Source organism: Metabacillus indicus (assembly GCF_046603695.1).
Classification (GTDB): domain Bacteria; phylum Bacillota; class Bacilli; order Bacillales; family Bacillaceae; genus Bacillus_P; species Bacillus_P indicus.
Map to the genome: position 1 here is coordinate 1,835,712 of NZ_CP176757.1, position 57,671 is coordinate 1,893,382.

At 44.9% G+C, this 57,671-nt stretch carries 62 protein-coding genes (2 of these 62 cut by a window edge); 60 read left to right on the forward strand and 2 right to left on the reverse strand.

Annotation, left to right across the window (positions count from 1 at the left end):
• The 11 genes from priA to spoVM all read left to right on the forward strand — a co-directional run.
• Positions 1–719: the final stretch of a primosomal protein N' gene (priA, locus tag ACK1LH_RS09175; RefSeq protein ID WP_411334973.1), read on the forward strand. The gene continues 1,699 nt to the left of window position 1, outside the view; 719 of the gene's 2,418 nt are visible here — the last part of the coding sequence; its start codon lies off the left edge, out of view; the stop codon is at positions 717–719.
• A 69-nt stretch (positions 720–788) separates the two neighbouring features.
• Complete coding sequence (def, locus tag ACK1LH_RS09180; protein ID WP_029281429.1) at positions 789–1,271, forward strand: peptide deformylase; 483 nt, start codon at positions 789–791, stop codon at positions 1,269–1,271.
• A 5-nt stretch (positions 1,272–1,276) separates the two neighbouring features.
• Positions 1,277–2,233 (forward strand): methionyl-tRNA formyltransferase, encoded by a 957-nt coding sequence (gene fmt / locus ACK1LH_RS09185; protein ID WP_029281427.1) that lies wholly within the window; start codon positions 1,277–1,279, stop codon positions 2,231–2,233.
• Positions 2,220–3,563, forward strand: coding sequence for a 16S rRNA (cytosine(967)-C(5))-methyltransferase RsmB (gene rsmB, locus ACK1LH_RS09190; RefSeq protein WP_411334974.1), 1,344 nt, complete (start codon positions 2,220–2,222; stop codon positions 3,561–3,563). Before fmt ends, rsmB begins: the two co-directional genes overlap by 14 nt.
• Before the next feature lie 2 nt (positions 3,564–3,565).
• Complete coding sequence (gene rlmN, locus ACK1LH_RS09195) at positions 3,566–4,657, forward strand: 23S rRNA (adenine(2503)-C(2))-methyltransferase RlmN (protein WP_029281423.1); 1,092 nt, start codon at positions 3,566–3,568, stop codon at positions 4,655–4,657.
• A 4-nt stretch (positions 4,658–4,661) separates the two neighbouring features.
• Entirely contained in the window at positions 4,662–5,423 is a 762-nt protein-coding gene (locus tag ACK1LH_RS09200; RefSeq protein ID WP_029281421.1) for a Stp1/IreP family PP2C-type Ser/Thr phosphatase, read from the forward strand.
• Positions 5,417–7,393, forward strand: a complete 1,977-nt coding sequence (pknB, locus tag ACK1LH_RS09205) for a Stk1 family PASTA domain-containing Ser/Thr kinase (RefSeq protein WP_029565586.1) — start codon at positions 5,417–5,419, stop codon at positions 7,391–7,393. Before ACK1LH_RS09200 ends, pknB begins: the two co-directional genes overlap by 7 nt.
• A 26-nt stretch (positions 7,394–7,419) precedes the next feature.
• Entirely contained in the window at positions 7,420–8,304 is an 885-nt protein-coding gene (rsgA, locus tag ACK1LH_RS09210) for a ribosome small subunit-dependent GTPase A (protein ID WP_029281417.1), read from the forward strand.
• 2 nt (positions 8,305–8,306) lie between these two features.
• Entirely contained in the window at positions 8,307–8,954 is a 648-nt protein-coding gene (rpe, locus tag ACK1LH_RS09215; RefSeq protein ID WP_029281415.1) for a ribulose-phosphate 3-epimerase, read from the forward strand.
• A 72-nt stretch (positions 8,955–9,026) separates the two neighbouring features.
• Complete coding sequence (locus ACK1LH_RS09220) at positions 9,027–9,665, forward strand: thiamine diphosphokinase (RefSeq protein ID WP_029281413.1); 639 nt, start codon at positions 9,027–9,029, stop codon at positions 9,663–9,665.
• Between the two features lie 103 nt (positions 9,666–9,768).
• Positions 9,769–9,849, forward strand: a complete 81-nt coding sequence (gene spoVM, locus ACK1LH_RS09225) for a stage V sporulation protein SpoVM (RefSeq protein WP_035206513.1) — start codon at positions 9,769–9,771, stop codon at positions 9,847–9,849.
• 100 nt (positions 9,850–9,949) lie between these two features.
• Here the strand turns inward: spoVM and rpmB are convergent, their stop codons facing one another.
• Complete coding sequence (gene rpmB / locus ACK1LH_RS09230) at positions 9,950–10,138, reverse strand: 50S ribosomal protein L28 (protein WP_029281412.1); 189 nt, start codon at positions 10,136–10,138, stop codon at positions 9,950–9,952.
• Between the two features lie 279 nt (positions 10,139–10,417).
• Here rpmB and ACK1LH_RS09235 point away from each other — a divergent pair, with 279 nt between their 5' ends.
• The 13 genes from ACK1LH_RS09235 to ftsY all read left to right on the forward strand — a co-directional run bounded on the left by ACK1LH_RS09235 (position 10,418) and on the right by ftsY (position 25,500).
• The gene (locus ACK1LH_RS09235; protein ID WP_029281411.1) at positions 10,418–10,780 is read left to right on the forward strand and encodes an Asp23/Gls24 family envelope stress response protein; all 363 of its coding nucleotides are present in this window, start codon (positions 10,418–10,420) and stop codon (positions 10,778–10,780) included.
• 17 nt (positions 10,781–10,797) lie between these two features.
• Positions 10,798–12,465 (forward strand): DAK2 domain-containing protein, encoded by a 1,668-nt coding sequence (locus tag ACK1LH_RS09240; RefSeq protein WP_029281410.1) that lies wholly within the window; start codon positions 10,798–10,800, stop codon positions 12,463–12,465.
• A gap of 165 nt (positions 12,466–12,630) precedes the next feature.
• The gene (gene sdaAB / locus ACK1LH_RS09245) at positions 12,631–13,293 is read left to right on the forward strand and encodes an L-serine ammonia-lyase, iron-sulfur-dependent subunit beta (protein ID WP_029281409.1); all 663 of its coding nucleotides are present in this window, start codon (positions 12,631–12,633) and stop codon (positions 13,291–13,293) included.
• A gap of 25 nt (positions 13,294–13,318) precedes the next feature.
• Positions 13,319–14,206 carry an L-serine ammonia-lyase, iron-sulfur-dependent, subunit alpha gene (gene sdaAA / locus ACK1LH_RS09250; protein ID WP_029281407.1) on the forward strand — a complete coding sequence of 296 codons (888 nt, stop codon included), beginning with the start codon at positions 13,319–13,321 and terminating at the stop codon, positions 14,204–14,206.
• On the forward strand, positions 14,193–16,247 hold the full coding sequence (gene recG / locus ACK1LH_RS09255; RefSeq protein WP_029281405.1) for an ATP-dependent DNA helicase RecG: 2,055 nt from the start codon (positions 14,193–14,195) through the stop codon (positions 16,245–16,247). The genes sdaAA and recG overlap by 14 nt, the downstream gene beginning before the upstream one ends.
• Positions 16,248–16,354: 107 nt before the next feature.
• Complete coding sequence (gene fapR, locus ACK1LH_RS09260; protein WP_029565588.1) at positions 16,355–16,954, forward strand: transcription factor FapR; 600 nt, start codon at positions 16,355–16,357, stop codon at positions 16,952–16,954.
• Positions 16,938–17,930 carry a phosphate acyltransferase PlsX gene (plsX, locus tag ACK1LH_RS09265; protein ID WP_411334975.1) on the forward strand — a complete coding sequence of 331 codons (993 nt, stop codon included), beginning with the start codon at positions 16,938–16,940 and terminating at the stop codon, positions 17,928–17,930. The genes fapR and plsX overlap by 17 nt, the downstream gene beginning before the upstream one ends.
• Before the next feature lie 20 nt (positions 17,931–17,950).
• The gene (fabD, locus tag ACK1LH_RS09270) at positions 17,951–18,898 is read left to right on the forward strand and encodes an ACP S-malonyltransferase (RefSeq protein ID WP_029281398.1); all 948 of its coding nucleotides are present in this window, start codon (positions 17,951–17,953) and stop codon (positions 18,896–18,898) included.
• Complete coding sequence (gene fabG / locus ACK1LH_RS09275; RefSeq protein ID WP_029281397.1) at positions 18,895–19,635, forward strand: 3-oxoacyl-[acyl-carrier-protein] reductase; 741 nt, start codon at positions 18,895–18,897, stop codon at positions 19,633–19,635. The genes fabD and fabG overlap by 4 nt, the downstream gene beginning before the upstream one ends.
• 92 nt (positions 19,636–19,727) lie before the next feature.
• The gene (gene acpP / locus ACK1LH_RS09280; RefSeq protein WP_029281395.1) at positions 19,728–19,961 is read left to right on the forward strand and encodes an acyl carrier protein; all 234 of its coding nucleotides are present in this window, start codon (positions 19,728–19,730) and stop codon (positions 19,959–19,961) included.
• 89 nt (positions 19,962–20,050) lie between these two features.
• On the forward strand, positions 20,051–20,782 hold the full coding sequence (rnc, locus tag ACK1LH_RS09285) for a ribonuclease III (RefSeq protein WP_029281393.1): 732 nt from the start codon (positions 20,051–20,053) through the stop codon (positions 20,780–20,782).
• Positions 20,783–20,928: 146 nt separating this feature from the next.
• A complete protein-coding gene (gene smc / locus ACK1LH_RS09290) occupies positions 20,929–24,495 on the forward strand; it encodes a chromosome segregation protein SMC (RefSeq protein WP_411334976.1) in 3,567 nt (1,188 codons plus the stop codon).
• A 15-nt stretch (positions 24,496–24,510) separates the two neighbouring features.
• Positions 24,511–25,500 (forward strand): signal recognition particle-docking protein FtsY, encoded by a 990-nt coding sequence (gene ftsY, locus ACK1LH_RS09295; RefSeq protein ID WP_203290156.1) that lies wholly within the window; start codon positions 24,511–24,513, stop codon positions 25,498–25,500.
• A gap of 333 nt (positions 25,501–25,833) precedes the next feature.
• Here the strand turns inward: ftsY and ACK1LH_RS09300 are convergent, their stop codons facing one another.
• Positions 25,834–26,010, reverse strand: coding sequence for a hypothetical protein (locus ACK1LH_RS09300; RefSeq protein ID WP_411334977.1), 177 nt, complete (start codon positions 26,008–26,010; stop codon positions 25,834–25,836).
• Between the two features lie 162 nt (positions 26,011–26,172).
• Here ACK1LH_RS09300 and ACK1LH_RS09305 point away from each other — a divergent pair, with 162 nt between their 5' ends.
• The 36 genes from ACK1LH_RS09305 to fliY all read left to right on the forward strand — a co-directional run.
• The gene (locus ACK1LH_RS09305) at positions 26,173–26,505 is read left to right on the forward strand and encodes a putative DNA-binding protein (RefSeq protein WP_029281388.1); all 333 of its coding nucleotides are present in this window, start codon (positions 26,173–26,175) and stop codon (positions 26,503–26,505) included.
• 12 nt (positions 26,506–26,517) lie between these two features.
• Positions 26,518–27,861, forward strand: coding sequence for a signal recognition particle protein (gene ffh / locus ACK1LH_RS09310; RefSeq protein WP_029281386.1), 1,344 nt, complete (start codon positions 26,518–26,520; stop codon positions 27,859–27,861).
• Positions 27,862–27,955: 94 nt separating this feature from the next.
• On the forward strand, positions 27,956–28,228 hold the full coding sequence (gene rpsP, locus ACK1LH_RS09315; RefSeq protein WP_029281384.1) for a 30S ribosomal protein S16: 273 nt from the start codon (positions 27,956–27,958) through the stop codon (positions 28,226–28,228).
• An 11-nt stretch (positions 28,229–28,239) separates the two neighbouring features.
• A complete protein-coding gene (locus tag ACK1LH_RS09320) occupies positions 28,240–28,470 on the forward strand; it encodes a KH domain-containing protein (RefSeq protein WP_029281383.1) in 231 nt (76 codons plus the stop codon).
• 83 nt (positions 28,471–28,553) lie between these two features.
• Complete coding sequence (locus tag ACK1LH_RS09325; protein ID WP_029281381.1) at positions 28,554–28,934, forward strand: YlqD family protein; 381 nt, start codon at positions 28,554–28,556, stop codon at positions 28,932–28,934.
• A 10-nt stretch (positions 28,935–28,944) separates the two neighbouring features.
• Complete coding sequence (gene rimM / locus ACK1LH_RS09330) at positions 28,945–29,469, forward strand: ribosome maturation factor RimM (RefSeq protein ID WP_029281379.1); 525 nt, start codon at positions 28,945–28,947, stop codon at positions 29,467–29,469.
• Positions 29,466–30,194, forward strand: a complete 729-nt coding sequence (trmD, locus tag ACK1LH_RS09335) for a tRNA (guanosine(37)-N1)-methyltransferase TrmD (RefSeq protein WP_029281377.1) — start codon at positions 29,466–29,468, stop codon at positions 30,192–30,194. Before rimM ends, trmD begins: the two co-directional genes overlap by 4 nt.
• 156 nt (positions 30,195–30,350) lie before the next feature.
• Complete coding sequence (gene rplS, locus ACK1LH_RS09340; RefSeq protein ID WP_029281375.1) at positions 30,351–30,695, forward strand: 50S ribosomal protein L19; 345 nt, start codon at positions 30,351–30,353, stop codon at positions 30,693–30,695.
• Positions 30,696–30,839: 144 nt separating this feature from the next.
• On the forward strand, positions 30,840–31,373 hold the full coding sequence (lepB, locus tag ACK1LH_RS09345) for a signal peptidase I (RefSeq protein ID WP_029281373.1): 534 nt from the start codon (positions 30,840–30,842) through the stop codon (positions 31,371–31,373).
• 22 nt (positions 31,374–31,395) lie between these two features.
• Complete coding sequence (gene ylqF, locus ACK1LH_RS09350) at positions 31,396–32,268, forward strand: ribosome biogenesis GTPase YlqF (RefSeq protein WP_411334978.1); 873 nt, start codon at positions 31,396–31,398, stop codon at positions 32,266–32,268.
• A 254-nt stretch (positions 32,269–32,522) separates the two neighbouring features.
• Positions 32,523–33,308 (forward strand): ribonuclease HII, encoded by a 786-nt coding sequence (locus ACK1LH_RS09355; RefSeq protein WP_411334979.1) that lies wholly within the window; start codon positions 32,523–32,525, stop codon positions 33,306–33,308.
• Between the two features lie 215 nt (positions 33,309–33,523).
• Positions 33,524–34,684, forward strand: coding sequence for an ADP-forming succinate--CoA ligase subunit beta (gene sucC, locus ACK1LH_RS09360; RefSeq protein ID WP_411334980.1), 1,161 nt, complete (start codon positions 33,524–33,526; stop codon positions 34,682–34,684).
• A gap of 18 nt (positions 34,685–34,702) precedes the next feature.
• A complete protein-coding gene (gene sucD / locus ACK1LH_RS09365; RefSeq protein WP_411334981.1) occupies positions 34,703–35,605 on the forward strand; it encodes a succinate--CoA ligase subunit alpha in 903 nt (300 codons plus the stop codon).
• A gap of 145 nt (positions 35,606–35,750) precedes the next feature.
• Complete coding sequence (gene dprA, locus ACK1LH_RS09370) at positions 35,751–36,638, forward strand: DNA-processing protein DprA (protein WP_411334982.1); 888 nt, start codon at positions 35,751–35,753, stop codon at positions 36,636–36,638.
• 218 nt (positions 36,639–36,856) lie between these two features.
• On the forward strand, positions 36,857–38,932 hold the full coding sequence (gene topA, locus ACK1LH_RS09375; protein ID WP_411334983.1) for a type I DNA topoisomerase: 2,076 nt from the start codon (positions 36,857–36,859) through the stop codon (positions 38,930–38,932).
• A 53-nt stretch (positions 38,933–38,985) separates the two neighbouring features.
• Positions 38,986–40,290 (forward strand): FADH(2)-oxidizing methylenetetrahydrofolate--tRNA-(uracil(54)-C(5))-methyltransferase TrmFO, encoded by a 1,305-nt coding sequence (gene trmFO, locus ACK1LH_RS09380; RefSeq protein WP_411334984.1) that lies wholly within the window; start codon positions 38,986–38,988, stop codon positions 40,288–40,290.
• A 66-nt stretch (positions 40,291–40,356) separates the two neighbouring features.
• Positions 40,357–41,265 (forward strand): tyrosine recombinase XerC, encoded by a 909-nt coding sequence (gene xerC / locus ACK1LH_RS09385; RefSeq protein WP_411334985.1) that lies wholly within the window; start codon positions 40,357–40,359, stop codon positions 41,263–41,265.
• A 51-nt stretch (positions 41,266–41,316) separates the two neighbouring features.
• Positions 41,317–41,859 (forward strand): ATP-dependent protease subunit HslV, encoded by a 543-nt coding sequence (gene hslV / locus ACK1LH_RS09390; RefSeq protein WP_029281348.1) that lies wholly within the window; start codon positions 41,317–41,319, stop codon positions 41,857–41,859.
• An 18-nt stretch (positions 41,860–41,877) separates the two neighbouring features.
• Entirely contained in the window at positions 41,878–43,278 is a 1,401-nt protein-coding gene (hslU, locus tag ACK1LH_RS09395; protein ID WP_029281346.1) for an HslU--HslV peptidase ATPase subunit, read from the forward strand.
• A gap of 27 nt (positions 43,279–43,305) precedes the next feature.
• Positions 43,306–44,085, forward strand: coding sequence for a GTP-sensing pleiotropic transcriptional regulator CodY (gene codY, locus ACK1LH_RS09400; protein ID WP_029281344.1), 780 nt, complete (start codon positions 43,306–43,308; stop codon positions 44,083–44,085).
• Between the two features lie 284 nt (positions 44,086–44,369).
• Positions 44,370–44,762, forward strand: a complete 393-nt coding sequence (gene flgB, locus ACK1LH_RS09405) for a flagellar basal body rod protein FlgB (RefSeq protein ID WP_029565598.1) — start codon at positions 44,370–44,372, stop codon at positions 44,760–44,762.
• Positions 44,762–45,211, forward strand: a complete 450-nt coding sequence (gene flgC / locus ACK1LH_RS09410) for a flagellar basal body rod protein FlgC (protein WP_029281341.1) — start codon at positions 44,762–44,764, stop codon at positions 45,209–45,211. The genes flgB and flgC overlap by 1 nt, the downstream gene beginning before the upstream one ends.
• An 8-nt stretch (positions 45,212–45,219) precedes the next feature.
• Positions 45,220–45,513 (forward strand): flagellar hook-basal body complex protein FliE, encoded by a 294-nt coding sequence (gene fliE, locus ACK1LH_RS09415; RefSeq protein WP_029281339.1) that lies wholly within the window; start codon positions 45,220–45,222, stop codon positions 45,511–45,513.
• 67 nt (positions 45,514–45,580) lie between these two features.
• Positions 45,581–47,173 carry a flagellar basal-body MS-ring/collar protein FliF gene (gene fliF / locus ACK1LH_RS09420; protein ID WP_029565599.1) on the forward strand — a complete coding sequence of 531 codons (1,593 nt, stop codon included), beginning with the start codon at positions 45,581–45,583 and terminating at the stop codon, positions 47,171–47,173.
• A 14-nt stretch (positions 47,174–47,187) separates the two neighbouring features.
• Positions 47,188–48,201, forward strand: a complete 1,014-nt coding sequence (gene fliG, locus ACK1LH_RS09425) for a flagellar motor switch protein FliG (protein WP_029281335.1) — start codon at positions 47,188–47,190, stop codon at positions 48,199–48,201.
• Entirely contained in the window at positions 48,194–48,922 is a 729-nt protein-coding gene (gene fliH / locus ACK1LH_RS09430; protein WP_029565601.1) for a flagellar assembly protein FliH, read from the forward strand. The genes fliG and fliH overlap by 8 nt, the downstream gene beginning before the upstream one ends.
• Positions 48,923–48,927: 5 nt before the next feature.
• Positions 48,928–50,250: a flagellar protein export ATPase FliI gene (gene fliI, locus ACK1LH_RS09435; protein ID WP_029565602.1), complete on the forward strand. Its 1,323-nt coding sequence runs from the start codon at positions 48,928–48,930 to the stop codon at positions 50,248–50,250.
• Entirely contained in the window at positions 50,247–50,690 is a 444-nt protein-coding gene (fliJ, locus tag ACK1LH_RS09440) for a flagellar export protein FliJ (protein WP_029565603.1), read from the forward strand. Before fliI ends, fliJ begins: the two co-directional genes overlap by 4 nt.
• Positions 50,691–50,703: 13 nt before the next feature.
• Positions 50,704–51,273, forward strand: a complete 570-nt coding sequence (locus tag ACK1LH_RS09445) for a MotE family protein (protein WP_029565604.1) — start codon at positions 50,704–50,706, stop codon at positions 51,271–51,273.
• Between the two features lie 27 nt (positions 51,274–51,300).
• The gene (locus tag ACK1LH_RS09450) at positions 51,301–53,553 is read left to right on the forward strand and encodes a flagellar hook-length control protein FliK (protein ID WP_411334986.1); all 2,253 of its coding nucleotides are present in this window, start codon (positions 51,301–51,303) and stop codon (positions 53,551–53,553) included.
• Positions 53,554–53,566: 13 nt separating this feature from the next.
• On the forward strand, positions 53,567–54,001 hold the full coding sequence (gene flgD, locus ACK1LH_RS09455; protein WP_029565606.1) for a flagellar hook assembly protein FlgD: 435 nt from the start codon (positions 53,567–53,569) through the stop codon (positions 53,999–54,001).
• Between the two features lie 47 nt (positions 54,002–54,048).
• Positions 54,049–54,972: a flagellar basal body rod protein FlgG gene (gene flgG / locus ACK1LH_RS09460; protein ID WP_029565607.1), complete on the forward strand. Its 924-nt coding sequence runs from the start codon at positions 54,049–54,051 to the stop codon at positions 54,970–54,972.
• 32 nt (positions 54,973–55,004) lie between these two features.
• Complete coding sequence (locus ACK1LH_RS09465; protein ID WP_411334987.1) at positions 55,005–55,226, forward strand: flagellar FlbD family protein; 222 nt, start codon at positions 55,005–55,007, stop codon at positions 55,224–55,226.
• Positions 55,219–55,650 carry a flagellar basal body-associated protein FliL gene (fliL, locus tag ACK1LH_RS09470; protein ID WP_029281318.1) on the forward strand — a complete coding sequence of 144 codons (432 nt, stop codon included), beginning with the start codon at positions 55,219–55,221 and terminating at the stop codon, positions 55,648–55,650. The genes ACK1LH_RS09465 and fliL overlap by 8 nt, the downstream gene beginning before the upstream one ends.
• 35 nt (positions 55,651–55,685) lie before the next feature.
• Positions 55,686–56,684: a flagellar motor switch protein FliM gene (gene fliM, locus ACK1LH_RS09475; RefSeq protein WP_029281316.1), complete on the forward strand. Its 999-nt coding sequence runs from the start codon at positions 55,686–55,688 to the stop codon at positions 56,682–56,684.
• A 4-nt stretch (positions 56,685–56,688) separates the two neighbouring features.
• Positions 56,689–57,671: the 5' portion of a flagellar motor switch phosphatase FliY gene (fliY, locus tag ACK1LH_RS09480; RefSeq protein WP_035206634.1), read on the forward strand. Its footprint extends 106 nt past the window's final position; only the first 983 of its 1,089 coding nucleotides appear in the window; it begins with the start codon at positions 56,689–56,691; its stop codon lies off the right edge, out of view.

A 57,671-nucleotide genomic window follows, 5' to 3' on the forward strand; every position in this document is an offset into this window, starting at 1 on the left:
GGGTTGAAGAGGAACTGGCAAAAGTTCTTCCGGAAGCCCGGATTATCCGCATGGATGTTGATACTACGGGGAAAAAAGGGGCGCATGAAAAACTTCTTACGGCGTTCGGCAACAAAGAGGCGGATATCCTTTTAGGCACACAGATGATTGCAAAAGGACTGGATTTTCCAGATGTGACGCTTGTTGGAGTTCTGACGGCAGATACGATGCTGCATTTGCCTGACTTCAGGGCGTCTGAAAAAACGTTTCAGCTCCTGACCCAGGTCTCCGGCAGGGCGGGGCGGCATTTGCTTCCGGGAGAAGTTGTGATTCAGTCTTATTCACCTGAGCATTACAGTATCCAGCTTGCAGGAAAGCATGATTATGATTCATTTTACATGCAGGAGATGACAGCAAGAAAGCAGCATGCATACCCTCCGTTTTACTTTCTTGCACTCGTCACGGTCAGTCACCCTGATCTGTTAAAGGCCGTCTCTGTGACGGAGAAAATTTCCCAGCACCTGAATCACAAATTGTCAAATCATGTTCAGATTCTCGGTCCGTCCGCTTCGCCAATTCCAAGGGTAAACGATAGATATCGCTATCAATGCATGATAAAATACAAGCGGGAAGAAAATCTTCATTCTGCGCTGAAGATGATCATTGAACGGTTTCAGCAGGATATGAACAAAAATCAGCTGTCCATTTCAATCGATATGAATCCTAACGCCATGATGTAGGTTTCAGAATTCGGATTAGCGTCAAAACTGGAGAAAAAATAAGCTTTTAAGTAGTTGGAGGACGTTTCATTGGCTATTAAACCGATTGTTCTGCATCCGGCAGATGTGCTGGAGCAGGAATGTGAAGATGTAACAGTATTTGACAGGAAACTGTCAAAGCTGCTGAAAGATATGTATGATACAATGATTGAACTTGACGGTGTGGGACTTGCCGCTCCCCAAATTGGAGTGCCTGTCCGTGCAGCTGTTGTTGATATAGATGATCATCACGGGACGATTGAACTCGTTAACCCGGTGATCATTGAAAAAAGAGGCTCTCAGACTGGTCCTGAGGGCTGCTTGAGTTTTCCCGGCCTTTTTGGAGAAGTAGAGCGGAGCGAGTATGTAAAAGTGCAAGCTCAAAACCGCAAAGGCAAACCATTTGTGATGGAGGCAAATGGTTTTTTAGCGAGAGCGATCCAGCACGAAATTGATCACCTTCATGGAATTCTTTTCACGTCCAAGGTGACAGCCTATTTAAATGAAGAAGAGCTAGAAGAATCGGAAGGATGATGGTCATGACACGAATTGTATTTATGGGAACTCCTGACTTTTCGGTTCCTGTTTTAAAAAGACTTATAAATGAGGGGTACAATGTGGTCGGGGTTGTGACCCAGCCAGACCGTCCAAAAGGCAGAAAAAAAACTCTTACGCCGCCGCCTGTAAAGGTGGAAGCAGAAAAGCAGAATATACCCGTTCTGCAGCCTGAAAAAATCAGGGATAAAAAAGAACTTGAAAAAGTGCTCGCTTTGCAGCCTGATCTCGTTGTAACCGCCGCATTCGGGCAAATTCTTCCGAATGAACTGCTGGAAGCGCCTAAGCACGGCTGCATTAATGTCCATGCTTCGCTGCTTCCTGAACTGAGAGGCGGGGCTCCGATTCATTATTCAATCCTTCAGGGGAAAAAGAAAACGGGCATAACCATTATGTATATGGCTGAAAAGCTTGATGCCGGCGATATTCTTACCCAGGCTGAAGTGGAAATTGATGAACGGGATCACGTAGGAACTCTGCACGATAAATTAAGTGCTTCAGGGGCGGATCTTCTGTCTGAAACGCTGCCTTCACTCCTGGAAGGCAAGCTTACACCGCAGAAGCAGGATCACGAAAAAGCGACATTCGCTTCAAATATTAAACGGGAACAGGAAATCATTGACTGGACGAAGTCCGGAGAGGACATTTATAACCATATCAGAGGATTAAACCCCTGGCCTGTTGCCTATACCTACCTTAATGGCCAGGTTGTGAAAATCTGGTGGGGAGAAAAAATGACTGGAAGCATTCATACCGCACAGCCGGGAACCGTCATCGGAATTGATTCAGATGGAATCGTCGTCTCCACAGGAAATACGACAGCCATCAAGATCACAGAACTTCAGCCGTCCGGAAAGAAGAAAATGAATGGCGAAGATTTCCTTCGCGGCGCACAAATCCAGGCTGGAGACAAGTTGGGAGAGAGCCATGAAGAAAAATAATGTCCGTGAAACGGCTCTTGAAACGCTGCTCATGATTGAAAAAAACCAGGCGTACAGCCATCTTCTGCTAAACTCCATGATAAAAAAGCACGGAGTAAAAGAGATTGATATCCCTCTGCTTACAGAAATCGTATACGGGACGCTGCAGCGCAGGGATACGCTGGATTTTTATCTTGCGCCTTTTATTAAAAATGCCAAAAAAACTGAGCAGTGGGTGCAAAATCTCTTAAGACTTTCCGTGTATCAGATGGTATACCTGGACAGAGTGCCGGAGCGCGCTGTTTTTCACGAGGCAGTTGAAATTGCAAAACACAGGGGCCATAAAGGCATTGCATCCTTTGTCAACGGCATCTTAAGATCGATTCAGCGGCAGGGGCTGCCCTCCACTGCTGAGATAAAAGATGAGGCAGAGCGCATCGCTGTTGAAACAAGCTTCCCGCTATGGCTTGTGAAGCGCTGGATCAGCCAGCTTGGGGCCGCTGATGCAAAAAAAATGTGCGAAGCCACTTTGACGCCGCCAAGTGTATCAGCACGTGTCAATTTTATGAAAAACACCCGCGGGGAGCTAATGGAGCAGCTTTTAGCAAAAGGCTTTCAAATTGAAGACGGCGATCTGACTGCTGATGCTATTAAAAGCCTGAAAGGCAGCCTTGTGCAGACGGAAGAATTTAAAGAAGGCAGGTTTACGATTCAGGATGAAAGTTCGATGCTGGTTGCCAGAACTCTTGCACCTGAAAAAGGAGATGCTGTTTTAGATGCATGTGCAGCGCCGGGCGGAAAATCAACCCATATTGCGGAGATTCTCGAGAACACAGGGACCGTCTACTCCCTTGATCTCCACAAGCAGAAAGTCAGCCTGATCACAGAACAGGCGGAAAGACTCGGCCTTACGAACATTAAGACTGAGGCAATGGACAGCAGAAAAGTGCATGAGCGCTTTAAAAACGAACAGTTTGACAAAATACTGGTCGATGCCCCATGCTCAGGACTTGGGGTTGTCAGACGAAAGCCTGACATTAAATACACGAAATCAGCCGAAGACGTGAAAAGACTGTCGCAAATTCAGCTGGAAATTCTGTCATCTGCCGCGCCTTTACTTAAAAAAGGTGGTACACTAGTCTATAGTACATGTACAATTGACAGCGAAGAAAACGGGCAGGTTGTTGACAAATTTCTTGCAGAACACAGTGAATTTGAACTTGATTCAGCAATGGCTGACCGGCTGCCGGAGGCTGCAAAGCCATATGCAGACGGCGGGCAAGTGCAGATTCTGCCCCACTATTTCGGAACTGACGGATTTTATATAGCAAGCTTAAGAAAGAAGGTGTAAAAATGGAAGAGGTAAAACGCACAAAGAAAACAGTCATCGAAGAAAACAAAAAACCTTCCATTTATTCTCTCGAACTGGGAGAAATAAAAAACTGGCTGACAGAAAACGGAGAAAAGCCTTTCAGGGCTGCTCAGATTTTTGACTGGCTTTATATTAAACGGGCAACAGCATTTGAAGAGATGTCAAATCTTTCAAAGGCGCTCAGAACAAAACTTGAGGAGAACTTTACGCTTACCACGCTTAAAACGATCATTCAGCAGACATCAAGCGACGGCACGATGAAGTTCTTATTCGAGCTGCACGACGGCTATTCCATTGAAACGGTTCTCATGCGCCATGAATACGGCAATTCAGTATGCGTTACAACACAGGTCGGCTGCCGGATCGGCTGTACGTTCTGCGCTTCAACACTGGGCGGATTAAAACGCAACCTCGAAGCAGGAGAAATCGTTGCTCAAGTCGTAAAAGTACAAAAGGCTCTTGATGAACTTGGAGAAAGGGTAAGCCATGTCGTCATCATGGGAATCGGAGAACCGTTTGATAACTATGACGAAATGATGGGATTCCTTAAAATCATCAATCATGACGACGGTTTGAATATCGGTGCACGCCATATTACCGTATCTACAAGCGGAATCATTCCTAAAATCTACAAATTTGCGGACGAACAGCTGCAAATTAACTTCGCTGTATCGCTGCATGCACCGAATACAGAACTCAGAAGCCGCTTAATGCCGATCAACAGAGCATATAAACTGCCTGAGCTAATGGAAGCTATTGAGTATTATGTGAACAAAACAGGACGACGCGTCAGCTTCGAATACGGGCTGTTCGGCGGAGTAAATGATGGGGTAGAACACGCTGAAGAGCTCGCAGCGCTTATTAAGCATCTGAAATGCCATGTAAACCTGATTCCCGTTAACTATGTGCCTGAGCGCGATTATGTAAGAACTCCTAAAGAACAGATTGATCTTTTTGAGAAAACATTGAAAAAGCGCGGCATTAATGTAACGACAAGACGCGAGCAGGGTCATGATATCGATGCGGCATGCGGTCAGCTGAGAGCGAAGGAGCGCAAAGAGGAGACGAGGTGACTTCATGGAAACCGTTATCGCAACAGACAGGGGAAAAGTGAGACAGCACAATGAAGACAGCGTTGGTGTTTTTCAAAATAAAGACGGTGATGTTTTAGCCGTCGTGGCTGACGGAATGGGCGGCCATTTAGCAGGTGATGTAGCAAGCCAGATGACAATTGCAGCATTAAAAGAGATGTGGGAGGATGCCTCGGGCATTTCCTCCCCGGATCTCGCCTCAGGCTGGCTTTCGGACCATGTGGCAAAGGTGAATCTGACATTGCTGCACCATGCTAAAACACATCCTGACTGCAGCGGAATGGGAACGACTGTTGTGGCGGCTATTTGCACAGAAGCTTTTGCAACTGTCGGCCATATTGGCGACAGCCGCGGCTATCTCTGCAACAGCAGCGGATTCAAACAAATTACAGAAGACCACTCACTTGTCAATGAACTGGTGAGATCCGGACAAATATCAAGAGAAGATGCCGAGCATCACCCGCGCAAAAATGTTCTTGTAAGGGCTTTAGGGACAGAAGAACATGTTGAACTAGACATGACTTCTATTTGTCTTGAAGAATCTGACCTTCTTCTATTATGTTCCGATGGGCTGTCGAACAAAGTAGGTGAAGAGGAGCTTAAAGATTTGCTTTCATCCGGGGGGGCGCTTCAGACCATTGCTCAGGAACTGATCAGAAAGGCGAATGATAACGGGGGAGAGGATAACATTTCACTCGTCATCGTCAAACAGCCGTCTGAAATCAAAGAGGGTGATGGGGCGTGCTGATCGGCAAGCGGTTAAGCGGCAGATATAAAATACTCCGCGTGATTGGCGGCGGAGGAATGGCTAACGTATATTTGGCGCGGGACATGATTTTAGACCGCGATGTTGCAATGAAAGTTCTCAGGTTCGATTTTTCAAACGACGACGAATTCATTAAACGGTTCAGACGTGAGGCTCAGTCCGCAACAAGCCTTGCCCACCCGAATATTGTCAGCATTTTTGATGTTGGAGAAGAAGACGGCATCTACTATATTGTCATGGAGTATGTGGAAGGAAACACACTTAAGCAATACATACAGCAGTATGCTCCCCTGCACCCTAGAGAAGCACTCAATATTATGGAGCAAATCGTATCAGCCATTGCACACGCCCATGAAAACCACATTGTCCACCGGGATATCAAGCCTCATAACATCCTGATCGATCCCCATGGCAATGTGAAAGTAACGGATTTCGGAATTGCAATGGCACTGAGCTCGACCACGATTACCCAGACCAATTCTGTCCTTGGATCTGTCCATTACCTTTCGCCTGAACAGGCAAGGGGAGGAATGGCAAATAAAAAATCAGATATTTATTCACTTGGCATTGTCCTGTTTGAATTATTGACCGGAAGACTGCCGTTTGACGGAGAATCGGCCATCTCCATTGCGCTGAAGCACCTGCAGTCTGAAACGCCTTCTGCCAAGCGCTGGAATGCAACGGTTCCTCAAAGTGTTGAAAACATTATTTTAAAAGCAATGGCAAAGGACACGTTCCACCGCTATGAGTCTGCTGAAGAGATGGAAGCCGATCTTTCAACCGCTTTAAATCCGGAACGGCTTCATGAAGAAAAGTTTGTCATACCGGAAGATACAGAGGCAACAAAAGCCATTCCGATTATCACGGATTCAGATATGTTTGAAAAAACCGGTGATACGCTAGTTCGTGCGCCTGAACCGGCTGCAGAAGAAACGTCTGCAAAAAATGCCCCGGTAAAGAAAGAAAAAAAGAAAAAAGAAGAGAAAAAGAAAAAAAGCAAAGCAGGAGTCATCCTGATCAGCCTCTTTTTGATCCTTCTTGCAGCAGGAGTTGCCGCTGTCACCGTTGTGCCGGCCCTGATGATGCCAAAGGATGTGGAAGTTCCTGATCTGACAGGGATGAAATATCAGGATGCGGTAGAGAAGCTTGTCTCGGAAAAATTTGAAGTGGATGATCCCATCCTGATTGCCGATGACGAAATTCCGGAAGGGGATGTCGTCAGAACGAAACCTGAAGCAGGCAGAATGGCAAAGGAAGGGGACAGCATTATCATCTACCAGAGCTCAGGCAAAGAGAAAGTCGAGCTTGATGATTATGTGGACAGAGACATTACAAGAGTCCGGGAGCTCCTTGAACGTAAAGGATTTGAAAAAATCACGGTCGAAGAAGAATTTAATGAAGCAGCAGCGGGAACGATTTTAGAGCAGGATCCTGAACCGGGCGACATGGTCATTCCAAGCGAAGATGAAATCGTGTTGACTGTAAGCGCCGGGCCGGAGGAATTTGAACTTCAGGACTTAAGAGGCTATTCAGAAGAAGCTCTGAATGCCTATATCGAAGACAAACAGCTTGTGCTTGTAACGAAGGAAGACTTTTCTGACACTGTGACTAAGGGGGAAGTGATCTCACATACTCCCGAGCCGTCAGCAAAAGTACTTCCGGGCGACACCGTTGAGGCCACTGTTTCCCTCGGGCCGAAAGAAAAGCCTGCCAAAAAAGTCAAACGGGTAATTGAAATTCCTTATCCGGAAGAGCTAGCAGGACAGCCGGCAGAAGTGAAAATCAGCATCGATGATGCCGAGCGGTCTGTAGCCGATGATTCTCAAATCTTTACTATTACAGAGAGCATAACTAAAGAAATCGAATTCACAATCGAGCCCGGTGGAAGAGCCTATTACATGGTAATGGTTGACAACCGCGTTGAGAAAACCGAAACCATCCCATATGAGTAATACGTGAATCACCAAGGAGGAAATGTATGCCTAAAGGCAAAATTATCAAAGCGTTAAGCGGGTTTTACTATTGTCTTGACGGTGATAAGACCATCCAGTGCCGCGGCCGCGGGGTTTTCAGAAAAAACAAAATCACCCCGCTTGTCGGCGATGAAGTCGTGTATGATTACGAAAATGAACGGGAAGGCACAATCCAGGAAGTGCTCGAGAGAAAAAACGAGCTTGTCCGTCCCCCGATTGCAAACGTTGATCAGGCTATTTTAGTGTTTTCAGCAGTCGAGCCTGATTTCAGCCCTGTTCTGCTTGACCGTTTTCTCGTTCTGATTGAATCTAATGACATTGAACCTGTCATCTGCATCAGCAAAATGGATTTGATCAAGGATGAAAAACAGCGTCAGGAAATCGAAGAATATGCAGCGGATTACAGAAAAATCGGGTATGAGGTGATGCTCACTTCTACTCTCGAGGAAGACGGAATTACTGAACTGCGTCCGCTGCTGAACGGCAGAATCTCTGTTTTTGCGGGACAGTCAGGTGTCGGAAAATCTTCGCTGCTGAATGTTCTGCGCCCTGAACTTTCACTGAAGACGAGCGGCATATCGTCTCATTTGGGCAGGGGAAAACATACGACACGCCACGTGGAGCTTATCCAGGTCGGAACCGGCCTTGTCGCTGATACCCCCGGTTTCAGTTCACTTGAATTTATGAACATAGAAACAGAAGACCTTTCCTACTGTTTCCCTGAGATGCGGGGTGTGAGCGGAGACTGCAAATTCAGGGCATGCACGCACATTTCAGAGCCGAAATGCGCCGTGAAGGAAGCTGTTGAGAATGGCAGTATTCCTGCTTACAGATATGAACATTATTTAAGCTTTATAGAAGAAATTAAAGACAGAAAGCCGAGGTACTGATCATGATTAAAATTGCACCTTCCATCCTTTCAGCAGACTTTTCAAAGCTTGGAGCGGAAATAGAGGATGTTGAAAGAGGCGGAGCTGATTATATTCATGTTGATGTGATGGATGGACATTTTGTCCCGAATATCACGATCGGTCCGCTGATTGTGGACGCGATCAGACCTGTGACAAAGCTTCCGCTGGATGTGCATTTGATGATTGAAAATCCGGATGCATACATCCCGGCATTTGCAAAAGCGGGTGCTGACATTATTTCTGTTCACGCTGAAGCATGCCCTCACCTGCACCGTACGATCCAGCTGATTAAATCAGAAGGCGTAAAAGCAGGTGTTGTGCTGAATCCTCATACCCCTGCTGATATAATCAGGCATGTGATTGATGAAGTGGATCTTGTCCTGCTGATGACGGTGAATCCGGGCTTCGGCGGGCAGTCTTTTATCCATGCTGTTCTTCCGAAAATAAGAGAAGTGGCTGACATGGTTAAAGAACGGGGCCTTCAAACAGAAATCGAAGTAGACGGAGGAGTAAACGCCGAAACAGCTAGATTGTGCATTGAAGCAGGAGCAAACGTCCTGGTTGCCGGCTCTGCTGTTTATAACAAGAGTGACCGCAAACAGGCTATTGATCAAATAAGAAACGCATAAGAACCGCCAAGAGCGGTTCTCTTTTTTTAGATTTAAACCATAACATTATTATGTAAACAGGAGTGGTTAGCAGTGAAGATTCACATCGTCGCAGGAGGTCCTGAAACGTATATTCCATCATTGAAGGATTATCAAACGGAAGATGCCGTCTGGATTGGCGTTGACAGGGGAGTGATTTATCTGCAGCAGGCGGGCATTATACCTGACAGGGCGTTTGGAGACTTTGATTCTGTGACAGAAAAAGAGCTTAACACGCTGAACAGTTCAGCTGTGCATCTTGATCTTTTTCCTGCGGAAAAGGACCAGACAGACACGGAGATTGCCCTGGAATGGGCGGTGAAAATGAACCCTGAAGCCATCATCCTCTTCGGTTCAACAGGCGGCAGGCTTGATCACTTCCTTGCAAACACACAGCTTCTGGCACGTTATCCGGAAACGAAAATTGAAATCATTGACCGGAAAAATCAGCTTTCTGTTTTCCTCCCCGGCACCCGCAGCGTGCATTCTGACAGCAGATTTCCGTATATCTCGTTTCTGCCCGTGAGCCCGGAAGTAAGGGATATTACACTTGAGGGATTTAAATATCCGCTTTCAGGCTGTCATATAAAGCTTGGATCGACACTTTGTATTAGTAATGAACTTATTCGTCCATCCGGTACTTTTTCATTCAGCAGCGGCATATTAATGATGGTAAGAAGTACTGATGAATAACTTCAAACATGAAGGTTAACCACATAACCTGGGCATAACCGGTTTCTTACATGATGGGCTTCGCCCCAGCAGCAAACTGAACGAATGGCTGAGGAGGGAAAGTATGAAATTTTATACAATCAAGTTACCGAAGTTTTTAGGTGGCATTATCAGGGCAATGCTTGGGTCGATGAAGAAGGATTAATGAAAAGCGGATATGAGGTTTTGAAACTATAAAAAAAGCACCGCCATAGCGGTGCTTTTTTTATATGTTCCCTTATGGGAATCAAAAGCAGAACTTTTGATTATACACGCTCAACTTTACCGGATTTCAAAGCGCGAGCAGATACATATACGCGTTTTGGTTTGCCGTCTACTAAGATGCGTACTTTTTGAAGGTTAGCACCCCAAGTACGTTTTGAAGCGTTCATTGCGTGAGAACGTGAGTTTCCAGAACGTGTTTTTCTACCAGTGATTACGCATTTACGTGCCATCGTATTCCCTCCTAACTGCAAAAAACCTTACCAATTCAAACATTAATAGTCTTGTTTGTCATGAGATACTTTAATAATTTATCACAACTCCTTTCTGAATGCAATAGTTCTTGCTTTTGCTTTCAAGAATTTTTCCTTGACATACATGAATATTTCATGCTGAATAATACTATAGGGTAAGAGGTCCTTAAAGCTGTGCCGCAGAATAACTTTTAAAAATCGCCTGTATATAGTAAAATAGCTTTAGCCTATGCGAACAATTCCAAAGGGGGAACCATCATGTCCATCGAGATGAAAACAAAGTACGGACACATTGACATATCCAATGAAGTCATTGCAACGGTTGCTGGCGGTGCAGCCATTGACTGTTATGGCATTGTCGGAATGGCATCCAAAAACCAGATCAAAGACGGCATCACTGAAATTCTTAGAAAAGAAAACTTCAGCCGGGGCGTTATTGTCCGCCAGGAAGAAGATCACATCAACATTGATATGTACATTATCGTCAGCTACGGAACGAAAATCTCTGAAGTGGCACATAATGTTCAAACGAAAGTGAAGTACACACTGGATAAAACAGTCGGACTAGCTGTTGATTCAGTCAATATTTTTGTTCAGAGTGTTCGTGTAACGAACCCGTAGTAAGGAGGAAAAAGTCCGTGTCAATTACAACTTTAGATGGAAAACGTTTTGCGGAAATGATCTTGCAGGGGGCAGGCCACCTGTCAAACAATGCAGATTATGTAGATGCGCTGAACGTTTTTCCGGTTCCGGACGGAGATACCGGGACGAATATGAACCTTTCCATGACATCTGGAGCGAAAGAGGTTCAAAATCATGTATCTGAGCATATCGGCAAAGTCGGTCAGGCACTGTCAAAAGGCCTGCTTATGGGAGCCCGCGGAAATTCCGGGGTTATTCTTTCCCAGCTGTTCAGAGGATTCTCAAAAGCAATTGAATCAAAAAGCACGATTTCTGCAGCTGAATTTGCAGCTGCTCTTCAAGCTGGCGTCAACACAGCTTATAAAGCGGTCATGAAGCCCGTTGAAGGAACAATTTTAACTGTAGCAAAAGATTCAGCCAAAAAAGCTGTTGATACAATAGAGGCAAAGCCGGAGATCAGCATCGATCAATTGATGGAAGCTGTATTTGCGGAATCTAAGGCATCACTGAAAAGAACCCCTGACCTGCTTCCTGTCCTAAAAGAGGTAGGAGTTGTCGACAGTGGCGGACAAGGTCTTGTGTTTGTTTATGAAGGATTTCTTGCCGTATTAAAAGGTGAGAAAGTGTCTTCTGCCAAAGTTGCAGCGTCCATGACGGACCTTGTGAGCGCAGAGCACCACAAAAGCGTTGCATCCCACATCAATACAGAAGATATTGAATTTGGATACTGCACGGAATTTATGGTGCGCTTTGAGGATGATAAAGAGCCATTCAAAGAAGATGCGTTCAGACAGGATCTGAGTGAACATGGTGATTCCCTTCTGGTAATTGCAGATGATGAAATTGTAAAAGTACATATTCACGCAGAGTATCCTGGAAAAGTTCTGACATATGCACAGACCTACGGCAGCCTGATCAATATGAAGATTGAGAATATGCGCCAGCAGCATACTAGTCTGCTTGACAGCGGGGATGCACCATCAAAGCCTGCTGAAAAGAAAGAAAAACAGCCTTACGGTATTGTGACTGTCACAATGGGCAAAGGAATTGCCGAGCTGTTCCGCAGCATCGGATCACACTCTGTCATTGAAGGCGGACAGACGATGAACCCGAGCACAGAGGACATTGTCCAGGCCATTAAAGATGTGAATGCTGAAACAGTGATCATTCTGCCGAATAACTCCAATATCGTGATGGCTGCACAGCAGGCTGCGTCTGTTGTGGATGATAACGTCATCGTGATTCCGTCTAAAACCGTTCCTCAGGGAATGGCAGCACTGCTTGCCTTTAACCCGTCAGCAGCAGCTGAGGAGAATGAAGAAGTCATGAAAGAAGCGCTTGGAACGGTTAAGACAGGTCAGATCACGTACGCAGTCCGCGATACGAATATTGACGGCCTTGATATTGAAAAGGGCGATTTCATGGGTATTGCAAACGGCAAGATTGTGACAAAAGACCGTAATCAGCTGGCATCTGCCAAAAAACTTCTTGATTCCATGATGACAGAAGACGACGAAATATTGACTGTCCTTCAGGGCGTTGATGCAGCCGATGATGAAATGCAGGAACTTGTTTCCTATATCGAAAGTAAATTTGAAGATGTGGAAGTAGAAGTCCATAAAGGGGAGCAGCCTCTTTATTCCTACATTTTTTCAATCGAATAAGCAGGAAAGAATAGAAGGGCGATCCCCTTCTATTTCTTATGTCCAAATTCAGGTTGCAATTTTGGTGATGATTCCGTTTTCTTAAGCTGTGTTTATCTGATAAACTATGAAGGAAACACACAGCAAGCATGAGACAACAGGCTATGCATGTTCAGGGGGGAGCATATGAAATACAGAAGTGTTTTTGATATAATCGGACCGATTATGATTGGTCCTTCAAGTTCCCATACAGCAGGGGCTGCAAGAATCGGGAGAGTAGCAAGAAGCTTATTTGGAAGAGAACCTAAATGGGCAGCCATTTCATTCTATGGGTCATTTGCAAAAACATATAAGGGCCATGGAACGGATGTAGCCATCATCGGCGGCCTGCTTGATTTTGACACATTTGATGAGCGGATTAAAACGTCGCTTGACATTGCATCTGATAAAGGGATGAAAGTGACATTTACCGAAGAAGAAGCGATTACAGATCATCCAAATACAGCCCGTGTGATTATTGGAGATGACCACGGCCAGCTTGAGCTTGTCGGCATTTCCATCGGCGGAGGGAAGATTGAAATTACAGAGCTGAACGGTTTTGAGCTGAAGCTCTCAGGCAACCATCCTGCCATTCTTGTGGTTCATAATGACCGTTTTGGTGCGATTGCAGCTGTAGCGAATGTGCTTGCAAAATACGCGATTAATATCGGACATATGAATGTTGCCCGCAAGGAAAAAGGGAAGCTTGCGCTAATGACCATTGAAGTTGACCAGAATATTGACAAGTCAGTGCTTGATGAGCTGAAAACACTGCCGAATATTCTTCAGGTGACAAAAATAGCAGATTAACCGTGATGCGATTGGGGGTAAAAAAATGTTTCGCAATGTAGCAGAACTAGTCGAACTTGCAGAAAGCAAAGGCGTTAAAATAGCGGAAATTATGATTCAGCAGGAAATGGAGATGACCGGAAGATCCCGGGAGCAGATCCTTCAAATGATGGACCAGAACTTGACGGTCATGGAACAGGCGGTTGAAAAGGGGCTCGCAGGAGTCAAATCCCATTCAGGACTTACGGGCGGCGATGCTGTTCTAATGAAGGCATACATCGAGAAAGGAAATTTTCTCTCAGGGGAATACATTCTTGATGCTGTCAGCAAGGCGGTCGCAACGAACGAGGTCAATGCAGCAATGGGAACGATATGCGCCACGCCTACAGCAGGATCTGCCGGTGTTGTTCCGGGGACTCTTTTTGCTGTAAAAAATAAATTAAACCCGAGCAGGCAGGAAATGATTGAATTCCTGTTTACATCAGGTGCTTTTGGATTCGTTGTGGCAAACAATGCATCCATTTCAGGTGCAGCAGGAGGATGCCAGGCAGAGGTTGGCTCAGCTTCAGGCATGGCCGCTGCTGCGATAACTGAGCTCGCCGGAGGGACTCCAAGCCAGGCTGCAGAAGCAATGGCTATTACCCTCAAAAATATGCTCGGGCTTGTGTGTGATCCTGTTGCGGGACTGGTTGAAGTCCCTTGCGTAAAACGAAATGCAATGGGTGCTGCCAATGCCATGATTGCCGCCGATATGGCGCTTGCAGGCATTACAAGCCGCATACCTTGCGATGAAGTCATCGACGCGATGTTCAGAATCGGACAATCCATGCCGACAGCTCTTAAAGAAACTGCACAGGGAGGTCTTGCCGCTACGCCGACAGGACGGGAGCTTGAAGCAAAAATCTTTGGGATATCACTTGATGAACGCAGTTAATCCGCTGCTGCAGCCTGTCAGTGCAGTCAAAGGAGTAGGTCCTGAATCTGCAGAGGTTCTGGGCAGCATGGGCATTCTGACGGTCATGGATCTAATTGAATATTTGCCATATCGTTATGAAGATTATCGCCTGAAAGACTTAGCGGACGTACAGCATGATGAGCGGGTGACAGTCGAAGGGAAGGTTCACAGCGAACCTTCTCTTGCCTTTTTCAGCAAAAAGAAATCACGGCTTACTGTAAGAATTCTAGTCGGAAATTACCTGATCAGCGCTGTCTTTTTTAACCAGCCTTATTATAAAAAGAAGCTTGAACTCGGTTCTGTCGTCACGGTTACAGGAAAATGGGACAAACACCGCCAGACGATTACGGCCAACCAAATCGTCTTTGGCCCTCATGCAAAAGAACATGAGATCGAGCCGGTTTACTCCGTGAAAGAAAATATAACGGTAAAAACCATGAGGAAACTGATTAATCACGCCCTCACCCAATACGGCCCGGAGATTCGCAATGTCATTCCTGAACAGCTGATGGAGGCATACAGGCTTCCCGCAAAAAAAGAAGCCATCCTGACCATGCATCACCCTCTTAAACATGAAGATCTGAAACATGCAAGGCGGTATTTTGTGTATGAAGAGTTTCTCTTGTTTCAGCTGAAAATGCAGGCTCTGAGAAAATTTCAGCGTGAACAGTCAAAGGGAGTTTCCCACGAAATTCACAGGGAAAGACTGGAAGAATTTATCGGGTCTCTTCCGTTTCCTTTGACGAATGCACAGGAGCGGGTAATCGGCGAAATTCTGACGGATATGAAATCTGCTTACAGAATGAACCGTCTTCTCCAGGGAGATGTAGGTTCAGGCAAAACCGTCGTTGCGGCGATTGCGATGTATGCTGCCTATTTATCCGGCTATCAGGCAGCCCTCATGGTTCCGACCGAGATTCTTGCCGAACAGCATGCCGAATCATTAACCGCGATTTTTGCAGGCTTCCCCGTTACGGCAGCCCTTCTTACAAGCTCTGTAAAAGGTAAAAAAAGACGGGAATTGCTTGCACGGGTGGAGTCAGGAGAAATACAGTTTCTTGTAGGTACGCACGCTCTGATCCAGGAGGATGTTCACTTTTCAAAGCTTGGTCTTGTGATAACAGATGAACAGCACCGGTTTGGGGTCGGCCAGCGGAAGGTGCTCCGCGAAAAAGGCGAAAATCCGGACGTGCTCTTTATGACGGCCACACCGATTCCAAGGACGCTGGCGATTACGGCCTTTGGCGAAATGGATGTATCTGTCATTGATGAACTTCCTGCAGGACGTAAAAAAATTGAAACTTACTGGGTCAAGCATGAGATGCTTGACCGTATCCTTAAGTTTATTGATAAAGAGCTCATGGAAGGCAGGCAAGCTTATGTAATCTGTCCGCTTATTGAAGAATCGGATAAGCTTGATGTGCAGAATGCCATAGATGTCCATAGCACACTTGTACACTATTACGGAGACAGGTGGAAGCTAGGGCTTATGCACGGAAGACTTTCAAGTGCAGAAAAAGATGAAGTGATGAGAGAATTCAGTGAGAATGCGGTTCAAATTCTCGTCTCCACAACAGTAGTTGAAGTTGGCGTAAACGTGCCAAATGCAACCGTGATGGTCATTTATGATGCAGAACGTTTTGGCCTGTCCCAGCTTCACCAGCTGAGAGGCCGGGTTGGCCGCGGAAGCGCCCAGTCCTATTGCATCCTGCTAGCAGATCCGAAATCTGAAACCGGCAAAGAAAGAATGCGGGTCATGACAGAAACAGCGGACGGCTTTGAACTGTCTGAAAAGGACCTTGAACTGAGAGGCCCCGGCGACTTTTTCGGAAGAAAACAAAGCGGAATGCCGGAATTTAAAGTGGCGGACATGGTCCATGATTACAGGGCTTTAGAAACGGCGAGAAACGATGCGGCTAAGCTTGTGCAGTCAGAAGCCTTCTGGAAATCTGATGACTACAGGGAGCTTCGTGACTATGTATACGCATCAGGCATCATAAGCGGCGGAAAATTAGATTAAGAGATTTTGAGACAGAAGCAGATTGCAATCAGTCCTTGCAATCTGCTTTATTTGCTTATATACTACTATTAGTACCTAGTCTTAAGAGCGCGGACGGTGTTAGTGCAATGAGAAAATCCAAAAAAGAACGGCAGTCTCTGCTGAAGCAGACAATAAATGACACACCCTTTATTACCGACGAGGAACTGGCTGATAAATTTGGGGTCAGTATCCAGACGGTCAGGCTTGACCGCCTTGAACTCTCCATTCCTGAGCTAAGAGAACGGATAAAGCATGTGGCAGTAAAGCAGCTCGATGATGAAGTGAAATCTCTGCCCTTAGAAGAAGTGATCGGGGAGATTATTGATCTAGAGCTTGATTCTTCTGCGATATCGATTTTCGAAGTGAAAAAAGAGCATGTTTTCAGCCGCAATCAGATTGCCCGCGGGCATCACTTATTCGCCCAGGCCAATTCGCTTGCAGTGGCGGTCATTGATGACGAGCTTGCTCTTACAGCAAAGGCAAATATCCGTTTCACAAGGCAAGTAAAGGAAAAAGAAAGAGTTGTCGCAAAGGCAAAAGTCATCCATACAGATGAAGAAAAAGGCAGAACGACGGTAGAAGTCACAAGCTATGTAGGCAGTGAGCTTGTCTTTTCAGGAGAATTTGACATGTACCGTTCAAAAACAACAAAAAAGGCAGGTTTCAGCAATGAAGATCGCAATTGATGCAATGGGAGGAGACAACGCTCCTAAAGCAATCGTAGAAGGCGCAATGAAAGCTGTCACACTTTTCAGCGATATTGAAATAACACTTTACGGCAAAGAGCCTTTAATAAAAGAATATCTGACAAATCAAGAACGAATTTCGATCGTACATACAGATACGGTAATCGAAGCAACGGATGAGCCTGTAAGAGCCGTCCGCAGAAAGAAAGATGCCTCAATGGTGCTGATGGCGAACGCGGTCAACGAAGGGGAGGCGGATGCATGCATTTCCGCAGGAAACACCGGCGCTCTAATGACTGCCGGGCTCTTCGTTGTAGGACGGATTGAGGGGATTGAAAGGCCTGCACTTGCTCCGACGCTGCCAACCATTGAAGGAAACGGGTTTTTAATGCTTGATGTCGGTGCCAACGCTGATGCCAAACCTGAGCAGCTTTTGCAATATGCCATGATGGGTTCCATTTATGCAAACAAAGTAAGAGGAATTGAAAAGCCGCGTGTCGGCCTGCTGAATGTCGGCACGGAAGAAAAGAAAGGAAATGAGTTAACGAAAGCAGCATACCAGCTGCTGAAAGGCTCAGATCTGCATTTCATCGGCAATGTGGAGGCAAGGGATTTGCTTGACGGCATCGCGGATGTTGTAGTCACAGACGGTTTCACCGGAAATGTTGCCCTTAAAACCATTGAGGGGACGGCACTTTCTGTGTTCAAAATGCTGAAAACAGCTCTGACAAGCAATCTTCAGTCAAAGCTTGCCGCAGCTGTTCTGAAACCAAAGCTTAAAGTCATTAAAGGGAAATTGGATTATTCCGAATATGGCGGTGCGGGGCTGTTCGGTTTAAAAGCGCCGGTCATCAAAGCACACGGCTCATCAGATCCGAACGCCGTCTATAACGCCATCCGCCAGGCGCGGGAAATGGTCAGCAATGAAGTAACAGGCACGATTAGACGTTCAGTTGAGAAATCGGCCGATAACTAAATGCATGAGGGGAGATTATCATGAGTAAATTGGCGTTTATTTTTCCCGGTCAGGGTTCGCAGTCAGTCGGTATGGGGAAAGATGTGCATGATCAGTCAGAAACGGCACGGTCCATTTTTGAAGCGGCAGATGAAAAACTCGGCATGAAACTTTCAGAGATTATGTTTGAAGGGCCGCAGGAAACACTGACACTCACTTACAATGCTCAGCCGGCACTTCTGACGGCAAGTACAGCGATTCTCTCGAAATTCAGAGAAAACGGTATTTCGCCTGATTATGCAGCCGGGCACAGTCTCGGAGAGTATTCAGCTTTGGTTGCAAGCGGCGTGCTGTCCTTTGAGGATGCCGTTTACGCTGTAAGAAAGCGCGGAGAGTATATGAATGAAGCCGTGCCTGCAGGCATAGGAGCTATGGCTGCAATCATGGGCATGGATGCGGATGCATTGAAAAGCGTAACAGAAGAGGTAACAGCATCAGGATTTTCTGTCCAGCTTGCGAATTTAAACTGCCCGGGCCAGATTGTGATCTCCGGGACAGCAGAAGGCGTTGAAAAGGCATCGGCACTTGCAAAAGAAAAAGGTGCCAAACGCGCTATTGCGCTTGATGTAAGCGGTCCGTTTCATTCGGAACTGATGAAGCCTGCTGCTGAAAAATTTGCAGCGGTCCTGGAGGAACTTGAGGTAAACGATGCGGCCATTCCTGCTGTTGCCAATGTAACCGCCAAGCCTGTTGCAGATAAAAATGAGATTAAGCGTTTATTAGTTGAACAATTATATTCACCTGTAAGATGGGAAGAATCAGTGAGAGAAATGATTGATCAGGGTGTAACAGTATTTGTTGAAATCGGCCCTGGAAAGGTTCTTTCCGGACTTGTGAAAAAAATTGACCGGAGTGCAGAAGTGATAGCTGTTTCAGATATGGCATCATTTGAAGCAGCTGTTCAAAAACTGAAGGAGGTTCAGTTATGACAGAGAGTAAAACAGCGCTCGTTACCGGTGCATCAAGAGGCATCGGCCGGGCCATCGCACTTGAACTTGCACGGAATGGGATAAATGTAGCGGTCAACTATGCCGGAAGCGAAGCTAAGGCAAATGAGGTCGTAGACGAAATTAAAGCTCTTGGAAGAGAAGCGTTTGCTGTACAGGCAGATGTCAGTGACAGTGAATCAGTATCAGCGATGGTAAAAGAAACGGTTGAGCGTTTCGGCAGACTGGATATTTTAATCAATAATGCCGGCATCACAAAAGATAACCTTCTGATGAGAATGAAAGACTCCGAGTGGGATGATGTCATCAACATTAATCTAAAAGGGGTTTTCCTCACAACAAAAGCCGTTACCCGTCAAATGATGAAACAGCGTTACGGCAGAATCATCAACATCGCTTCAATTGTCGGCGTCAGCGGAAATCCGGGTCAGGCAAACTACGTAGCAGCAAAAGCTGGTGTAATCGGTCTTACAAAAACGGCTGCTAAAGAGCTGTCATCACGAAATATTACTGTGAATGCGATTGCTCCCGGGTTTATTACGACTGATATGACGGATAAACTGACAGAAGATGTGAAAAATGAAATGCTGAAACAGATCCCTCTTGCAAGATTCGGCGAAGCTTCAGACATCGCGCACACTGCCGTGTTTCTTGCTTCTGAAAAAAGCAGCTACATTACGGGGCAGACCATTCATGTAGACGGCGGCATGGTCATGTAAAAAAACATGTTCCACATGCTCTGCAATCATTGATTTCGGCTAGTTTTTTAAAAGGATATACACTATAATACTTTGAGGGGAGGTGAAATGTTATGGCAGAAGTACTTGAACGCGTAACGAAAATTATCGTTGACCGTCTTGGTGTTGATGAAGCAGAAGTGAAAATGGAAGCTTCTTTCAAGGACGATCTTGGCGCTGATTCCCTTGATGTTGTAGAACTTGTTATGGAACTTGAAGATGAGTTCGACATGGAAATTTCTGATGAAGATGCAGAAAAGATTGCAACGGTGGGCGACGCTGTGAACTACATACAAAGTCAACAGTAATGTTGCAAATAAAGCCCCGTTATAAGGCGGGGCTTTATCCCTTTTGAAAGATTACGTTAGATGCTGTTGTTTAAGTGATGGAGGTTATTATGCCGAAGATGAATTACAGAGAGAGAAGATCGTTTGTCAAAAAAGCAGAATTCAAACAATTTCAGGAGCAAATTGGCCATACGTTTCAAAATGAAAAATTATTGTACCAAGCCTTCACACATTCATCCTATGTGAATGAGCATCGCAAAAAGCCGTATGAAGACAATGAACGGCTGGAGTTTTTAGGAGACGCTGTACTTGAACTGACGATTTCCCAGTTCCTATTCAAGAAATATCCGACAATGAGCGAAGGAGACCTCACAAAGGTCAGAGCTGCAATCGTCTGTGAACCGTCCCTTGTCGCGTTTGCAAACGAGCTTTCATTCGGTAAGCTGGTGCTTCTTGGAAAAGGGGAAGAAATGACAGGCGGAAGAGCAAGACCTGCACTTCTTGCAGATGTTTTTGAAGCCTTTATCGGTGCACTGTATCTGGATTCAGGCCTTGAACCTGTGGTCCATTTCCTCGAAAAATGCGTTTTCCCTAAAATAAATGATGGTGCTTTTTCTCATGTGATGGATTTTAAAAGCCAGCTGCAGGAATTTGTCCAGCGGGACAGCAAAGGATCCCTTGAGTACAAAATTCTTCAGGAAAAAGGACCTGCCCACAACAGAGAGTTCGTTGCAACGGTTTCGTTAAACGGCGAGATCCTCGGAACAGGCAGCGGAAAATCAAAAAAAGCGGCCGAGCAGCACGCGGCACAGGAAGCCTTAACAAAACTGAAGCCGCTTTAATGGATAAACCCCCGAATACAAGGGGGTTCTCTTTATGTACAGCGATTTTCTGCCGGGCAAGTCCTTTTGCATATGTTTTTAAACCTGCCGGGCAGAAATTATGATAGAATATGGATGATTTTATAGAATAGTAGGGAGGATCCATAATGTTCCTCAAACGTTTGGATATTGTAGGATTTAAGTCATTCGCTGAACGTGTGAATGTCGATTTTGTAAAAGGTGTTACAGCTGTTGTCGGACCAAACGGCAGCGGGAAAAGCAATATCACGGATGCCATCAGATGGGTGCTTGGAGAACAGTCGGCCAAATCTCTCCGCGGAACGAAAATGGAAGATATCATTTTTGCCGGAAGCGACTCAAGAAAAGGCGTCAACATGGCGGAAGTCACACTGACTCTTGATAACGGGGATCAGTTTTTGCCGATCGACTATCACGAGGTTTCTGTTACGAGAAGAGTGTACAGATCTGGTGAAAGTGAGTTTTCAATAAACAATCAGACTTGCCGTCTGAAGGATATTGTCGACCTTTTTATGGATTCCGGGCTCGGAAAAGAAGCTTTTTCAATCATAAGCCAGGGAAAAGTAGAAGAAATTTTAAGCAGCAAAGCAGAAGAGCGCCGCAGCATCTTTGAAGAAGCAGCAGGCGTACTTAAATATAAAACGAGAAAGAAAAAAGCCGAATACAAATTGGCTGAAACGCAGGAAAACCTGAACCGCGTCCAGGATATTCTCCATGAGCTTGAAGGACAGGTAGAGCCTCTTAAAATCCAGGCTTCTATCGCGAAAGACTATTTGGAGAAAAAAGAGGAACTCGAGCAGTTTGAAGTAGCTTTGACCGTCTATGAAATTGAGGAACTTCATCAAAAATGGGAAGCTCTTTCAAAAGCAGTAGAAGACGGGAAATTGAAAGAAAGCAGCCTCTATGCCGCCGTTCAGAAAAAAGAAGCGGATATTGAACAGGTGAGAGACCGGACTCACGCGCTTGATGAATCCATCAATGATCTTCAGCAGGTGCTCCTTCTTGCAAGTGAAGACCTTGAAAAGCTGGAAGGCAGAAAAGAAGTTCTGAAAGAACGGAAAAAAAACGCAAGCCAGAACAAATCCCAGCTTCAGCATGCGGTAAAAGAAGCATCAGAACGCATCCATGCGCTCGAAAAGGAAAAAGAAGAACAGTCGCGAACACTTAAAGCTCTGCAGTCTGAAGTGGCAGACCTTAAAGAACAGCTTCAGCAGAAACAGTCTCTTCTGTCCTCCTTTGATCAGAACATGGAAGAAAAGATTGAATCGCTTAAAAGCGAATACTTTGATCTATTAAATGCAGAAGCCCAGGCGAAAAATGAAATCACATACATAAATGAGCAGATTGAGCAGCAGGCAAGAAAGACCGGCCGCCTGAAAGAAGCCAATCAAAAGTATTTGAGCGAGAGAAGCGAAACGGAAGAGAAAAAACGAAAGCTTGAGGCGAGACTTTCCCTTCTTGAAGCAGACCTGGATGAGCAAATTAAGACGTTCAGAACCGCCCAGACAAGCCTTGAGCATAAAAAAGCAGCCTACCAAAAGAGGGAAACAGCTCTTTACCAGGCTTATCAATATCTGCAGCAGACGAAATCGCGCAAGGAAATGCTCGAATCGATGCAGGAAGATTATGCAGGGTTCTTCCAGGGAGTAAAGGAGATCCTGAAACGCAGGAATGACCTTGAAGGAATTCACGGGGCCATTGCGGAGCTTATCTCAACGGATAAACTCTATGAAACGGCCATTGAAATTGCTCTCGGCGGGGCTGCCCAGCATGTTGTCGTAGAGAACGAACAGGCGGCAAGAACCGCTATCGCGTACTTAAAGAAGCATGCATTTGGACGGGCAACATTTCTTCCGCTCACTGTTATGAAGGAAAGGACCGTATCTGCTCAGGATCTGCAGACACTGCGCAGCCATCCGGCATTTAAAGGGATTGCCTCTGATTTGACTGAGTATGATCCTGTTTACCGGAAAGTTGTTTTAAATCTCCTTGGAACGGTCATTGTGACAGAAGATCTCAAGGGGGCAAATGAACTGGCGCGTCTTTTAAACTACCGTTTCAGGTTTGTGACCCTCGGCGGAGATGTTGTTAATCCTGGCGGATCGATGACAGGCGGCGCAGTAAAGCAAAAGAACAATTCTCTTCTCAGCAGAAGCCGCGAACTGGAAACGATCGACAAACAGTTCAGCGAAATGTCCGATAAGACAAATCAGCTTGAACAAGAGGTCAAATCACTGAAATTGTCGATCTCAGAGGGTGAAAAGAGCCTTGAATCTCTCAGGGAAAAAGGAGAACAGCTCCGTATGGATACAGGGGCTGTCAGGTCAGACCTGAAAGAACTTGAAATGATGGAGAAGAATGTGAACAGCCATCTTTCTCTTTATGATGCCGAAAAAGAATCATATCAGGAAGAAAAGGCCAGAATGGTAAAGCGCAAAGAAGAACTGACCGAGAGACTTGAAAAGGATGACAGCAAAAAAAGAGAGCTCGATCAGCTTATTGCTGAATTGAGCGCTAAAAAATCCAGTCAGCAAATGTCCAAGGAAGAAGTTCAGTCAGACATAACAGACGTAAAGGTCGTACTTGCCGGCAAAAAACAGGCGCTTGAAAATCAGCGCGACCTTGCTGAACGGACAGAGCATGAATGGCTCGCGCAGCAGAAAAAATACCGCGAGGCAAAGGAAGACCTGGAATTTCTTCAGGATGAAATGAATTCTGATTTCTCCGGGGAAGAAAAACTCGAGCAAACAGCACAAGAGAAGCGGGAAGATAAAAATAAAACGATTGAACTTATTTCTGTTAGAAGAAGTCAGCGCCTGAAGCTTCAGGATCAGCTTGAAACAGCAGAAAAAGAAGTCAAAGAACTGAACAGGCAGTATAAACAGCTTTCAGAGCTGCTGAAGGATGAGGAAGTTAAGCTGAACCGTTACGATGTGGAGCTTGATAACAGGCTCAATCATCTTCGCGAAGAGTATCTTCTTTCGTTTGAAGCGGCAAAAGAAAAGTATGAGCTTCAGACAGATGCTGCAGAAGCGAGAAAACGGGTCAAGCTGATCAAGCTTGCGATTGAAGAACTGGGCACTGTCAACCTTGGCGCCATCGATGAATACGAGAGAGTGTCCGAACGCTATCATTTCCTGACAGACCAGCGCAACGATCTTCAGGAGGCCAAAGATACACTCCATCAGGTAATCGGTGAGATGGATGAAGAAATGAAGAAGAGATTCCACACGACCTTTACTCAAATCAGGTCACACTTTGAAAGTGTTTTTCAGGCTCTTTTCGGAGGGGGCCGGGCGGAGCTCAGGCTTACAAATCCGGACGATCTGCTGAACACCGGTGTGGATATCGTCGCTCAGCCACCTGGAAAAAAACTGCAGAACCTGGGCCTCTTGTCTGGCGGAGAGCGGGCTCTTACGGCCATCGCCCTTCTGTTCTCCATTTTAAAAGTGAGGCCGGTTCCGTTCTGTGTGCTCGATGAAGTCGAAGCAGCCCTTGATGAGGCCAATGTACACAGATTTTCGCAGTATCTTAAAAAATTCAGCCAGGATACACAGTTTATTGTGATTACACACAGAAAAGGCACAATGGAAGATGCAGATGTACTCTACGGCGTAACGATGCAGGAATCAGGCGTATCCAAGATGGTTTCAGTCCGCCTGGAGGAAACGAAAGAATTTGCCGAATCAAGATGAGAGGATGAAGCTTAAGTGAGTTTCTTTAAAAAGTTAAAAGATAAATTTACACAGCAGCAGGAGCCTGATGCTTCACCGGAAAAGTATAAAGAGGGGCTTGCGAAAACGAGAGTATCATTTTCTGAACGCGTCAATAATCTCGTTGCCCGCTACCGCAAAGTAGATGAAGAGTTTTTTGAAGAGCTTGAAGAAGTACTGATTGGCGCGGATGTAGGCGTAGCAACAGTGATGGACCTGATAGATGAGCTGAAGATGGAAGTAAAGCGGCGGAATATTCAGGACTCAAAAGATGTAAGATCAGTGATTTCCGAGAAGCTTGTTGAGATTTATGAAGGAGAAGATGAAGAGTCTCCAAAGCTTAACATACAGGAAGGACGCCTAAATGTGATTTTGTTTGTCGGCGTAAACGGAGTCGGCAAAACAACATCCATCGGCAAGCTTGCCCACAGGCTGAAGCAGGAAGGCAAATCAGTCCTCCTTGCAGCGGGAGATACTTTCCGTGCAGGCGCAATTGAGCAGCTGGAAGTATGGGGAGAGCGTGCGGGAGTGGATGTGATTAAGCAATCCGCAGGCTCAGATCCGGCAGCTGTCATGTTCGATGCTGTTCAGGCGGCAAAAGCGAGAAAAACGGACGTGCTGATCTGCGATACAGCAGGACGCCTTCAAAACAAGGTCAATCTCATGAACGAACTCGAAAAGGTAAAACGTGTCATCGAGCGCGAAATCCCCGGTGCTCCGCATGAGGTCCTTCTGGCTCTTGATGCGACCACTGGCCAAAACGCCATGGTACAGGCAAAGCAGTTCTCCCAGGCGACAAATGTCACAGGTATTGTCCTCACAAAGCTTGACGGAACGGCAAAAGGCGGCATCGTCCTCGCCATCCGCAATGAGCTGAGCATCCCTGTAAAACTTGTCGGCTTAGGGGAAAAAATGGACGACCTCCAGGAATTTGACGCAGAACAGTACGTCTATGGCCTGTTTGCGGATCTTGTAGAAGAAGCGTAGGATAAATGAAAGCCGTTCCCTTTGTGAAAGAGGGGCGGTTTTTTTATGGAACAATGAAGATGATTGTTTTGGAAGACAGCTGGGAAATTTCAAGTTAACAGGGGATTTTGGCAAGTAAAGTGGCTGGTTTTTCAAGTGAAAAAGGAAGTTATTCAAGTATTCATTAAATAATGGCAAATAAATAAGAGTTTAGCGAACTAGGACGAAGCTGCAGAGCTGCACAGGTTGAATCAGATGCCCAAAAGCAAGTAGAGGGACAATAATTGGCAGGAATGCCGTATTCCTCACTTCTAAATTAGGAGATAGCCGGGAAATTTCAAGTAAACACGGGATTTAAGCAAGTAATGGATCTGGATTTTCAAGTAAAGTAAGAAGAAATTCAAGTGTTTCTTCTAAAATGGCAAGTAAAATAAAATTCAGGTGCTCAGTTTCGAGACATGCTGGGGCGATTCTGCTTTTCTGGTGTCCAGCTCCATCAGCCAGCTCCTCCGCCAGAACAAAATCCCCCAAAAAGTCAAACCCGGACTTTTCGGGGGATTTCTTTTTTGTCTGTCGGAGCTAAACGGCTGATTCCGCTTTTCTGGCAGTCAAGAAAAAAACTTGACATACATGTGACGAAAATGTAAACTAATGCTTGTAAAGGCAATTCCCTTAACAAAGGAGAGAAGCTTAGTGATGCTTGAAAAGACAACGAGAGTGAATTACTTGTTTGATTTTTATCAATCGTTGTTAACACCAAAGCAAAAGAGCTATATGTCGCTTTATTATCTGGATGATTACTCCTTGGGTGAAATTGCTGAAGAGTATGACATCAGCCGCCAGGCCGTCTATGATAATATTAAACGGACTGAGGCGATGCTCGAACAATATGAAGAAAAATTATTGCTTTTTGAAAAATTTCAAAAGCGGCAGCAGCTGATACAACAGCTGAAAACAGCAGTGGCGGATCTGGACGGGAACGGACAGGTTTTATCGCTTGTTGAATCGCTTGAGAAATTAGATTAGGAGGCGGCATGTATGGCATTTGAAGGATTAGCCGACCGACTGCAGAATACAATCGCAAAAATCCGCGGCAAAGGCAAAGTGTCGGAGTCTGATGTTAAAGAAATGATGCGCGAAGTGCGTCTTGCATTGCTTGAAGCGGACGTTAACTTCAAAGTCGTAAAAGATTTTGTTAAAAAAGTAAGCGAACGGTCTGTCGGGCAGGAAGTCATGACAAGCCTTACGCCCGGCCAGCAGGTCATTAAAGTTGTTAAAGAAGAACTGACTGCATTAATGGGCGGGGAGCAGAGCAAGATTGCTGTTGCTAACCGGCCGCCGACTGTCATTATGATGGTAGGTCTGCAGGGGGCAGGTAAAACGACGACAACCGGAAAGCTTGCCAACCTTCTGCGCAAAAAGCATAACCGCAAGCCATTGCTTGTTGCAGCGGATATTTACCGTCCTGCAGCAATCAAGCAGCTTGAAACGCTTGGGAAACAGCTGAGTATGCCTGTTTTCTCACTTGGGGATCAGGTAAGTCCTGTTGAGATTGCCAAACAGGCAATTGAACACGCCAAAAAAGAGCATCATGATTATGTTCTGATTGATACGGCGGGACGCCTGCACATTGACGAGACCTTAATGGACGAGCTTAAGCAGGTAAAAGAATTATCAAAACCTGATGAGATCTTCCTTGTGGTAGATGCCATGACAGGTCAGGATGCTGTCAATGTTGCCCAAAGCTTCAACGAGCAGCTTGGACTTACGGGTGTTGTTCTGACGAAGCTTGACGGCGATACGCGGGGCGGAGCGGCGCTTTCCATCCGTTCTGTCACTCAGACGCCAATCAAGTTTGTCGGTCTTGGAGAGAAGCTGGATGCGATCGAGGCATTTCATCCGGAGCGCATGGCTTCCCGTATTCTCGGTATGGGTGATGTGCTGACTCTTATTGAAAAGGCTCAGGCAAACGTAGATGAAACGAAAGCGAAAGAACTCGAGCAGAAAATGAGAACCGCTTCGTTTACATTTGACGATTTCCTTGAACAGCTTGGCCAGGTCCGCAGCATGGGACCGCTTGATGAGCTCCTCGGCATGCTTCCGGGAGCAAATAAAATCAAAGGCCTGAAAAATGCCCAAGTCGATGAAAAGCAGATCGGCTCTGTTGAGGCCATCATCCGTTCGATGACGAAGGAAGAAAAGCAGCATCCTGAAATCATCAACTCAGGCAGACGCAAGCGTATTGCCAAAGGAAGCGGGACAACCGTGCCTGAAGTAAACCGCCTGCTTAAGCAGTTTGAGGACATGAAAAAGATGATGAAGCAGATGACAAGCATGTCAAAAGGCAAGAAAAAAGGCGGAATGAAGTTTCCGTTCATGTAACAATTTTTAGGTGTTAAGAAAAAACACTTTACAAAGTGGTTTTTCACTGATATCATACTATCTTGTTGAAATATTTTCGGAGGTGCTATTTAAAATGGCAGTAAAAATTCGTTTAAAACGCATGGGAGCTAATAAATCTCCTTTCTATCGTATCGTAGTTGCAGACTCTCGTTCTCCTCGTGACGGACGTTTCATCGAAACAGTTGGAACGTACAACCCGGTTGCAAACCCTGCAATTGTTGAGATCAACGAAGAGCTTGCTCTTAAGTGGATGCAAAATGGTGCAAAACCATCTGACACAGTCCGCAACTTGTTCTCAAACCAAGGCATTATGGAAAAATTCCATAACGCTAAGCACAGCAAATAAGGGCTGCTACAATGATAGAGTTAATCGAGTCGATCGTTAAGCCGCTTGTTGACCATCCTGAAGATGTGTCTGTTGTAGAAAATGAACGTGAACATCAAATTGTCTACGAATTAACCTTACATCAAGATGATATCGGCAAGGTAATCGGAAAGCACGGACGGATAGCGAAAGCGATTCGGACTGTTGTTTATGCAGCAGGATCCAGCTCTAAAAAGAGAGTTCAGCTTGAAATTAATGATTAAGAAAAAAAGGGAGGATCAGCCTTCCTTTTTTTTGTACAATAAAAGAGAAGAATGGCTCAACAAAAGCTGACGGAGGAATGAAGATGGAGATCTTCCAGACGGTAACGGTCAAACAGATCCTGACAGCAGCAAGCAAAGAGCAGCTCATGAAAACATTCAAACAAACGAAACAGCAGCTTGAAAGGGAGATTGATCAGCTTTCCTTTCAATTAAAGAAAAAAGAAAAAACCATTCAGACGGAAGAGATGAGAAAACAGTATCAGCGCGAGATCTCAAGGAGGATGGACAAAATAAAAATAGCTGATTTTCAGCTGCAGCAGCTTGAAACTCTCCCGCTCGGAAGCGAAATGAAAGAAAAAGAAATGAACGCACTTGTCGATATTAACGTCGGCGACCGCTGGGATGAGCTTATGAAAGAAAGAACCATCGTGATAAAAGACGGCATTGTCGTCGAAATACGCTAGAGGTGAACATATGGCAGAGAAATGGTTTAATGTAGGAAAAATCGTCAATACTCATGGAGTAAAGGGAGAGGTCAGGGTACTCTCGACAACTGATTTCCCGGAAGAACGCTATAAGGCGGGAAATGTTCTCTACTTATTTAAAGAAGGTCAAACAGCACCTGATGAGGTAACAGTCAAATCTCACCGGTTCCATAAAACGTTCAATTTGCTTACGTTTGAAGATCATCCCTCCATTAATGATGTCGAGAAATATAAAAATTCCGTCATCAAAGTGCCGGAAAGCCAGCTTGCAGATCTTGAAGAAGGCGAATATTATTTCCACGAGATTATCGGCTGCACCGTTTTAACGGATGAAGGCGCGGAAATAGGGACCGTTAAAGAAATTCTTGAAACAGGTGCAAATGATGTTTGGATCATCAAGCGGAAAGGAAAGAAGGATGCGCTGATCCCGTTTATTGATGATGTGGTTAAAGAAATTAATCCTGAAGAAAAGCGCATTGTGATTTCATTGATGGAAGGACTTATTGAAGAATGAAAATAGACTTTTTAACGCTTTTTCCTGAAATGTTCCACGGAGTCATAGGAAACTCCATTTTAAAAAAAGCGGAAGAAAAAGGCGCCGTCCAGTTTAATGTGACAAATTTCAGAGAGTACTCAGATCACAAGCATGCAACCGTTGATGATTATCCGTATGGCGGAGGTGCGGGCATGGTTTTAAAGCCGCAGCCGATTTTTGATGCGGTTGAAGCGATTAAACAGGAAAGCTCCGCCCCTAAAGTAATCCTTGTATGTCCGCAGGGTGAAACCTACTCCCAGAAGAAAGCAGAAGAGCTTGCAAAGGAAGATCATCTTGTCTTCATCTGCGGACATTATGAAGGCTATGACGAGCGGATAAGAGAACACCTTGTAACAGATGAAATCTCAATTGGAGATTTTATTCTGACGGGCGGGGAACTTGCTTCCATGGTGATCGCTGACAGTGTCGTCAGGCTTCTTCCTGACGTGCTTGGGAATGAAGACTCTCCAGTCCTTGATTCGTTCAGCACAGGCCTGCTTGAGCATCCTCACTACACGAGGCCTTCTGACTTCAGGGGACTGAAGGTGCCAGATGTGCTGATATCAGGCAATCATGCCAAAATTGAAGATTGGCGGGAAAAAGAATCCCTCCGAAGAACGTATGAGAGAAGACCGGATCTTCTTGAAACATACACTTTGTCAGATAAGCAGAAAAAGTGGATAGATGAATTTAAAAAACAATAATTGAAGTATTGCATGCGTCCGGGCAATATGATATGATGTTTCTTGTGATTTGGTTGCCTATAAAGGTTTTTTCCTTGATAGGTGCCGCGCACTAAAACGGTGTTCCGCTGCATGAAATGGTTTGTAATGAACATCTGTTGGAAGGAGTTGAAAACGATGCAAAAACTAATTGAAGATATCACTAAAGAACAATTAAGATCTGATCTTCCTGCGTTCCGTCCTGGAGACACTGTCCGTGTACACGTGAAAGTTGTTGAGGGAACTCGCGAGCGTATTCAGATTTTTGAAGGTGTTGTCATTAAGCGTCGTGGTGGCGGAATCAGCGAAACTTTCACAGTTCGCAAGATTTCTTACGGAGTAGGCGTTGAGCGTACATTCCCTGTTCACACACCGAAAATCGCACAGTTAGAAGTAATCCGTCGCGGTAAAGTACGCCGTGCGAAACTTTACTACCTGCGCGAACTACGCGGTAAAGCGGCTCGTATTAAAGAAATTCGATAATTGCACCAGAAAGGGCTTGTTTACTATGAACAAGCCCTTTTTTCATCATTAAAAAAATAATATGACTGCAAATAAAGCTGTCATCCTATACTATAAACAAACAAGCAGCCTACAATAAAGTGTATGAGAAGGTGAATTCAAAGCATGACTCGAAAAAAAAGCGAGTTGTTTGAATGGATTAAAGCACTTGCTATCGCCGTAATACTCGCAGCCGTTATCCGTTATTTCCTGTTTGCCCCGATTGTCGTTGACGGACTTTCCATGATGCCTACTCTTCATGATCAGGACCGGATGATCGTCAACAAAATCGGCTACAAAATTGGTGATCCAGAGCGGTTTGACATCGTTGTCTTTCACGCAACAGAAGAGAAGGATTACATCAAGAGAGTCATAGGACTTCCCGGTGACCGGATTGAATACAAAGATGATACACTTTATATTAATGGAAGGGCCTACGAAGAGCCTTACCTTGAAGAATACAAGAACACACTGATAGACGGACCGCTTACAGAGCCATTTACAGTGGAAAAGGTCCCTGAAGGACAGCTTTTTGTTATGGGCGATAACCGCCGCTACAGCAAAGACAGCCGACATATCGGACCGGTTTCAAAAGACGAGGTAATGGGTCAGACAAGCCTGATTTACTGGCCTCTGAACGATATCCGTTTTGTCAAGTAAGGAATAAGAGCAGGTGGTAAGAATGAACATACAATGGTTTCCCGGCCATATGGCCAAAGCAAGAAGACAGGTTACCGAAAAACTAAAATTAATCGATATTGTGTTTGAGCTTGTCGATGCAAGAATTCCGGTTTCATCAAGAAATCCGATGATTGATGAAATCATCTCGGCCAAACCGCGGATTGTTCTGCTGAATAAAGCAGATATGGCAGATCCAAAAGCAACGCAGGAATGGCTTGCCTATTTTAAAGAGCAGGGCATTCACGCCCTCCCGATTGATGCCAAAACAGGGACAGGCATCAAGCAGATTGTCACGATGTCAAAAGAAGTGCTGAAAGAGAAGTTTGATAAACTCGCGGCAAAAGGCGTGAGGCCAAGAGCCATAAGAGCACTGATTATCGGAATTCCGAATGTCGGAAAATCGACCCTCATCAACCGGCTGGCAAAAAAGAATATGGCTAAAACCGGAGACAGACCCGGTGTTACAACTGCACAGCAGTGGGTAAAAGTCGGAAAAGAACTGGAGCTGCTTGATACTCCGGGAATTCTCTGGCCTAAGTTTGAAGATCAGCTGGTGGGATTAAAGCTTGCAACGACCGGTGCGATTAAAGATGCCATTCTTAACTTGCAGGAAGTAGCTCTTTTTGCCCTTGAGTTTTTAAGCGCCCATTACTCGCACCGTCTTAAGGAAAGATTCGCCCTAGATGTGATCCCTGAAGACCGTATCGAGCTGTTTGATGCCGTCGCAAAGAAACGCGGATGCATGATGTCCGGAGGCTTTGTGGATTACGATAAAGCTGCAGAACTCATCGTCAGGGAAATACGTCAGGAAAAGCTTGGCAGGCTGAGCTTCGAAACAACTGAAGACATACACCAGGAAGACACGCTGCAATAGCGCGTCTTTATTTTGTTTGCCTGTTTAATGCTGCTTCAGAATGTATGATCATAAGACACCAGTGGACTGAAGCGGAAGGCACTTGACTCCTGCGGGATGAAGAGAACACGGGAGACCCCGCAAGCGAAGCGAGGAGGCTCCCGGGGCTCCCCGCGGAAAGCAAGTGACTGGAGCGCAAGGGAACGGGTATCAGAGAAAAACTTGCAACAACAATCATTCAATTTAAGAATACATAGAGAAATGGCAGTGAAACTATGAAAAAGCTGACAACGGAAGAAATCCGCTTAAAGCTTGCTGCGATAAGCAGCCCTGATGATCCGTTTTTAAACCAGTGCAGAAACGATGAGCGAAAAAGCGTGATAAAGCTTGCTGACAAGTGGGCGAGAGACTATGAACAGCAGCTTAAGAAAAAGCAGCAATTTGAAGAAATGATGATTTTTGAGAAGAAAGCAAGAGGAGAAGGCTATCACCTTCTTTGCGGGATCGATGAAGTTGGCCGAGGACCACTGGCAGGCCCGGTTGTCGCAGCTGCCGTTATCCTGCCGGAATCCTTTTACCTTCCCGGCCTGACAGATTCAAAAAAACTGACGGCTGCCAAAAGAGAATCCTTTTACGAAATCATCGTTAAAGAGGCCGTTGCTTTCGGTGTTGGAATTGTATCGCCGGCTGACATCGACAGGCTGAATATCTACCAGGCAACAAAGGCGGCAATGGTGCAGGCAGTAAAAGAGCTCCCAGTGGCCCCTGAGTACCTTCTCATTGATGCAATGGAGCTTTCCCTTCCCGTTCCCCAGGAATCGCTGATTAAGGGAGACGCACGCAGTGTGAGCATTGCAGCGGCATCTGTCCTTGCGAAAGTAACTAGGGACAGGATGATGATGCAGCTTGCTGCCGAGTATCCGCAATACGGATTTGAGCAGAATATGGGGTACGGAACAAAGCAGCACCTTGAAGCTCTGAATTTGTACGGCGTGACAGAATGCCACAGAAGAAGTTTTTCTCCTGTAAAAGAGATGGCTGCAGAAGAAACGGTCAGCTGAAAGGAAAAAGTCCGGTCTGACCGCAAGGAACGAGCGGACAGACTTTTCCGGATGATCACAAAATTTTATATTACTAGAAAAATAATTTTAGAGAAAATATCAGAAAAAAATGAAGGATTCGACGAATTTCTGCAGAATAGTAGACAAGGAATCAACTATTTTATAAAATGAAAGCGCAGTCTATTTTTTTCGTACATAAGTTAGGAGGATGGGAAATGAATATCCATGAGTATCAAGGAAAAGAAATCCTTAGAAAATATGGAGTAGCAGTACCAAACGGCAAAGTGGCCTTTACAGTTGAAGAAGCTGTGGCAGCAGCAAAAGAACTGGGTACAGAGGTAACAGTAGTTAAAGCACAGATTCATGCAGGCGGCCGCGGTAAAGCTGGCGGGGTAAAAGTTGCAAAGAATATTGGCGAAGTAGAAACTTATGCGAAAGAAATTCTCGGAAAGACACTGGTGACACACCAGACAGGTCCTGAAGGAAAAGAAGTAAAACGCTTACTTATCGAAGAGGGCTGCGATATTAAGAAAGAATATTATATCGGCCTTGTTCTTGACCGCGCTACATCTTGCGTTGTCCTGATGGCATCTGAAGAAGGCGGCACAGAAATCGAGGAAGTGGCAGAAGCGACTCCTGAGAAAATTTTCAAAGAAGTGATTGATCCTGCTGTAGGACTGCAGGCATACCAGGCCCGCAGAATTGCTTTTAATATTAATATTCAAAAAGAATTAGTCGGACAGGCTGTTAAATTTATGATGAGCCTGTACAACGCATTTGTTGAGAAAGACTGCTCTATTGCTGAAATCAATCCGCTTGTTGTAACAGGGGACGGCAAAGTAATGGCGCTTGATGCAAAATTGAACTTTGATTCAAATGCTCTTTACCGCAGAAAAGATATCCTTGAATACCGCGATCTTGACGAAGAAGATGCAAAAGAAATCGAAGCATCCAAATATGACTTGAGCTATATTTCCCTTGATGGAAATATCGGCTGTATGGTAAACGGCGCCGGCCTTGCTATGGCAACAATGGATATTATTAAATATTACGGCGGCGAACCGGCGAACTTCCTGGACGTTGGGGGCGGCGCGACAGCTGAAAAAGTAACGGAAGCATTTAAAATCATCCTTTCCGATCAAAATGTAAAAGGAATTTTCGTCAACATTTTCGGCGGAATTATGAAATGCGACATCATTGCACAGGGTGTAGTTGAAGCGACGAAACAGGTCGGCCTGCAAATTCCACTAGTTGTCCGTTTGGAAGGAACAAATGTAGAGATCGGCAAGCAAATCTTGAACGAATCCGGTTTGAATATCACTTCTGCTGAATCTATGGCAGACGGCGCACAAAAAATCGTATCTTTAGTAGGGTAAGAAAGGCGGGGGACTGAAATGAGCGTATTTATTAACAAAGATACTAAGGTAATTGTACAGGGGATTACAGGATCTACGGCATTATTTCATACAAAGCAGATGCTTGAATACGGCACGAATATTGTAGGCGGGGTTACACCTGGTAAAGGAAACACTGAAGCTGAAGGAGTTCCTGTTTTTAACACCGTGGAAGATGCGGTAAAAGCAACAGGCGCAACGGCTTCTGTTATCTACGTGCCGGCTCCGTTTGCTGCAGATGCCATCTTGGAGGCGGTTGATGCTGAACTTGATCTTGCTATCTGCATCACTGAGCATATTCCAGTTCTTGACATGGTAAAAGTGAAACGGTACATGGAAGGCAAGAAAACCCGTCTTGTCGGACCAAACTGCCCTGGTGTGATTACGCCTGATGAGTGTAAAATCGGCATTATGCCAGGCTACATTCATACAAAAGGCCACGTTGGCGTTGTATCCCGTTCAGGAACATTAACGTATGAAGCGGTACATCAGCTTACACAGGCAGGAATCGGCCAGTCTACAGCGGTCGGCATCGGCGGAGACCCGGTAAACGGCACAAACTTCATCGATGTTTTGAAAGCATTTAATGAAGATGAAGACACATATGCTGTGATTATGATCGGCGAAATCGGAGGAACAGCAGAAGAAGAAGCTGCCCTCTGGATCAAAGAAAACATGACAAAGCCTGTAGTGGGCTTTATCGGCGGACAAACTGCACCTCCTGGCAAACGCATGGGACATGCCGGTGCCATCATTTCAGGCGGAAAAGGCACAGCCGCTGAAAAAATCAAAACAATGAATGAGTGCGGCATCAAAGTTGCTGATACACCTTCTGTTATGGGTGAAACACTTATTGAAGCTCTTAAAGAAAACAACTTGCTTGAAAAGTGCAAAACACATTAATAAATTTGTTGGGAACGGCGTTCATGCTGTTCCCTTCTTTACCATGTACCCCCGATGCTTCTTCCACTCCTCCATTCGTCAAATCATGACAAAAACATTCATCATTAAAACTATATATAATAGTAGAAAGGGAACTAACATGCTCATGAAAGAGAAAGAACTTCTCCATTTATCCCACTGCAGAGGCATCACCCATATGGCGCTCTTGAAGTGGCTGAAACTTGATCCTCCTATCTCCGTCTACTCTCTTAACAGCAGCGAGCTGCAGCGGGCTTTCAGGCTGTCAGATGCTCTAATGCCGCATTTCCTCACTGACTTCTATTCTTTTAATCCGGATGCTGCTTTTTCAGCCTTGAAAGCGAGTAATATTAAAGTCATATCACTTTGCAATGACAACTATCCGCACCTTTTGAAGGAAATCCATGATCCCCCTCCCATTCTCTTCTGCAAAGGAAACACAGCCCTGCTTTCTTCAGGAAAAATGATCAGCATTGTCGGAACAAGAAACCCCACAAATTACGGCACCCATTCTATAAAACGAGTGACAGATCCCCTTATTTCTGCAGGCTGGACTGTCGTCAGCGGCCTGGCAAAAGGAATAGATGCTCTGGCCCACCAGAGAGCAATCGAGAGACAGGCTCAAACGATAGGTGTAATTGGAGGGGGACTTCATCATTTCTATCCGAAAGAAAATCTGCCTCTTTTTAAAGAGATGACTGAAAATCAATTAGTTCTCTCAGAGCATCCTCCGGACACCAAACCGCAAAAATGGCACTTTCCAATGCGCAACCGCATTATCAGCGGGCTGAGTCTTGGAACGGTTGTGATTCAGGCGAAATCTAAAAGCGGATCACTTATTACAGCAAACACCGCACTCGATCAGGGCAGGCAGGTGTTTGCTGTGCCGGGATCCATTTTTGATGCAGCATCTGCTGGCGCCAATCAGCTTATTAAGCAGGGAGCGTACCTGGCAGAAGACGGACTGGATGTCCTGAATGACCTTTCCGTCCAGGTTGCATGCGCTGAAAATTAAGCCATCAATCCAAATACTGTTTGACAAACCGCATCACTATATTTAATAATAGTGGAGATTTAACCTGTTTAAGCAAGATTTTGATTATGGCCGGTATAAGCGCAGGCTCTTTTGGGCAGAATCGTCCCTTGAACATATAAAATGACAATAGTGAAAAAAACCTTGATGATGAAACATGAAAATAAAGAGAGAGAATACCTCTTTTAGGAGGATGATGTATGTCGGATTTTTTAGTGATTGTTGAATCGCCTGCAAAAGCGAAGACAATCGAACGATATCTAGGGAAAAAATATAAGGTGAAGGCTTCAATGGGGCATGTCCGCGATCTGCCGAGAAGTCAGATTGGCGTTGACACTGAAGGGAATTTCGAACCGAAGTACATTACGATAAGGGGTAAAGGCCCGGTTTTGAAAGAACTGAAAACAGCAGCGAAAAAAGCAAAAAAAGTTTATCTCGCAGCTGACCCCGACCGTGAAGGGGAAGCCATTGCGTGGCACCTCGCACACAGTCTGGACGTGGATGTTCTTTCAGACTGCAGGGTTGTCTTTAATGAAATTACAAAAGATGCCATCAAGGAGTCTTTTAAGCATCCCCGCCCGATTAACATGGATCTCGTAGATGCACAGCAGGCAAGAAGGATACTTGACCGCCTTGTCGGCTATAAAATCAGCCCTATTCTTTGGAAGAAAGTGAAAAAAGGACTGAGCGCAGGAAGAGTTCAATCTGTTGCAGTCCGCCTGATCATAGACCGCGAAAAAGAAATCAAAGCATTTATTCCGGAAGAGTACTGGACAATCGGCAGCCATTTCCTCAAAGGGAAAGACGAGTTCGAGGGAGCTTTTTACGGAATAAACGGGAAAAAGACAGAGCTGAATACAGAAGATGATGTAAAAGAAATTCAGAAAAAATTAAACGGCAATGAATTCTCTGTCACAAATGTGACGAAGAAGGAAAGAAAGCGCAATCCTGCGGTACCGTTTACAACTTCCACTCTTCAGCAGGAAGCAGCCCGCAAACTGAATTTCAGAGCTAAGAAGACGATGATGATCGCCCAGCAGCTTTATGAAGGAATGGACCTTGGAAAAGAAGGAACCGTCGGTCTGATTACATATATGCGTACAGATTCAACCCGCATATCTGAAACAGCCCAGCAGGAAGCCATGTCATACATCGAGCAAAAGTACGGTGCCGAGTACAACAATCCTGCAAAAAAAGCCGCTAAGAAAAAGGCAAACACGCAGGATGCGCATGAAGCGATCCGTCCTACTTCAACGCTTAAAGATCCCGCATCGCTTAAAGAATTTTTAAGCCGCGATCAGCTCCGGTTATACAAACTCATCTGGGAGCGCTTTGTTTCAAGCCAGATGGCACCGGCTGTACTTGATACGATGAGCGTGGATCTTACAAATAATGACGTCACGTTCAGAGCAAACGGAAGCAAAGTGAAGTTTCCGGGATTCATGAAGGTGTATGTGGAAGGAAATGATGACGGAGTCGAGGAAAAAGACCGCATGCTTCCTGATCTTCAAACAGGAGATACGGTTTATTCAAAAGACATTGAACCGGCCCAGCATTTCACTCAGCCTCCTCCAAGGTACACAGAAGCCCGACTTGTTAAAACGCTTGAAGAACTGGGAATAGGACGTCCGTCAACCTATGCGCCGACGCTTGATACGATTCAAAAGCGCGGATATGTAGCTCTGGATAATAAACGGTTTATTCCGACGGAGCTCGGTGAAATTGTCCTTGAACTGATCATGGAATTCTTCCCTGAAATCATTAATGTCGAGTTTACCGCCAAGATGGAGAACAGCCTGGATGAAATAGAAGACGGCCAGGTGCAATGGGTCAACATTATCGACGATTTTTATAAAGACTTTGCCAAACGGATCGAAGTGGCAGAAAATGAAATGGAAGAAATCGAGATTAAGGATGAGCCTGCAGGAATTGACTGTGAGGAATGCGGCAGTCCAATGGTCTTCAAAATGGGCAGGTACGGAAAGTTCATGGCATGTTCGAATTTCCCGGATTGCCGGAACACAAAGCCGATTGTAAAAGAGATTGGTGTTCCATGTCCGAAATGCGAGAAAGGAAACATTGTGGAAAGAAAGTCGAAGAAACGCCGCATTTTCTATGGCTGCGACCAGTTTCCTGAATGTGATTTCCTTTCGTGGGATAAACCGATTGCAAGATCGTGTCCAAAGTGTGATAATATGCTAGTTGAGAAAAAACTCAAAAAAGGCATACAGGTTCAATGTGTGCACTGTGATTATAAAGAAGAGCAGCAAAAGTAAAGGTGAGTGATCCTGCTCACCTTCTTTATTTGCTTAAAGCTGGAGGGTTCAAAATGAATGAAAAAACAGTAAACGTCATTGGAGCAGGCCTTGCCGGAAGTGAAGCGGCCTGGCAGCTGGCGAGCCGCGGAATTTCCGTCAATCTTTACGAAATGAGACCTGTGAAGCAGACGCCTGCCCATCATACAGATAAATTCGCCGAGCTTGTGTGCAGCAATTCACTGCGGGCAAACGGTCTGACAAATGCAGTTGGCGTACTGAAAGAAGAAATGAGAATGTTTGATTCTGTGATTATTAAATCTGCCGACGACTGCGCAGTGCCGGCAGGGGGCGCACTTGCTGTAGACAGACATGAATTTGCCGGACTCGTAACAGAGAGGGTAAAAGGACACCCGAACGTGACAGTCATTACAGATGAAGTGACGGAAATTCCTGCAGGCCCTACTATTATTGCAACAGGACCGCTGACATCAAAAGCACTTTCTGAACAGCTGAAGCAGCTGACAGGCGAAGAATATCTGTATTTCTACGATGCAGCAGCTCCAATCCTTGAAAAAGACAGCATCGATATGGACAAAGTCTACCTGAAATCACGGTATGACAAAGGAGAGGCAGCCTACCTTAACTGTCCGATGACAGAAGAGGAGTTTGACCATTTCTACGATGCTCTTGTCGAGGCGGAAACAGTTCCGCTGAAAGAATTCGAGAAAGAGATTTTCTTTGAAGGGTGCATGCCGATTGAGGTCATGGCAAAGCGCGGCAAAAAAACGATGCTTTTCGGACCAATGAAGCCGGTGGGCCTTGAAGATCCGAAAACAGGCAAACGTCCATATGCCGTTGTTCAGCTGAGACAGGATGATGCTGCGGGCACTCTTTACAATATTGTTGGTTTTCAGACACATTTAAAGTGGGGCCCTCAAAAAGAAGTGCTTAAATTGATCCCTGGTCTTGAAAATGCAGAGATTGTCAGATACGGCGTTATGCACCGCAACACATTCATCAACTCTCCAAAAATGCTGAAGCCGACGTATCAGTATAAAGAGCGCGAGGATCTGTTTTTTGCAGGGCAGATGACAGGTGTAGAGGGATATGTAGAATCCGCTGCATCAGGACTTTTAGCAGGCATCAATGCCGCTAAATACGTACTTGGAGAAGAACTGCTCGTGCTTCCTCATGAAACAGCAATGGGAAGCATGGCGCGCTATATTACAACGGCAAATCCGGATAATTTCCAGCCTATGAATGCAAACTTCGGCATATTTGCAGAGCTTCCGGAACGAATCCGCAACAAGAAAGAGCGCTACGAAAAGTATGCAAATAGAGCGCTTGAAACAATTCAAAAAATTTCGAAAAAATAAGAGAAATAATTTGCAAGGGCTGCTGAATGTGTGATACCATTTAGTAGCCCTTGTGAGGTGTTATGGATGGAAAATGTTAAGAATTCTTTAAAGTTGTTCGTAGAATATTTACAGATTGAGAAAAACTATTCACAATATACAATTGTGAATTATGTTTCCGATATAGAAGATTTTTTTGTCTTTATGCAGGAGCAGTCACTAACTGATCTCCGTCTTATTACATATTCCGATACACGATTGTACTTAACTCAGCTTCATCAAAAAAATTTTGCCAGAAAAACGATTTCACGTAAGATTTCATCTCTCAGAAGCTTTTACAGATTTTTGAACCGCGAAAAGCTCACTGATGAAAATCCTTTTTCAAGCGTTTCTCTGCCTAAAAAAGAGCACAGGCTGCCGCAATATCTCTTCGAGGAAGAGCTTCAGCTTCTCTTTGAACATTCAGACCTTTCAGCTCCTGCAGGCCAAAGAAACCAGGCGCTTCTCGAAATGCTCTACGGAACGGGTATAAGAGTAAGCGAGCTCTGCATGATAAAATTGTCTGACCTTGATCTCCATATCGGCACCGTGCTCGTAAATGGAAAAGGCGGCAAGCAGAGGTATGTTCCATTTGGAAGCTTTGCTCAGGATGCCGTAGAATTGTACATAAGTTCAGGCAGGAAAACACTGATGGAAAAAAGAAAACAGTCAGAGCACCATGAGCTTCTGTTTGTCAACCAGCGGGGAGGTCCGCTTACGGCGACCGGCGTGAGGCATATTTTGAAAGAGCTGATTCATAAAACCTCTCTGACGATGAAAATCACTCCTCATATGTTCAGGCACACGTTTGCCACTCATCTGCTAAATCAGGGAGCCGATATGCGGAGTGTTCAGGAGCTTTTGGGTCATGCGCATCTGTCCTCAACACAAGTTTATACGCATGTGTCGAAAGATCATCTGCGCAAGATCTACATGAATCATCATCCGCGCGCTTAAAGCTTGATGCCGGAAAGTGCAGTACATAAAATTGATGTTGGAGGTGGCAGGATGTCTCAATTTCACGCAACAACGATCTTTGCTGTTCAGCATAACGGCAAGTGTGCAATGGCAGGCGACGGCCAGGTGACGTTTGGAAATGCGGTCGTTATGAAGCATACAGCCAAAAAAGTAAGAAAGCTTTTCAACGGCAAGGTCATTGCCGGCTTTGCAGGATCTGTAGCAGATGCCTTTACCTTGTTTGAAATGTTTGAAGGCAAGCTTGAGGAATACAACGGAAATCTGCAGCGTGCAGCTGTTGAACTTGCGAAAGAATGGAGAAGCGATAAAGTCCTCAGAAAACTTGAAGCTATGCTGATTGTCATGAATGAGGAAGATTTGCTTCTCATTTCCGGAACAGGTGAGGTTATTGAGCCGGATGACGGCATTCTTGCCATCGGTTCCGGAGGGAATTATGCCCTCTCGGCAGGAAGAGCGCTCAAACGCTACTCCGGGGAAACACTCACAGCAAAAGAAATCGCCCAGGCTGCCCTGCAAATGGCAGGCGAAATCTGTGTTTATACAAACCTGAATATCATAGTCGAAGAACTATAAAGAGGGGAGTCCTGATCAATGAAAGAATTAACGCCAAGACAAACGGTTGAAAAACTGGATCAGTATATCGTTGGACAAAAGGACGCTAAAAAAGCTGTAGCAGTCGCACTGAGAAACCGCTACCGCAGAAGCAGACTGTCTGAAAATCTCCGCGATGAAGTTGTTCCGAAAAATATTCTGATGATTGGGCCGACGGGTGTCGGAAAAACCGAGATCGCAAGAAGAATTGCCAAACTTACTGGTGCTCCGTTCATTAAAGTGGAAGCGACGAAATTCACTGAAGTCGGATACGTAGGGCGTGATGTCGAATCAATGGTCCGTGACCTCGCCGAAACATCTGTGAGACTCGTAAAAGAAGAGAAAATGAATGAAGTTAAAGCACTTGCAGAAGAAAATGCCAACAAACGGCTTGTCGAGCTTCTTGTTCCGGGAAAAAAGAAGCAGACTTCATATAAGAACCCTCTTGAAATGCTTTTCGGCGGCGCTCAAGGACAGACCCAGGAGCAGGATGACTATTCATCTGAAGAGCAGTCAACAGAAGAGAAAAGACGTAAAATGGCTCACCAGCTTGCACTTGGGGAGCTTGAAGATCATCACGTGACGGTTGAAGTTGAAGAGCAGCATGCGTCCATGTTTGATATGCTTCAGGGTTCGGGTATGGAACAAATGGGTATGAACATGCAGGATGCATTAAGCAGCTTTATGCCTAAAAAGAAGAAAAAGCGCAGGCTGACTGTCCGGGAAGCAAGAAAAGTGCTGACGGCTGAAGAAGCACAGAAACTGATTGACATGGATGACGTTACGCAGGAAGCTGTGATGCGTGCCGAGCAGATGGGCATTATTTTCATTGATGAAATCGACAAAATTGCCAAAAAGAATCAGGGCGGAGGATCGGCAGATGTCTCACGTGAAGGTGTACAGCGCGACATCCTTCCAATCGTCGAAGGTTCTACTGTTGTGACGAAGTACGGCTCTGTGAAAACAGATCATGTCCTATTCATTGCAGCAGGTGCATTCCATATAGCAAAACCGTCTGACCTTATACCTGAGCTTCAGGGCAGATTTCCAATCCGCGTCGAGCTGACAAAGCTGACTGTTGAAGATTTCGTCCGTATTCTGACAGAACCGGATAACGCACTTCTTAAGCAATACACAGCATTATTGGAAACGGAAGGTATACAACTTGAATTTTCTGACGATGCTATTCGTAAGATTGCAGAAGTGGCATTTCAGGTTAACCAGGACACGGATAACATTGGTGCCAGAAGACTTCACACAATTCTTGAGAGGCTCCTTGAAGATCTTTCATTTGAAGCGCCTGATATTACAATGGACAAAATTACAATTACCCCTCAATACGTTGAGGATAAACTGAGCAAAATCGCTAAAAACAAAGATTTAAGTCAATTCATCTTATAATTACATATTTCCAGGAGGAACAAACAAATGGCTTTATTGCAAAAAACAAGAAAAATTAACGCGATGCTTCAAAAGGCAGCCGGAAAACCGGTTAACTTTAAAGAAATGTCGGAAACACTGAGCGACGTTATTGAAGCAAACATTTTCGTGGTCAGCCGCCGCGGTAAACTTTTAGGGTTTGCCATCAATCAGCAGATTGAAAATGAGCGTATGATTCAAATGCTTGAGGACCGTCAATTCCCTGAAGAATACACAAAAAATCTTTTCAACATCAGCGAAACATCATCAAACCTTGATGTTTTCAGTGAATACACTGCTTTCCCTGTTGAAAACCGTGAATTGTTCAAGAATGGCTTAACGACTATTGTTCCGATTATCGGCGGAGGAGAGCGTCTTGGCACGCTTATTCTTGCAAGACTTCAGGAACAGTTTGAAGATGATGACCTGATCCTTGCCGAATACGGCGCAACCGTTGTTGGTATGGAAATTCTTCGCGAGAAAGCGGAGGAAATTGAGGACGAAGCAAGAAGCAAAGCGGTTGTACAAATGGCGATCAGCTCATTGTCATACAGTGAGCTTGAAGCAATCGAACATATCTTTGAAGAACTGAACGGTAACGAAGGACTGCTGGTTGCAAGTAAAATTGCTGACAGAGTCGGAATCACAAGATCTGTTATTGTAAATGCACTGCGCAAACTTGAAAGTGCAGGGGTTATTGAATCCCGTTCCCTTGGAATGAAGGGAACTTACATTAAAGTTCTTAATGACAAGTTCCTGCTTGAACTTGAAAAACTGAAAACGAATTAACAAATTCTTTACAAAAAAGCACTTCTCAGCGAAGTGCTTTTTTGTTTTGGAAAAAAATATAAATTTACGTGTGAACATAATCCTAATACGAAGAGCCTTCTCTGTTAAATAGTGTTAATTAACTAGGTATAATTACCCTATTTTAAAATAGATACAAAATCCGACCTTTTTTTACATAACCTTCATAGACTTTAAGCCTATTATTTCTTACAATTGCAGTATGCATTTAACATAATTCGACAATATACCATTCGAAAGGTATGAGTCTTTTGTGAGGGGACAAAATGAATTTTTTTTCTGGAACGATTCATTCTCTGGAACAGGCAGTCAATCGGACAGCTCTCCAGCAAAAAATGATCAGTCACAATATAGCCAATACCGATACTCCTGGTTATAAAGCGAAGGGAATCAGCTTTAAGGAGGCATTAGATTCAGAACAGACAAAGTTTGAGGCGATCAGGACAGATGCACGCCACCTTTCTTTTGGCAGGGGTCATGAAGCCTATAATGTGATACAAAAAACCGGATCTGCCTATCAGGCGAACGGAAACAATGTCGACATAGATAAAGAAATGTCAGAACTTGCTGAAAATCAAATCTATTACAATGCGGTTATTGAACGTCTTGGAAGCAAGTTCAACTCTCTTAAAACCGTCATTAAAGGAGGCAACGGATAATGAGTATATTCAGTCAGCTCAATACAACAGCATCTGCCTTGACGGCTCAGAGACTCAGAATGGATGTGATTTCATCCAATATGGCTAATATAGATACTGCCAGGGCAGAGCTGGTGGATGGAAAATGGCAGCCGTACCGCAGAAAAACAGTTGCTATGCAGCAGGACGGAAGTTCTTTTCTCGCTCACCTTCATCAGGCGCAGGGGAAAACCCATTCACTGAACGGAGTTAAAGTTTCCGGAATCAGAGAAGATCAAAGTCCGTTTAAACTGGTTTTTGATCCGGAACATCCAGATGCAAACGATCAGGGCTATGTACAGATGCCAAATGTGGACCCGCTTAAGGAAATGGTCGACCTGATCAGCAGCACCCGGTCATATGAAGCAAACGTCACAGTCTTTAATGCATCTAAAGAGATGCTGATGAAAACACTCCAGCTAGGAAAGTAGGATAACGAATGATACAGGCCATTACGTCACTTCAGCCGCTTCAAACAGCTTCACCTGCAGCTCAGCTGCAGCAGTCGCAGGGAACCGGCTTTTCTGAAATGCTTAAGCAGTCAATCAATCAGGTGAATGAGATGCAGGTGAAATCAGACGGAATGACAGCAGCACTTGCAGAGGGCAAAAATGTGCAGCTGCAGGATGTCATGATAACAGCCGAAAAAGCAAGCGTCGCCATGCTGACAGCCATTGAAATCAGAAACAAAGCTGTTGAAGCCTATCAGGAAGCAATGAGAATGCAAATCTAATCATACATAACCAGCAATGTAGCCGGTCTGCTGCACGCAAGCTGTCTTTATCGGGGGATTTCAACGAATGAATCAAAAAGTAACAGAATTCAGAATGAAAACCAGACAATTTTGGAATGAAAGGTCAAAAGCGCAAAAAGGATTTATGATTGGCGGTGCGGCAGCTTTGCTGCTTTTTGCTGTGATTGCAGGCTATATGGCAGCAAATCCGCGGCTGGTGCCGCTTTACAGGGACTTATCACCCAATGAGACAGGCCAGATCAAAGAAACGCTTGACTCACAGGGCATACAATCAAAAATTACGGATAATGGCTCAACGATCATGGTGCCTGCCGAAATGACCGACACGCTGAAAGTGGAGCTCGCAGCAGAAGGCATACCAAACAGCGGGGTCATTGATTATTCCTTTTTCGGACAGAACATTGGATTTGGGATGACCGATAATGAATTTGATGTTTTAAAATTGAAGGCAACTCAGACAGAGCTTTCGAATCTGATGAAGGGGATTGAGGGGGTTGATGATGCAAAGGTCATGATCAACCTTCCGAAAGAATCAGTTTTTGTCAGTGAGGACAACGGTACAGCTACTGCATCTATTGTGCTTAACACTAAACCTGGTGTTCAGCTCGATCAGGCTAACGTGAATGCTTTGTACCATTTAGTATCAAAGAGTGTTCCGGGATTATCCACTGATAATATCGTCATCATGGACCAGAACTTTGAGTATTTTGATTTGAAAAGTGATGAAAATATGCCGCTTGCCGAAAACATCAGTTCTCAGCACGATCTGAAGTCGAAGATTGAAAAAGACATACAGCGGCAAGTTCAAAAAATGCTCGGAACGATGATGGGCCAGGATAAAGTTGTCGTTTCGGTCACTGCAGATCTTGATTTCACTCAGGAAAAACGGGAAGAAAATCTTGTCGAAGCTGCTGATGAAGAGAACAATGAAGGTTTGGCCGTGAGCGTTGAACGGATTACAGAAACCTACAGCGGAGAGGGTGCCGGTGCAGGCGGAGTAACCGGAACAGGAGAAGATGATGTTCCCGGATATGAAGCCGTTCAGGGCGAAGGTTCAGGAGATTATGAAAAAGTAGAAGAACGAATAAACAATGAAGTCAATCGTGTAAAAAGAGAAATTACAGAAAGTCCATACAGAGTCAGGGATCTGGGCATACAGGTCATGGTTGAACCGCCTGCTGCAGATGACCCAGCCTCTCTATCTGCACAAAGCATCGCAGATATTCAGCAGCTTCTCGGCTCCATCGTCCGGACTTCCATCGATAAGGATCCTCAGGCAGAGCCGTTAACTGCTGAACAAGTAGAGGAAAAGATTTCTGTATCTGTTCAGCCGTTTGCCGGAAAACAGGCAATGGATGCTGAAACGGTCCGTTCTATCCCGTTATGGCTATACATTGCAGGAGGCGCAATGCTCCTCGTCATTGCGATTCTTCTGATTTTGCTGTTTAGAAGAAATAAAAAAGAACAAGCTGAACCGGAAGAAGAGGAAATATTCTATCAGGAGAAGATTATCCTTCCAGATGTAAATGATGCACCCGAAAGCGAAGGGGATGTCCGCAGAAAGCAGCTCGAAAAAATGGCGCGGGATAAACCGGAGGACTTTGCCAAATTGCTCAGATCATGGCTGACGGAAGAATAGGAGGTTACTCATAAATGGTTAAACGAGCAAACAAACTGACAGGCAAGCAAAAAGCCGCCCTCCTTCTGATTTCTTTAGGTCCTGACGCAGCCGCATCGGTTTACAAGCATCTTTCTGAAGAAGAAATAGAAAAGCTTACATTAGAGATTTCGAGTGTAAGAAATGTAGATTCCCAGAATAAAGAAGGAATAATCGAAGAGTTTCATCAAATCGCGATGGCGCAGGAATTCATTTCCCAGGGCGGTATCTCATATGCGAAACAAATTCTTGAAAAAGCGCTTGGAGAAGAGCGGGCTTCTAGCATTATCCACCGGCTCACATCTTCCTTGCAGGTAAAGCCGTTTGATTTTGCGAGAAAAGCTGATCCGGCTCAAATCTTTAATTTTATTCAGGGAGAGCACCCGCAAACGATTGCGCTCATTCTCTCCTACCTTGATCCGGTTCAGTCAGGACAGATCCTGTCTGGTCTGCCGCATCAGCAGCAGGCAGATATTGCCATAAGGATTGCCAAAATGGACAGGACGTCACCGGAAATTATCAATGAAGTTGAACAGGTTCTTGAGAGAAAGCTGTCTTCCGCTGTCACACAGGATTATACGCAGACAGGCGGAGTGGAAGCGGTTGTAGAGGTGCTGAACGGTGTAGACCGCAGTACAGAAAAGACCATCCTTGATTCTCTTGAAATTCAGGATCCTGAGCTTGCAGAAGAAATCAAAAAACGGATGTTTGTTTTTGAGGATATTGTCACACTCGACAGCAGGGCCATTCAGCGCGTCATCAGAGATGTTGAAAACGAAGACCTGATGCTGTCACTTAAAGTGGCAAGCGAAGAAGTGAAGGAAATTGTGTTTCAGAACATGTCCAAGAGAATGGCAGACACATTTAAAGAAGAAATGGAGTTTATGGGTCCAGTCAGACTTCGGGATGTAGAAGAAGCACAATCACGAATTGTCTCTGTTATCCGCAGACTTGAGGATGCAGGAGAAATCGTCATTGCCCGCGGCGGGGGGGATGATATCATTGTCTAACTTGATTAAATCAGTCCGTGCAGCAGAACAGGGCAAGAAAGCAATTATCTTAAGAACGATTTTGTCCGCACCAGCTGAGACAATGAATCCCGAGATGGTCATGCATCAGGCAAAAGCAGACGCCGATCAGCTGCTGGAACATGCCAGAGTTCAGGCAGACAGAATCCTAATGCAGGCAAAAGACGAGCAGGAAAAATGGATCAGTGAAAAAAAACAGCAAGAACTAAAGGCGAGAGAAGAGGGGTTTCAAGCCGGTTTTGAGACAGGCAGACAGGAAGCCATGCAGCAATACAGTTCTTTTCTCTCAGAGGCGAAAACCATTGTGGAGCAGGCAAAAGAGGATTACATAGAAAAAGTGTCCCAATCAGAAGAAACCATTATTAATCTGGCTGTGAAGCTTTCTGAAAAAATCATGTTCATCAAGCTTGAAGAGCATCCTGCCTGCTTTGCCGATCTAGTTAAAAAAGCTTTGCATGAAGTCAGAGAACATCCGGAAATAAAAGTGTTCGTAAACCCGCTTTATTACAGCAGGCTCCTCAAGCAAAAAAGCGAGCTTGAAGATGTGCTGCTTTCTAAGGCTGATCTGTTCATTTATCCTGACGAAAGTCTTCAGGAAGGAAGCTGCATGATTGAATCTCCTTCCGGCACAATGGATGCCGGAGTGGATGCCCAGCTGAATCAGCTGAAAAAAAGCATGCTTCAGCTGATTGGGGAGGGTTGACGGTTATGAATGCAGCAGACTTGCTTCAAAAAATAGATTCATTGGATTCATTTAAAAGATATGGAAAAGTAAGCAAGGTAATCGGTCTGATGATTGAATCCAAAGGTCCGGAAAGCTCAATTGGCGACCTTTGCTACATTCATGCGGGTTCTTCTAAAGAATTGAAAATTGCTGCAGAAGTAGTGGGTTTCAGAGATGAATATGTCTTGTTGATGCCTTTTGAGCATGTGAACCAGATCTCACCGGGAAGCCTGGTTGAAGCAACTAATGAGCCTTTGAAGATTAAAGCGGGAATGGGGCTGATCGGCCAGACAATTGATGCATTCGGCCTTCCCTTTAATCAATCGCCGCTTCCAAAAGGCCTGACGCCAATATCAGCTGAACAAAATCCTCCAAACCCTATGAGCCGCCCGCCAATCAATGAAACGATGGAAGTTGGGGTCAGAGTCATTGACAGTCTTTTGACAGTTGGAAAAGGACAGCGTGTCGGCATTTTTGCAGGAAGCGGTGTAGGAAAAAGTACGCTTCTCGGTATGATTGCAAGAAACACAAAAGCAGACCTGAATGTCATTGCCCTCATTGGAGAGCGCGGACGGGAAGTTCGTGAATTCATTGAAAAAGATCTTGGTGAGGAAGGGCTGAAAAGGTCCATTATTGTGGCGGCTACATCTGATCAGCCTGCCCTGATGAGACTGAAGGCTTCTTACACAGCTACTGCAATCGCAGAATATTTCAGGGATAAAGGGTTAAATGTGATGCTGATGATGGATTCTGTCACCCGTGTTGCCATGGCGCAAAGGGAAATTGGTCTTGCAGCAGGAGAGCCTCCGACCACAAAAGGCTACACTCCGAGTGTGTTTGCCGTCCTTCCGAAGCTGCTTGAACGGACCGGAACAAATGAACATGGTTCCATTACTGCTTTTTATACAGTACTGGTTGATGGGGATGATCTGAATGAGCCGATTTCAGATACGGTGAGAGGAATTCTTGACGGCCACATCGTCCTCGACAGAAATCTTGCAAATAAAGGGCAATTTCCTGCAGTCAATGTGCTGAAAAGCATCAGCCGTGTGATGAGCCAGATTGTCCCTGCTGAACAAAAGAAAAGCGCATCAAAGCTAAGGGATCTGCTTGCTGTCTATTTAAACTCTGAGGACTTAATTAATATAGGCGCGTACAAGCGCGGAACCAGCAGAGAAATTGACGAAGCGATCAGGTATTATCCGAAGATCCTTTCTTTTCTAAAGCAGGATGTGCACGAAAAAATCTCATTTGAACAAAGTGCTGAGTACCTGCAATCACTGATTGAAATAGGAGATAACACGTGAAATATGCTTACAGGTTTCAAAAAATTCTTGAACTTAAAGAAATGGAAAAAGATCAGTCTCTTGAAGCTTATCAGTTATCGGTAGCAGACTTTGAGCAGGCTGCCGAAAAGCTGTACACATGCCTGAAGAAAAAAGAAATGCTTGAAGAAAAAACGCTCTTTCAGCTGAATTCGGGCATGCCGGTTCAGGAAATCCGGCACTTTCAGCAGTTTGTATCAAATCTTGAAAAAACAATTTCACACTATCAACATCTCACAGCATCAACAAGAGAGAGAATGAATGAAAAGCAGCAAGTTCTCACAGAAAAAAATATAGAAGTAAAAAAGTATGAAAAAATGAGAGAAAAACACCGCGAAGTCTATGTGCGCTGGGTGAAAGACACTGAAATCAAGAGTATGGACGATCTTTCTGTCCAGTCTTATGCCATGCGGGGGAATTAGGTGAAAAGCGAAAGTGAAAAACGATGAAAAAGAAACTGGAAAATTCCAATGGCTGCTCTTTGTTGTCATCATCCCTTTCTTTTTTACGGTAACCTTCATTGCGGTCATTTTAACTGTTGCAGGAATTGACGTAACCGGAAAACTTAAAGAAACTGCCGCGCTGCTGCCGGGGATTTCGGCAGAACAGAAAGCATCCGGTCACGCAAAGTCTTCTGCAGAAAAAGAACTCAAAGATGAAAATGAGCTTCAAAAGTCAGAAATAAAACGACAGCAGCAGGATATAGCTGCCCTTGAAAATGACAGGGACTTAAAAGAGAAAGAGATTCAGCGTCTGAGCCAGGAATTAAGATCTATGGAAGAACAGCTGAAAACGGCAGCAGCCGAAGGGGAAAACGGACGGGATGTCGCCAAACTTTACGATAAAATGACAAGCAAAAAAGCCGCAGCAATCATTCCGCTGCTTTCTAATGAAGAAGCATTAAAGATTCTGAAAGCTATTGGTGATGATCAAGTTATTTCTGTTCTGGAAAAAATGAGTCCGGAAGACGCCGCTAAATACACAAATATGCTTTCAGATTCCTAGTTTGCAAGAGACAAAGGGGGATGCAGGTTGAAAATTACGTTTCCGGCTGGCCCGGTTTCGCTCATGAACAATGACGGAAAGGCGGGTTCAGGGGTACAGGTTTCCTTTTTATCCTTACTTCTTGGCAGTGCCGGTGCGGCAGGCAGTACTGAGACAGAAGGGCAAAGTGACATTTTTGATGAGAAAACGGAAAACGCTGATCCTGAATTAGAAGCTGCATTCAAAGAGCTGATAAAGGAATTGGGAATAAATGAAGCCTTCATGCCTGAAGGATCTGAATACGGCCTGCCGCCGCTCCCGCTGGCTGCGGAACAGACGGTATCTAAACAGACTAAAACCGGGTTAGGCAGATTTTTGAAAACAGAAACTGCGTCTGAACAGGCTGTTTATCCTGAAATAACAAGGGTTAAAAACGGAGCAGGTGAAATCAGAGCACCTGAAAGCGAGGCAGGTTTTTCAGGAAGGGTTGCTCCAAACCTTCAAGCTAAAACCGGCGCTATATCAGAAAACATGACCAATGCGCATGCCTCTCCCGAAGAACAGCTGCAGCAGGCGAAAAAACCTGCAAATAAGGACTCCGGGATTACTGAAACGGTAGGGATGAGTCAGTATTCAAAAGATATTCCTGTTTTTCCAAAGGGGAGTTTTGAACCGTTTCGTGCAGAACCAAAAGCAAAAACAGAAGAAATGGTGCAGCAGATGGAAAAAACGGATGAAGTAAACATGCCGCAAAAGGCAGAAGAAAACAAAGCGGCAGAAGAAAAGGCATTTCTTTTCACTGGCAGAACGCTCAAAGAAATGAGCGACGAAGACATCGCTTCTGCTTTAGTGCAAGTTGATGAAATTCCTGCTGCTGTCACACTTATTGCTGAAACGAAAACGGCAGTGACTGAAAAAGAGAGTTTCACAGGCAGACCTGCCACTCCTCAAGCTTCAGAATATGACAGTCTAACTTTAGGACAGGAATCATCAACTGTCCAAAATCAGTCAGCTGAAAAGGAACAGCTTGCTGCACAAGTAATGGGTAAAAACAGTGAGCCTTTGGCTGACTTGCTGAAAGATTCACAGCATGCAGGGAGCATTACCCGTCATGACGGTATAGTGAACTCGTTTAGGGGACATGCACAGCAAACATTGTTTGCAGGAAGTCCATTATTCAGTACACCTTCTAATGATGAAACCATTGGGGGACATATTTTAACTGCCATTAAGCAAGCGGTAAGTAATGTTTTGGAATTGGGGCATTCAGATAGAACGAGTCAGATTAAAGAGGACATGGAACTTAACAACCAGCCGGAGAAAACCGTTGTAAGCATGAATGCGATTGATAAACTTGCGGCCATTTTAAAGCCGCTTCACCGTATTTTTTCTGCAGGCGGAGAACAGGGTCTTGCCCGTCTTATTGAAGAGATAAGCGCTGCAGTCAGTACAGACTTAAATAGAACGATTTCTTCACTGAAAAATCTGCAGTCACAACTAGAAGGGAATCAGATCCTTCAGATCCTTCAAAAAGGCAGTTATACAGAAAAGCCTGACATCGGCCGCCTTCCGCTGAAAAAAGAAATAGAACCAGGCGGGGGAAAACAGGAGGCTGTCCATCAGCTTCTGAGTAAAGGCTATTTCAGACCGACTGCAGCTGAATCCAGCAATGGAAACAGGCCGCAGGTTCCTGAATCCATAGGTAATTTTCAGGCAGACCTCAAACAATTGGAGGTAAATGTGACGGAGAATCACATGCGCAGTCCAGGCTTGCCGGAAATGAAGAATGAATGGCAGCAATTGTTCAACAAGGACGGGAACAGTACTGTGCATCAGCCTTCACCGGGACTTACAGAGGTAAAGCTAAATGCTTCCCCTGAATTAAAGGAGAATCAGGATGAGCCGGTTAAACGGGAATTTTCAGCCCAGATTACAGAGGTGTTTAAAAGAGCAAAACCTGCTTTTGCTTTAAACGGATTTTCCCAAATGACAATCCGACTTGCGCCTGAGCATCTTGGCCTCCTGACAGTAAAGCTTCAGAGGCTGAACGGGGAAACGACTGCAAAAATTATTACCTCAACCTCGTCTGCAAAAGAGCTTGTGGAACAAAGTATTCAGCATCTCAAAGCAGCCCTTCCGGCGTTTCAAATTGCTGTAGACAGATTTGACGTATACGGGGAACAGCCGGACTCTTTCCGCGAACGCCATCAGGACGAAAGGCAGCCGGAAAAAGAACAGAGTGAGGAAGACCGCGCTGAAGAGCCGGATTCATTCAAGGATCATCTGAACATGCTGACATAAAAGGAGATAAATAATGGCTCAAAATACGATTGACTCGGGACTTTTCCTTTCTTCAACTGCAGCTGTCAGAACTGGAGGGAAATCAAGTCTCGGAAAAGATGATTTCCTGAAAATACTTATTGCACAGCTGCAAAACCAGGATCCTCTTAATCCTATGGAAGATAAAGAATTCATTTCACAGATGGCAAGCTTTTCATCACTGGAGCAGATGACCAACTTGAATACACAAATGAGCAGCTTCATACAGGTTCAGGTGAATGACGGCATCTTGAAATACTCTGAGATGATAGGGAAGCAAATTGACTGGAAAACAGAAGACGGTGAAGCAAAAACTGGAATTGTAAAATCCATCAAACAATCCGGTCCGGATATCATACTCGAAATGCAAAACGGAGACGAAGTGCCAAGTGCTTTTGTCACAAAAGTAACGGAAGCATCCGCTTCCTAAAGCGTGCAAATAGGTCAAAATGATAAAAAAACAGGGAGAGATTTTATATGTTGCGTTCATTGTACTCAGGAGTAAGCGGAATGAAAAACTTTCAAACAAAGCTTGATGTCATCGGAAATAACATCGCAAACGTCAATACGTACGGATTCAAAAAAGGCCGTGTGACTTACAAAGATCTTATGAGCCAGCAAATGGCAGGCGCTAGTGCTGCTACTGCCAACACAAGCGGCATGAACGCCAAGCAGGTTGGTCTTGGATCGGCACTTAGTTCTATCGATACGATTCACACCGGGGGGGCTAACCAATCAACGGGACGGACTCTTGACCTTGCGCTTGCAGGAGACGGATTTTTTGCGGTTGGGACAATTAAAGGAAGTGTTGATTTTACTACAAATAAGATTAACGGACCTATAGAAGATGCTGTGGATTTAAGTTACACACGAGCAGGCAACTTCTATCTTGATGATCAGGGTTACCTTGTTACTGCAGACGGCTACTACTTAATTGGTGAAGCTGGTCAAAAAACAAATGCCGGCTTTGGAACGGGTACTAGTAATTCTGCAGGACTTTTACAAATTCCTCTGGATGCAAAGAGCTTTAATATTGGCCCTGATGGAACTGTTTCTTTTGTCGATTCAGGCGGTCAATTACGAGTCAGCGGCCAAATACGCGTAGCGAATTTTGCGAACGACGGAGGGCTTGAAAAAGTTGGAGGAAATCTTTATAAAGAGTCAAGCAACTCAGGAACTATCGATAAAAACAACAATAATACATGGGAACTAGCAGAACTTGATATCCCTGGCCAAAACGGTTCTGCAACAATCATGACCGGATTCCTCGAAATGTCCAACGTAGATCTCGCAGAGGAATTCACAGACATGATTGTTGCACAGCGCGGTTTCCAGTCCAACACAAAAGTGATCACCACTTCAGATGAAATCCTTCAGGAACTGATGAACTTAAAACGATAGGTTAGGGGGCAGGGGGCTGTACCCCGAATAAATTGATTTTACTGACAAGATTAAACGGCAAACCGTTTAGACTGAATGCCATTTATATGGAACAGATAGAGTCCTTTCCCGATACAACCATCACACTGACAAATGGAAAGAAATTTGTAGTGAAGGAATCTGAAGCAGAGGTTGCTGAGAGAATCAAGAAGTTTTACCAGGAGATTTATATCATGCATGCAGCTGCTTCTGCGGAGGTGAAGGAAGATGAATAAAAAACTAATGACGATCATGCTTGTCATTATTACGTCGATCACGCTTGTAGGGGTGACAGCACTTGTTATCGTAACAAATTTCATGGGTACTGCTGAAGCAAAAGAAAAAGGACCATCCATTGATGATGTTATTGCTCAATCCTATGATCTTCCCGAAATCACGACAAATCTCTCAAGCGATAATATTGTCCGGCTTTCCTTCAAGCTTGAAACGGACAGCAAAAAAGCGAAGGAAGAGCTTGAAAAAAGAGAATTTCAAGTAAGAGATATCATTATTTCTGAGCTTTCAAGCATAACGGCCGAAGAACTTGACGGAAAAGAAGGCATGAATGCATTTAAAAAGACCGTGCAAAAACAAGTGAATGAATTACTGCAAAAGGGCGAAATCAAGAAGGTATACACAACCTCCTATATTATCCAGTAATCTTGCAAAAATTCTGTGCGCAGGAGGTGTGAATGATGTCAAGCGAGATACTGTCCCAGAGTGAAATAGATGCCCTGCTGTCTGCAATCTCTTCAGGAGAGATGGATGCAGATGAACTGAAAAAGGAAGAAACGGAAAAGAAAGTAAAGGTTTACGATTTTAAGAGAGCGCTGCGCTTTTCAAAAGACCAAATCAGAAGCTTAACTAGAATTCATGAAAATTTTGCAAGGCTATTGACGACGTATTTTTCCGCTCAGCTCCGCACGTACGTTCAAATTACAGCCGGAGCTGTTGACCAGCTTCCATATGAGGAATTTATCCGTTCAATTCCAAAGATGACCGTATTAAACGTATTTGAAGCAAGACCGCTGAATGGCAGAGTCCTTATGGAAGTAAACCGTAACATCGCCTATGCCATGATGGACAGGCTGATGGGAGGTCATGGTACAGGAATTAGCCACTCGACTTCATTGACTGAGATTGAGACGAAAATTATGACAAACCTGTTTGAAAAATCTCTCGATAATTACAGAGAGGCCTGGGGATCTGTGTATGATATTGAACCTGCGGATATGAAGCTTGAGGTGAATCCGCAGTTTCTCCAACTGGTATCGCCAAATGAAACCGTCGTTGTCATTTCATTAAACACGCAGATCGGCGATACCAGCGGGATGATAAACATATGCATACCGCATGTCGTTCTTGAGCCGATCATGCCTAGGCTGAGCGTTCATTTTTGGATGCAGTCCGAGCGAAAAGAGCCAAAAGAAGCTGAAGTGAACGCTCTTGAAAAGAAAATTCATGGTGCAGAACTTGAGGTAACAGCGGAGCTTGGATATTCAGAAATTACCGTACAGGAGTTTTTGGATATTTCAGCAGGAGATGTCATCCAGCTTGAAACGTCAATAGATCAGCCTTTGATCATTAAAATTGGAGACCAGCCAAAATTCACCGGGCAGCCCGGAAAAATCAGGCGGAAATCGGCTGTGCAAGTGTTGGGACAATACCAAGGGGGGCAAAAAGAAAGTGAGTAACGGGATGTTATCTCAGGATGAAATCGATGCCCTGCTGAATGGCAGCGGGAGCAGCGACTATGATTCTGATAATTTAATAGAAGATTACCTTACATTAATGGAGCAAGACACAATCGGTGAAATCGGAAATATTTCATTTGGAAGTTCTGCAACAGCGCTGTCGACTCTTCTTCAGCAAAAAGTGGACATCACAACTCCGACAGTGTCAGTCATTCAAAGGCAAAAGCTTGCAGATGAATTTCCGCATCCATATGTCGCGATCGAAGTGAATTATACTGAAGGGTTTACAGGAAGCAACCTGCTTGTGATTAAACAGAGTGATGCAGCGATCATCGCGGACTTAATGATCGGCGGCAACGGTGAAATAACAGATACAGAGCTGAATGACATTATGATCAGCGCCGTGCAGGAAGCTATGAATCAAATGATGGGTTCTGCTGCTACATCTATGTCGACGATCTTCAATAAAAAAGTCGATATTTCTCCTCCATCTATAGAACTTCTTGATTTAAAAGGCGGAGAAGGGACAGAGGCGCTACCGCAGGATGATCCTTTTTTGAAGGTTGCATTCAGAATCAAAGTAGGAACTCTGATCGATTCAGAAATCATGCAGCTGCTTCCCCTCCATTTTGCAAAGGGTCTTGTTGATGAACTGATGAATCCGCCAGAACCGGCAGCTGCAATTGAGACAATGCCTAATAAAGCCTATCAGCAGCAGGCGCCGCCTCAAATACCGGTTCAGGAGGAAGAAGTCCACTACAAACCTAGTCCGGTTGAAGTGAAACCGGCAGAATTTTCTTCATTTGACCAGGTGACAGTACCTAAAAGCGACATGAAAAATCTTGATATGCTGCTTGATATTCCGCTTAAAGTAACGGTTGAACTTGGCAGAACGAAGCGTTCAGTGAAAGAGATTCTTGAACTGTCCGCGGGATCCATTATTGAACTTGATAAACTTGCAGGAGAGCCTGTTGATATACTGATCAA

Excerpts from the sequence above, each read along its gene's own strand:
- fmt (WP_029281427.1), top strand. The coding sequence starts at position 1,277 with ATGACACGAATTGTATTTATGGGAACTCCTGACTTTTCGGTTCCTGTT.
- rsmB (WP_411334974.1), top strand. The coding sequence starts at position 2,220 with ATGAAGAAAAATAATGTCCGTGAAACGGCTCTTGAAACGCTGCTCATG.
- rlmN (WP_029281423.1), top strand. The coding sequence starts at position 3,566 with ATGGAAGAGGTAAAACGCACAAAGAAAACAGTCATCGAAGAAAACAAA.
- ACK1LH_RS09200 (WP_029281421.1), top strand. The coding sequence starts at position 4,662 with ATGGAAACCGTTATCGCAACAGACAGGGGAAAAGTGAGACAGCACAAT.
- rsgA (WP_029281417.1), top strand. The coding sequence starts at position 7,420 with ATGCCTAAAGGCAAAATTATCAAAGCGTTAAGCGGGTTTTACTATTGT.
- rpe (WP_029281415.1), top strand. The coding sequence starts at position 8,307 with ATGATTAAAATTGCACCTTCCATCCTTTCAGCAGACTTTTCAAAGCTT.
- spoVM (WP_035206513.1), top strand. The coding sequence starts at position 9,769 with ATGAAATTTTATACAATCAAGTTACCGAAGTTTTTAGGTGGCATTATC.
- rpmB (WP_029281412.1), bottom strand. The coding sequence starts at position 10,138 with ATGGCACGTAAATGCGTAATCACTGGTAGAAAAACACGTTCTGGAAAC.
- ACK1LH_RS09235 (WP_029281411.1), top strand. The coding sequence starts at position 10,418 with ATGTCCATCGAGATGAAAACAAAGTACGGACACATTGACATATCCAAT.
- sdaAB (WP_029281409.1), top strand. The coding sequence starts at position 12,631 with ATGAAATACAGAAGTGTTTTTGATATAATCGGACCGATTATGATTGGT.
- sdaAA (WP_029281407.1), top strand. The coding sequence starts at position 13,319 with ATGTTTCGCAATGTAGCAGAACTAGTCGAACTTGCAGAAAGCAAAGGC.
- recG (WP_029281405.1), top strand. The coding sequence starts at position 14,193 with ATGAACGCAGTTAATCCGCTGCTGCAGCCTGTCAGTGCAGTCAAAGGA.
- fapR (WP_029565588.1), top strand. The coding sequence starts at position 16,355 with ATGAGAAAATCCAAAAAAGAACGGCAGTCTCTGCTGAAGCAGACAATA.
- plsX (WP_411334975.1), top strand. The coding sequence starts at position 16,938 with ATGAAGATCGCAATTGATGCAATGGGAGGAGACAACGCTCCTAAAGCA.
- fabD (WP_029281398.1), top strand. The coding sequence starts at position 17,951 with ATGAGTAAATTGGCGTTTATTTTTCCCGGTCAGGGTTCGCAGTCAGTC.
- fabG (WP_029281397.1), top strand. The coding sequence starts at position 18,895 with ATGACAGAGAGTAAAACAGCGCTCGTTACCGGTGCATCAAGAGGCATC.
- acpP (WP_029281395.1), top strand. The coding sequence starts at position 19,728 with ATGGCAGAAGTACTTGAACGCGTAACGAAAATTATCGTTGACCGTCTT.
- rnc (WP_029281393.1), top strand. The coding sequence starts at position 20,051 with ATGCCGAAGATGAATTACAGAGAGAGAAGATCGTTTGTCAAAAAAGCA.
- smc (WP_411334976.1), top strand. The coding sequence starts at position 20,929 with ATGTTCCTCAAACGTTTGGATATTGTAGGATTTAAGTCATTCGCTGAA.
- ffh (WP_029281386.1), top strand. The coding sequence starts at position 26,518 with ATGGCATTTGAAGGATTAGCCGACCGACTGCAGAATACAATCGCAAAA.
- rpsP (WP_029281384.1), top strand. The coding sequence starts at position 27,956 with ATGGCAGTAAAAATTCGTTTAAAACGCATGGGAGCTAATAAATCTCCT.
- ACK1LH_RS09320 (WP_029281383.1), top strand. The coding sequence starts at position 28,240 with ATGATAGAGTTAATCGAGTCGATCGTTAAGCCGCTTGTTGACCATCCT.
- ACK1LH_RS09325 (WP_029281381.1), top strand. The coding sequence starts at position 28,554 with ATGGAGATCTTCCAGACGGTAACGGTCAAACAGATCCTGACAGCAGCA.
- rimM (WP_029281379.1), top strand. The coding sequence starts at position 28,945 with ATGGCAGAGAAATGGTTTAATGTAGGAAAAATCGTCAATACTCATGGA.
- trmD (WP_029281377.1), top strand. The coding sequence starts at position 29,466 with ATGAAAATAGACTTTTTAACGCTTTTTCCTGAAATGTTCCACGGAGTC.
- rplS (WP_029281375.1), top strand. The coding sequence starts at position 30,351 with ATGCAAAAACTAATTGAAGATATCACTAAAGAACAATTAAGATCTGAT.
- lepB (WP_029281373.1), top strand. The coding sequence starts at position 30,840 with ATGACTCGAAAAAAAAGCGAGTTGTTTGAATGGATTAAAGCACTTGCT.
- ylqF (WP_411334978.1), top strand. The coding sequence starts at position 31,396 with ATGAACATACAATGGTTTCCCGGCCATATGGCCAAAGCAAGAAGACAG.
- ACK1LH_RS09355 (WP_411334979.1), top strand. The coding sequence starts at position 32,523 with ATGAAAAAGCTGACAACGGAAGAAATCCGCTTAAAGCTTGCTGCGATA.
- sucC (WP_411334980.1), top strand. The coding sequence starts at position 33,524 with ATGAATATCCATGAGTATCAAGGAAAAGAAATCCTTAGAAAATATGGA.
- sucD (WP_411334981.1), top strand. The coding sequence starts at position 34,703 with ATGAGCGTATTTATTAACAAAGATACTAAGGTAATTGTACAGGGGATT.
- dprA (WP_411334982.1), top strand. The coding sequence starts at position 35,751 with ATGAAAGAGAAAGAACTTCTCCATTTATCCCACTGCAGAGGCATCACC.
- topA (WP_411334983.1), top strand. The coding sequence starts at position 36,857 with ATGTCGGATTTTTTAGTGATTGTTGAATCGCCTGCAAAAGCGAAGACA.
- trmFO (WP_411334984.1), top strand. The coding sequence starts at position 38,986 with ATGAATGAAAAAACAGTAAACGTCATTGGAGCAGGCCTTGCCGGAAGT.
- xerC (WP_411334985.1), top strand. The coding sequence starts at position 40,357 with ATGGAAAATGTTAAGAATTCTTTAAAGTTGTTCGTAGAATATTTACAG.
- hslV (WP_029281348.1), top strand. The coding sequence starts at position 41,317 with ATGTCTCAATTTCACGCAACAACGATCTTTGCTGTTCAGCATAACGGC.
- hslU (WP_029281346.1), top strand. The coding sequence starts at position 41,878 with ATGAAAGAATTAACGCCAAGACAAACGGTTGAAAAACTGGATCAGTAT.
- codY (WP_029281344.1), top strand. The coding sequence starts at position 43,306 with ATGGCTTTATTGCAAAAAACAAGAAAAATTAACGCGATGCTTCAAAAG.
- flgB (WP_029565598.1), top strand. The coding sequence starts at position 44,370 with ATGAATTTTTTTTCTGGAACGATTCATTCTCTGGAACAGGCAGTCAAT.
- flgC (WP_029281341.1), top strand. The coding sequence starts at position 44,762 with ATGAGTATATTCAGTCAGCTCAATACAACAGCATCTGCCTTGACGGCT.
- fliE (WP_029281339.1), top strand. The coding sequence starts at position 45,220 with ATGATACAGGCCATTACGTCACTTCAGCCGCTTCAAACAGCTTCACCT.
- fliF (WP_029565599.1), top strand. The coding sequence starts at position 45,581 with ATGAATCAAAAAGTAACAGAATTCAGAATGAAAACCAGACAATTTTGG.
- fliG (WP_029281335.1), top strand. The coding sequence starts at position 47,188 with ATGGTTAAACGAGCAAACAAACTGACAGGCAAGCAAAAAGCCGCCCTC.
- fliI (WP_029565602.1), top strand. The coding sequence starts at position 48,928 with ATGAATGCAGCAGACTTGCTTCAAAAAATAGATTCATTGGATTCATTT.
- flgD (WP_029565606.1), top strand. The coding sequence starts at position 53,567 with ATGGCTCAAAATACGATTGACTCGGGACTTTTCCTTTCTTCAACTGCA.
- flgG (WP_029565607.1), top strand. The coding sequence starts at position 54,049 with ATGTTGCGTTCATTGTACTCAGGAGTAAGCGGAATGAAAAACTTTCAA.
- fliL (WP_029281318.1), top strand. The coding sequence starts at position 55,219 with ATGAATAAAAAACTAATGACGATCATGCTTGTCATTATTACGTCGATC.
- fliM (WP_029281316.1), top strand. The coding sequence starts at position 55,686 with ATGTCAAGCGAGATACTGTCCCAGAGTGAAATAGATGCCCTGCTGTCT.